This window comes from Lawsonibacter celer, from assembly GCF_014281125.1.
GTDB lineage: Bacteria > Bacillota > Clostridia > Oscillospirales > Oscillospiraceae > Lawsonibacter_B > Lawsonibacter_B celer.
In genome coordinates this window covers 909,954-964,844 of sequence record NZ_JACOEA010000001.1, presented here as the reverse complement: position 1 = coordinate 964,844, position 54,891 = coordinate 909,954, and the positions used below count along the sequence as shown (strand labels likewise).

55 protein-coding genes (2 of these 55 running past the window's edge) are annotated in these 54,891 nt (G+C 61.7%); 21 read left to right on the top strand and 34 right to left on the bottom strand.

Annotated elements, in window-relative coordinates:
* Together gluQRS and H9Q75_RS04680 are read left to right on the top strand one after the other, a co-directional pair.
* Window positions 1–802: the 3' portion of a tRNA glutamyl-Q(34) synthetase GluQRS gene (gluQRS, locus tag H9Q75_RS04685; protein ID WP_186564957.1), read on the top strand. 149 nt of this gene lie to the left of the window's left edge; the window shows 802 of its 951 coding nt (coding positions 150–951); its start codon lies off the left edge, out of view; it ends in the stop codon at window positions 800–802.
* 16 nt (window positions 803–818) lie between these two features.
* On the top strand, window positions 819–3,770 hold the full coding sequence (locus H9Q75_RS04680) for a UvrD-helicase domain-containing protein (RefSeq protein ID WP_186564956.1): 2,952 nt from the start codon (window positions 819–821) through the stop codon (window positions 3,768–3,770).
* A gap of 39 nt (window positions 3,771–3,809) precedes the next feature.
* Here H9Q75_RS04680 and H9Q75_RS04675 read toward each other — a convergent pair whose 3' ends face one another.
* The 14 genes from H9Q75_RS04675 to H9Q75_RS04610 form a co-directional block, all read right to left on the bottom strand.
* On the bottom strand, window positions 3,810–4,271 hold the full coding sequence (locus H9Q75_RS04675; RefSeq protein ID WP_186564955.1) for a MarR family winged helix-turn-helix transcriptional regulator: 462 nt from the start codon (window positions 4,269–4,271) through the stop codon (window positions 3,810–3,812).
* Between the two features lie 59 nt (window positions 4,272–4,330).
* Window positions 4,331–4,759 (bottom strand): 3-hydroxyacyl-ACP dehydratase FabZ, encoded by a 429-nt coding sequence (gene fabZ / locus H9Q75_RS04670; protein ID WP_186564954.1) that lies wholly within the window; start codon window positions 4,757–4,759, stop codon window positions 4,331–4,333.
* A 2-nt stretch (window positions 4,760–4,761) separates the two neighbouring features.
* On the bottom strand, window positions 4,762–6,003 hold the full coding sequence (gene fabF / locus H9Q75_RS04665) for a beta-ketoacyl-ACP synthase II (protein WP_186564953.1): 1,242 nt from the start codon (window positions 6,001–6,003) through the stop codon (window positions 4,762–4,764).
* Between the two features lie 77 nt (window positions 6,004–6,080).
* Window positions 6,081–6,824, bottom strand: a complete 744-nt coding sequence (gene fabG, locus H9Q75_RS04660; RefSeq protein ID WP_186564952.1) for a 3-oxoacyl-[acyl-carrier-protein] reductase — start codon at window positions 6,822–6,824, stop codon at window positions 6,081–6,083.
* Window positions 6,821–7,756, bottom strand: a complete 936-nt coding sequence (gene fabD, locus H9Q75_RS04655) for an ACP S-malonyltransferase (protein WP_186564951.1) — start codon at window positions 7,754–7,756, stop codon at window positions 6,821–6,823. Before fabD ends, fabG begins: the two co-directional genes overlap by 4 nt.
* Window positions 7,753–8,691 (bottom strand): nitronate monooxygenase, encoded by a 939-nt coding sequence (locus H9Q75_RS04650; protein ID WP_186564950.1) that lies wholly within the window; start codon window positions 8,689–8,691, stop codon window positions 7,753–7,755. Before H9Q75_RS04650 ends, fabD begins: the two co-directional genes overlap by 4 nt.
* A 13-nt stretch (window positions 8,692–8,704) precedes the next feature.
* A complete protein-coding gene (locus H9Q75_RS04645) occupies window positions 8,705–9,637 on the bottom strand; it encodes a beta-ketoacyl-ACP synthase III (RefSeq protein WP_186564949.1) in 933 nt (310 codons plus the stop codon).
* Window positions 9,634–10,443 (bottom strand): acetyl-CoA carboxylase carboxyltransferase subunit alpha, encoded by an 810-nt coding sequence (locus H9Q75_RS04640; RefSeq protein ID WP_186564948.1) that lies wholly within the window; start codon window positions 10,441–10,443, stop codon window positions 9,634–9,636. Before H9Q75_RS04640 ends, H9Q75_RS04645 begins: the two co-directional genes overlap by 4 nt.
* On the bottom strand, window positions 10,415–11,302 hold the full coding sequence (accD, locus tag H9Q75_RS04635; protein WP_186564947.1) for an acetyl-CoA carboxylase, carboxyltransferase subunit beta: 888 nt from the start codon (window positions 11,300–11,302) through the stop codon (window positions 10,415–10,417). The genes H9Q75_RS04640 and accD overlap by 29 nt, the downstream gene beginning before the upstream one ends.
* 53 nt (window positions 11,303–11,355) lie before the next feature.
* Window positions 11,356–12,723 carry an acetyl-CoA carboxylase biotin carboxylase subunit gene (gene accC, locus H9Q75_RS04630; protein WP_186564946.1) on the bottom strand — a complete coding sequence of 456 codons (1,368 nt, stop codon included), beginning with the start codon at window positions 12,721–12,723 and terminating at the stop codon, window positions 11,356–11,358.
* Between the two features lie 3 nt (window positions 12,724–12,726).
* A complete protein-coding gene (locus H9Q75_RS04625; RefSeq protein ID WP_207720740.1) occupies window positions 12,727–13,155 on the bottom strand; it encodes an acetyl-CoA carboxylase biotin carboxyl carrier protein in 429 nt (142 codons plus the stop codon).
* Between the two features lie 9 nt (window positions 13,156–13,164).
* Window positions 13,165–13,392 (bottom strand): acyl carrier protein, encoded by a 228-nt coding sequence (gene acpP, locus H9Q75_RS04620; protein ID WP_186564944.1) that lies wholly within the window; start codon window positions 13,390–13,392, stop codon window positions 13,165–13,167.
* A gap of 219 nt (window positions 13,393–13,611) precedes the next feature.
* Window positions 13,612–14,541, bottom strand: coding sequence for a TIGR03943 family putative permease subunit (locus H9Q75_RS04615; RefSeq protein ID WP_186564943.1), 930 nt, complete (start codon window positions 14,539–14,541; stop codon window positions 13,612–13,614).
* A 27-nt stretch (window positions 14,542–14,568) separates the two neighbouring features.
* Window positions 14,569–15,669, bottom strand: a complete 1,101-nt coding sequence (locus tag H9Q75_RS04610) for a CobW family GTP-binding protein (protein ID WP_186564942.1) — start codon at window positions 15,667–15,669, stop codon at window positions 14,569–14,571.
* Window positions 15,670–15,858: 189 nt separating this feature from the next.
* On the opposite strand from H9Q75_RS04610, the gene H9Q75_RS04605 reads away from it, so the two are divergent.
* The 3 genes from H9Q75_RS04605 to H9Q75_RS04595 are packed head-to-tail and all read left to right on the top strand — an operon-like array spanning window position 15,859 to window position 18,787.
* The gene (locus tag H9Q75_RS04605; RefSeq protein WP_186564941.1) at window positions 15,859–17,157 is read left to right on the top strand and encodes an acetyl-CoA hydrolase/transferase family protein; all 1,299 of its coding nucleotides are present in this window, start codon (window positions 15,859–15,861) and stop codon (window positions 17,155–17,157) included.
* A 34-nt stretch (window positions 17,158–17,191) separates the two neighbouring features.
* Window positions 17,192–17,788, top strand: coding sequence for an NAD(P)H-dependent oxidoreductase (locus H9Q75_RS04600; protein WP_186564940.1), 597 nt, complete (start codon window positions 17,192–17,194; stop codon window positions 17,786–17,788).
* Complete coding sequence (locus H9Q75_RS04595) at window positions 17,789–18,787, top strand: asparaginase (RefSeq protein ID WP_186564939.1); 999 nt, start codon at window positions 17,789–17,791, stop codon at window positions 18,785–18,787.
* 167 nt (window positions 18,788–18,954) lie between these two features.
* Here H9Q75_RS04595 and H9Q75_RS04590 read toward each other — a convergent pair whose 3' ends face one another.
* A complete protein-coding gene (locus tag H9Q75_RS04590) occupies window positions 18,955–20,097 on the bottom strand; it encodes an acyl-CoA dehydrogenase family protein (RefSeq protein ID WP_186564938.1) in 1,143 nt (380 codons plus the stop codon).
* Between the two features lie 135 nt (window positions 20,098–20,232).
* Here H9Q75_RS04590 and H9Q75_RS04585 point away from each other — a divergent pair, with 135 nt between their 5' ends.
* Complete coding sequence (locus tag H9Q75_RS04585) at window positions 20,233–20,655, top strand: MarR family winged helix-turn-helix transcriptional regulator (protein WP_186564937.1); 423 nt, start codon at window positions 20,233–20,235, stop codon at window positions 20,653–20,655.
* A gap of 158 nt (window positions 20,656–20,813) precedes the next feature.
* Here H9Q75_RS04585 and recR read toward each other — a convergent pair whose 3' ends face one another.
* The 3 genes from recR to ilvA all read right to left on the bottom strand — a co-directional run bounded on the left by recR (window position 20,814) and on the right by ilvA (window position 23,561).
* Complete coding sequence (gene recR, locus H9Q75_RS04580) at window positions 20,814–21,416, bottom strand: recombination mediator RecR (protein ID WP_186564936.1); 603 nt, start codon at window positions 21,414–21,416, stop codon at window positions 20,814–20,816.
* A 13-nt stretch (window positions 21,417–21,429) separates the two neighbouring features.
* The gene (gene rpe / locus H9Q75_RS04575; RefSeq protein ID WP_186564935.1) at window positions 21,430–22,080 is read right to left on the bottom strand and encodes a ribulose-phosphate 3-epimerase; all 651 of its coding nucleotides are present in this window, start codon (window positions 22,078–22,080) and stop codon (window positions 21,430–21,432) included.
* A gap of 254 nt (window positions 22,081–22,334) precedes the next feature.
* Window positions 22,335–23,561 carry a threonine ammonia-lyase gene (gene ilvA, locus H9Q75_RS04570; protein ID WP_186564934.1) on the bottom strand — a complete coding sequence of 409 codons (1,227 nt, stop codon included), beginning with the start codon at window positions 23,559–23,561 and terminating at the stop codon, window positions 22,335–22,337.
* A 188-nt stretch (window positions 23,562–23,749) separates the two neighbouring features.
* Here ilvA and H9Q75_RS04565 point away from each other — a divergent pair, with 188 nt between their 5' ends.
* From H9Q75_RS04565 to H9Q75_RS04510, 12 genes are all read left to right on the top strand, one after another.
* Window positions 23,750–24,415, top strand: coding sequence for a 5-bromo-4-chloroindolyl phosphate hydrolysis family protein (locus H9Q75_RS04565; RefSeq protein WP_186564933.1), 666 nt, complete (start codon window positions 23,750–23,752; stop codon window positions 24,413–24,415).
* 17 nt (window positions 24,416–24,432) lie between these two features.
* Window positions 24,433–25,626 (top strand): toxic anion resistance protein, encoded by a 1,194-nt coding sequence (locus H9Q75_RS04560; RefSeq protein WP_186564932.1) that lies wholly within the window; start codon window positions 24,433–24,435, stop codon window positions 25,624–25,626.
* A gap of 3 nt (window positions 25,627–25,629) precedes the next feature.
* Window positions 25,630–26,181: a hypothetical protein gene (locus H9Q75_RS04555; RefSeq protein WP_186564931.1), complete on the top strand. Its 552-nt coding sequence runs from the start codon at window positions 25,630–25,632 to the stop codon at window positions 26,179–26,181.
* A 9-nt stretch (window positions 26,182–26,190) separates the two neighbouring features.
* Window positions 26,191–27,210 (top strand): TPM domain-containing protein, encoded by a 1,020-nt coding sequence (locus H9Q75_RS04550; protein ID WP_186564930.1) that lies wholly within the window; start codon window positions 26,191–26,193, stop codon window positions 27,208–27,210.
* 32 nt (window positions 27,211–27,242) lie between these two features.
* The gene (locus tag H9Q75_RS04545) at window positions 27,243–28,076 is read left to right on the top strand and encodes a DUF975 family protein (protein WP_186564929.1); all 834 of its coding nucleotides are present in this window, start codon (window positions 27,243–27,245) and stop codon (window positions 28,074–28,076) included.
* Window positions 28,077–28,428: 352 nt separating this feature from the next.
* On the top strand, window positions 28,429–29,067 hold the full coding sequence (locus H9Q75_RS04540) for a TetR/AcrR family transcriptional regulator (protein WP_186564928.1): 639 nt from the start codon (window positions 28,429–28,431) through the stop codon (window positions 29,065–29,067).
* A gap of 120 nt (window positions 29,068–29,187) precedes the next feature.
* The gene (locus H9Q75_RS04535; protein ID WP_186564927.1) at window positions 29,188–30,201 is read left to right on the top strand and encodes a 3-oxoacyl-ACP synthase; all 1,014 of its coding nucleotides are present in this window, start codon (window positions 29,188–29,190) and stop codon (window positions 30,199–30,201) included.
* Window positions 30,202–30,221: 20 nt separating this feature from the next.
* Window positions 30,222–31,523, top strand: a complete 1,302-nt coding sequence (locus tag H9Q75_RS04530) for an acetyl-CoA hydrolase/transferase family protein (RefSeq protein ID WP_186564926.1) — start codon at window positions 30,222–30,224, stop codon at window positions 31,521–31,523.
* A 32-nt stretch (window positions 31,524–31,555) separates the two neighbouring features.
* The gene (locus H9Q75_RS04525) at window positions 31,556–32,332 is read left to right on the top strand and encodes an enoyl-CoA hydratase-related protein (protein WP_186564925.1); all 777 of its coding nucleotides are present in this window, start codon (window positions 31,556–31,558) and stop codon (window positions 32,330–32,332) included.
* A 176-nt stretch (window positions 32,333–32,508) separates the two neighbouring features.
* Window positions 32,509–33,822 carry an ABC transporter substrate-binding protein gene (locus H9Q75_RS04520; RefSeq protein WP_186564924.1) on the top strand — a complete coding sequence of 438 codons (1,314 nt, stop codon included), beginning with the start codon at window positions 32,509–32,511 and terminating at the stop codon, window positions 33,820–33,822.
* 15 nt (window positions 33,823–33,837) lie between these two features.
* Window positions 33,838–34,653, top strand: a complete 816-nt coding sequence (locus H9Q75_RS04515; RefSeq protein WP_186564923.1) for an alpha/beta fold hydrolase — start codon at window positions 33,838–33,840, stop codon at window positions 34,651–34,653.
* Window positions 34,654–34,695: 42 nt separating this feature from the next.
* On the top strand, window positions 34,696–35,838 hold the full coding sequence (locus H9Q75_RS04510) for an acyl-CoA dehydrogenase family protein (protein ID WP_186564922.1): 1,143 nt from the start codon (window positions 34,696–34,698) through the stop codon (window positions 35,836–35,838).
* A gap of 135 nt (window positions 35,839–35,973) precedes the next feature.
* Here H9Q75_RS04510 and H9Q75_RS04505 read toward each other — a convergent pair whose 3' ends face one another.
* The 3 genes from H9Q75_RS04505 to ilvD form a co-directional block, all read right to left on the bottom strand.
* Window positions 35,974–37,749: an oleate hydratase gene (locus H9Q75_RS04505; RefSeq protein WP_186564921.1), complete on the bottom strand. Its 1,776-nt coding sequence runs from the start codon at window positions 37,747–37,749 to the stop codon at window positions 35,974–35,976.
* 142 nt (window positions 37,750–37,891) lie between these two features.
* Window positions 37,892–38,455 carry a TetR/AcrR family transcriptional regulator gene (locus H9Q75_RS04500; protein ID WP_186564920.1) on the bottom strand — a complete coding sequence of 188 codons (564 nt, stop codon included), beginning with the start codon at window positions 38,453–38,455 and terminating at the stop codon, window positions 37,892–37,894.
* Window positions 38,456–38,483: 28 nt separating this feature from the next.
* Window positions 38,484–40,145, bottom strand: coding sequence for a dihydroxy-acid dehydratase (gene ilvD / locus H9Q75_RS04495; RefSeq protein WP_186564919.1), 1,662 nt, complete (start codon window positions 40,143–40,145; stop codon window positions 38,484–38,486).
* Window positions 40,146–40,391: 246 nt separating this feature from the next.
* Between ilvD and H9Q75_RS04490 the strand changes: the two genes are divergently transcribed.
* Together H9Q75_RS04490 and H9Q75_RS04485 are read left to right on the top strand one after the other, a co-directional pair.
* Entirely contained in the window at window positions 40,392–41,717 is a 1,326-nt protein-coding gene (locus H9Q75_RS04490; protein ID WP_186564918.1) for a hypothetical protein, read from the top strand.
* Window positions 41,718–41,820: 103 nt separating this feature from the next.
* On the top strand, window positions 41,821–42,585 hold the full coding sequence (locus H9Q75_RS04485) for a helix-turn-helix domain-containing protein (RefSeq protein ID WP_186564917.1): 765 nt from the start codon (window positions 41,821–41,823) through the stop codon (window positions 42,583–42,585).
* 71 nt (window positions 42,586–42,656) lie between these two features.
* Here H9Q75_RS04485 and H9Q75_RS04480 read toward each other — a convergent pair whose 3' ends face one another.
* From H9Q75_RS04480 to cdd, 7 genes are all read right to left on the bottom strand, one after another.
* Window positions 42,657–43,880 (bottom strand): MFS transporter, encoded by a 1,224-nt coding sequence (locus tag H9Q75_RS04480; RefSeq protein ID WP_186564916.1) that lies wholly within the window; start codon window positions 43,878–43,880, stop codon window positions 42,657–42,659.
* The gene (locus H9Q75_RS04475; protein ID WP_186564915.1) at window positions 43,870–44,346 is read right to left on the bottom strand and encodes a MarR family winged helix-turn-helix transcriptional regulator; all 477 of its coding nucleotides are present in this window, start codon (window positions 44,344–44,346) and stop codon (window positions 43,870–43,872) included. Before H9Q75_RS04475 ends, H9Q75_RS04480 begins: the two co-directional genes overlap by 11 nt.
* A 144-nt stretch (window positions 44,347–44,490) precedes the next feature.
* Complete coding sequence (locus tag H9Q75_RS04470) at window positions 44,491–47,040, bottom strand: heavy metal translocating P-type ATPase (RefSeq protein WP_186564914.1); 2,550 nt, start codon at window positions 47,038–47,040, stop codon at window positions 44,491–44,493.
* 44 nt (window positions 47,041–47,084) lie between these two features.
* Entirely contained in the window at window positions 47,085–47,348 is a 264-nt protein-coding gene (locus tag H9Q75_RS04465; RefSeq protein ID WP_186564913.1) for a metal-sensing transcriptional repressor, read from the bottom strand.
* Window positions 47,349–47,494: 146 nt separating this feature from the next.
* Window positions 47,495–47,707 (bottom strand): DUF378 domain-containing protein, encoded by a 213-nt coding sequence (locus H9Q75_RS04460; protein WP_186564912.1) that lies wholly within the window; start codon window positions 47,705–47,707, stop codon window positions 47,495–47,497.
* 90 nt (window positions 47,708–47,797) lie between these two features.
* Window positions 47,798–48,958, bottom strand: a complete 1,161-nt coding sequence (locus H9Q75_RS04455; RefSeq protein ID WP_186564911.1) for a DUF362 domain-containing protein — start codon at window positions 48,956–48,958, stop codon at window positions 47,798–47,800.
* A gap of 88 nt (window positions 48,959–49,046) precedes the next feature.
* Entirely contained in the window at window positions 49,047–49,445 is a 399-nt protein-coding gene (cdd, locus tag H9Q75_RS04450; RefSeq protein WP_186564910.1) for a cytidine deaminase, read from the bottom strand.
* 317 nt (window positions 49,446–49,762) lie between these two features.
* Between cdd and H9Q75_RS04445 the strand changes: the two genes are divergently transcribed.
* Complete coding sequence (locus H9Q75_RS04445) at window positions 49,763–50,266, top strand: GreA/GreB family elongation factor (RefSeq protein ID WP_186564909.1); 504 nt, start codon at window positions 49,763–49,765, stop codon at window positions 50,264–50,266.
* Between the two features lie 52 nt (window positions 50,267–50,318).
* On the opposite strand, the gene H9Q75_RS04440 is transcribed toward H9Q75_RS04445, so the two are convergent.
* The 6 genes from H9Q75_RS04440 to H9Q75_RS04415 form a co-directional block, all read right to left on the bottom strand.
* Window positions 50,319–51,248, bottom strand: coding sequence for a thiamine pyrophosphate-dependent enzyme (locus H9Q75_RS04440; protein WP_186564908.1), 930 nt, complete (start codon window positions 51,246–51,248; stop codon window positions 50,319–50,321).
* 1 nt (window position 51,249) lies between these two features.
* Window positions 51,250–52,449 (bottom strand): pyruvate ferredoxin oxidoreductase, encoded by a 1,200-nt coding sequence (gene porA / locus H9Q75_RS04435; protein WP_186564907.1) that lies wholly within the window; start codon window positions 52,447–52,449, stop codon window positions 51,250–51,252.
* Window positions 52,446–52,754 (bottom strand): 4Fe-4S binding protein, encoded by a 309-nt coding sequence (locus H9Q75_RS04430; protein WP_186564906.1) that lies wholly within the window; start codon window positions 52,752–52,754, stop codon window positions 52,446–52,448. Before H9Q75_RS04430 ends, porA begins: the two co-directional genes overlap by 4 nt.
* The gene (locus H9Q75_RS04425; protein ID WP_186564905.1) at window positions 52,751–53,332 is read right to left on the bottom strand and encodes a 2-oxoacid:acceptor oxidoreductase family protein; all 582 of its coding nucleotides are present in this window, start codon (window positions 53,330–53,332) and stop codon (window positions 52,751–52,753) included. The genes H9Q75_RS04430 and H9Q75_RS04425 overlap by 4 nt, the downstream gene beginning before the upstream one ends.
* Before the next feature lie 355 nt (window positions 53,333–53,687).
* Window positions 53,688–54,587 carry a precorrin-6B methylase gene (locus H9Q75_RS04420; RefSeq protein ID WP_186564904.1) on the bottom strand — a complete coding sequence of 300 codons (900 nt, stop codon included), beginning with the start codon at window positions 54,585–54,587 and terminating at the stop codon, window positions 53,688–53,690.
* 173 nt (window positions 54,588–54,760) lie between these two features.
* Window positions 54,761–54,891: the 3' end of an aldehyde dehydrogenase family protein gene (locus H9Q75_RS04415; RefSeq protein ID WP_186564903.1), read on the bottom strand. The gene runs 1,354 nt beyond the window's last position; 131 of the gene's 1,485 nt are visible here — the last part of the coding sequence; the start codon falls outside the window, past its right edge — the gene reads right to left on this strand; its stop codon occupies window positions 54,761–54,763.

Here is a 54,891-nt window from a genome sequence, read left to right as displayed (position 1 = left end):
CCGGGGGGAGTACGCCGACGCTCTGATGGACGACCTGCGCTGGCTGGGCCTGGACTGGGATGAGGGGGACGGCGTGGGCGGCCCTCAAGGCCCCTATCGGCAGAGCAAGCGCACCGAAATCTATGCAGCCGCCTTTGACGCGCTGGAGCACCGGGGGCTGGTCTACCCCTGCTACTGCACACGGGCGGAGCGGCTGGCTGCCTCCGCCCCCCACCGGGGGGACGGGGAGGCGGTCTACGCCGGGAAATGCCGGGATCTGACCCCGGCCCAACGGGAGGAGCGCGCCCGCACCCGCCGCCCGGCCTGGCGGCTGATGGTCCCGGACCGGGAAATCGCCTTTACGGACGGCCTGCAGGGGGCATATGTGGAAAACCTGCTCCGGGACTGTGGGGATTTTATCATCCGCCGCTCCGACGGGGTATACGCCTATCAGCTGGCGGTGACGGTGGACGACGGGGCTATGGGGATCACCCAGGTGGTGCGCGGGCGGGATCTGCTCTTCTCCACGCCCAGGCAGCTGTATCTTTACCAGCTGCTGGGCCTGACGCCGCCGGAGTTTTACCACGTGCCACTGCTGCTTGCCCCGGACGGGAGGCGGTTGTCCAAACGGGAGCACGACCTGGACATGGGGGCCCTGCGGGCGCGCTTTTCTCCGGAGGCGCTGCTGGGGTGGCTGGCCGCCCTGGCGGGCCTGGTGGACCATCCGGAGCCGGTGGGTGCGGGGGAACTGGCCAAAGCGTTTTCTTGGGAAAAGGTGCGAAAAGAGGATGTTTTCGTGCCGGAGACCCTGTTAAAAGCCTGAGGAAGGGGAGGGGCACATGTATATCGCCGATCTGCACATTCACTCCAAATATTCCCGCGCCACCAGCAAGGACCTGGAGCCGGAGCAGTTGGCCGCCTGGGCGGCGCGCAAGGGCATCGGTTTGGTGGGCACCGGGGATTTCACGCACCCCGCCTGGCGGGCCGAGCTGCAGGACAAGCTGGTCGAGGAGGAGGAGGGAGTGTATACCCTGAAGGGGGCCGGGGCGGACGCGCCCCGCTTTGTGGTCTCCGGAGAGATCAGCACGATCTACAAAAAGAACGACAAGGTGCGCAAGGTTCACAGCCTGATCCTGCTGCCCAATCTGGAGGGGGCGGAGAACCTATCCCGGCGGCTGGAGGCCATCGGCAACATCCGCTCTGACGGCCGACCCATCCTGGGGCTGGACTGCCGGGATCTGCTGGAGATCACCCTGGAGGCGTGTCCCGACGCGGTCTTTGTCCCCGCCCACATCTGGACGCCCCACTTCTCCCTCTTCGGGGCCTTTTCCGGCTTTGACACCCTGGAGGAGTGCTTTGAGGATCTGTCCGGGGAGATCCACGCCCTGGAGACTGGTCTCTCCGCCGACCCGCCCATGCTCTGGCGATGCTCCGCCCTGGACAAATACACGCTCATTTCCAACTCCGACGCCCACTCCCCCTCCAAGCTGGGGCGGGAGGCCAATCTGTTGGATACCGGGCGCTCCTACCCGGAGCTGGCCCGGGCTATCCGGACCGGAGCGGGCTTCGCGGGTACCATCGAGTTTTTCCCCGAGGAGGGCAAGTACCACTTTGACGGCCACCGGAACTGCGGGGTGTGCCTCTCACCGGTGGAGGCGGAGGCTGTGGACGGCAAATGCCCCGTGTGCGGCCGCCGCCTGACCCCTGGCGTGCTCCACCGGGTGGAGCAGCTTGCCGACCGGCCCGAGGGGTTCCGCCCCCAGGGGGCCAAGCCCTTTGAGAGCCTGGCCCCTCTGCCGGAGGTGATCGCGGCCTCAGCCGGGGGCGCGGCAGCGGGCAGGCAGGTGGAGGCGCGATGTGAGCTGATGCTCCGGGAGCTGGGGCCGGAGTTCTATATCCTCCGCCAGGCCCCACTGGAGGATGTCCGCCATGTGGCCGGGCCCTGTGTGGCCGAGGGCATCCGCCGCCTGCGAGCGGGGGAGGTGGCCCGGACGCCGGGCTACGACGGGGCCTATGGGGCGGTGGAGCTGCTCTCTCCCGCCGAGCGGGAGGCCTATGTGGGCCAGGTGAGCCTGTTCGGCGTGGAGAAGCCCGCCCGGAAAAAGACCACACCGGCGGGGAAAGTCCGGGCGGTGGCTCCCAGCGGGGCCGGGGACAAGGCGCAGGCCGCCTCCGGACCCAATGAGGCCCAGCGGGCGGCGACAGAGGCGGTGGAACCGGATCTGGCGGTCATTGCCGGGCCGGGGACGGGCAAGACCTACACGCTGGTGTCCCGCATTGCCCATCTGCTGGAGCAGGGGGCGAAGCCGGGGCAGATCACGGCGGTCACCTTTACCAACCGGGCGGCCGGGGAGCTGCGGGAACGGCTGGGGGCCCGCCTGGGCAGGCGTACGGCCCGGGGGATACACATCGGCACCTTCCATACCATCTGCCTGGAGCTGCTGGGCGCGGGGGACGGGGGGCGGCTGGCTGATCCCTGGGAGCAGCGGGACCTGGCCGCCGCCGCTCTGAAGGAGCTGGGGCGGAAGGGTAGCCCCGGCCGGCTTCTGCGGGAGATTTCCGCCTGGAAGAACGGCGGCGGAGAAGAGGACGCGGCCTTTGCCTGCTATGAGCGCCTGCGGCGGGAGGCGGGATGGCTGGACTTCGACGACCTGCTGCTGGAGACCCTGGAGCGCTGGGAGAGCGGGGAGGCCGGGACGAAGAAGCGCGCCCGCTTCACCCATCTGCTGGTAGACGAATTTCAGGACTGCAGCCCCATTCAGTACCGGCTGGTACAGGCCTGGCGGCAGGGAGGGGAGAGCCTCTTTGTGATCGGTGACCCGGATCAGGCCATTTACGGTTTCCGGGGCGCAGACTCCTCCTGTTTTGCCCGCCTGAGGGCCGACCTGTCCGGCCTGCGGGAGATCGCGCTCACGGAAAACTATCGCTCCTCCCCGGAGATTCTTGCCTGCGCCCTTCCGGTTATTGGGGAGAACGGAGGCGCGCCTCGGAGGCTGGAGGCCCGGAGACCCTCCGGGGCGGCGGTGCGCCTGGTGCGCGGCGGAGACGAGCGGGCCGAGGCCATCTTTATTGCCAAGGAGATCGGCCGCCTGGTGGGCGGCGTGGGGATGCTGGAGGCCCAGGAGACGGGCGCCGGTCGGGGGGCGCGCAGCTTTGGGGAGATCGCGGTGCTCTGCCGTACCCGCCGCCAGCTGGAGCGGTTGGAGTTTTGCCTGGGGCACGACGGGATTCCCTGCGTCGTGGCGGGCCGGGGGGACTTCCTGGCCGACGGGACCGTGCGGGAGGCGGTAAACTACTTCCGGTCCCATCCGGAGCGGACCGGCGCGCCCAAAGACCTGCTGGAGGAGTGGTGTGCCCACCGCGTCCCCAGCCCGGCCCTGGAGCGGCTGATCAATATGGCGGTCTTTTTCTCCGACATGCCGGACTTTCTGGAAAACCTCACCCTGGGCCGGGAGGCCGATCTGCTCCGCCGGGCCGGGGCGGGGTACGACGCGGGCGCGGTCACCCTCTCCACCCTCCATGCCGCTAAGGGCCTGGAGTGGCCGGTGGTATTCCTGGCCGGGGCTGCGAAAGGGCTGGTGCCTCTGGAGCGGATGGGCGTGGAGACCGACCCGGCGGAGGAACGGCGGCTTTTGTATGTGGGCATGACCCGGGCCCGGGACGAACTGATTCTGACTTATTCCGGCGCCCCTTCCCCCTTCCTGTCGGCTATCCCGGAGGGATGGCTGGCGCAGAGCGAGACGGGCAGTGTCCCGGCCTCCGCCCGGGCGGAGCAGTTGAGCCTGTTTTAGCCCAAAAACGCGGCGTCCACGTTGGTGGACGCCGCGTTTTCATCCTGTTGGCAGCTTGTCCTGGGGCAGGGAGATCTCCGGCATCAGCTCGGTGGAGATCACGCGCAGCATTTCCGTCAGCTTAGCCACCTCTTCGGGGGAAAAGCGCTCCTTAATGCGGTCCATGACCGTGCCCAGGTAGCGGTAGCTGATGTTGTAGTAGTCAATATACTTTTGGGTGACCTCCAGGTGATACTCCCGCTTGTCCACGGGAGACTGCACTTTGCGGATATAGCCCTTCTGGATCAGGCTGTTCACCTTATAGGCGGCGTTGGGGGGCGAGATCTGCACAAAGCTGGAGAACTCGTTGATGGTGGGGCTGCCCAGAGCCATAATGATCTCCATACAAAAGGTCTCCACCGTGGTCAGGCTGGCCTCACGCTTCTGGAAGCGGCTGAACACCGCACGATAGAAATGCAGCTTGAATTTGGTGTAGACCCGCTCAAAGATTTCCTCCAGCATACGCGCCGCCTCCTCTTCCAATGCAACTATGATACCAGATTTTCCAGAGGAGGGCAAGGCTATTCCCCAATGGCGAAGGTGAGCTCGGCCTGACAGGCCACCTTGCCGGCCACCCTGGCCACCGCCTTCCCAAAGCCCACCGGCCCCCGCTGGGCGGTCAGCTCACAGGAGAGCTCCAGCACATCGCCGGGTACCACTTGACGCTTAAAGCGGCAGTTCTTGATCCCACCGAAAAAGGCCAGCTTGCCCCGGTTCTCCGGCAGAGACAGGGCGGCCACCGCCCCGGTCTGGGCTAGGGCCTCTAGAATGAGCACCCCGGGCATGATCGGATGGGCGGGAAAATGGCCGGTAAAAAAGGGCTCATCCATGGTGACGCACTTGATCCCTTTCGCCCACACCCCGGGTTCATAGTCAGTAATTTTGTCCACCAGCAGAAAGGGGGCGCGGTGGGGGAGAATCTCCATAATCTGATGGATATTTAGTTCCATGCTCAGTCCTCCCAGCGTTTGAAGAGCAGGCTGACGTTGTGCCCGCCGAAACCTAGGGAGTTGGACATGGCGTAGTTGAGCGCCGCGCTGCGGCCCTCATTGGGCACGATGTCCAGATCACAGAACGGGTCGGGGATCTGGTAGTGGATGGTGGGCGGCGCAAAGGAATCCCGCAGGGCCAGGGCGGTGAACATGGCCTCCACCGCGCCGCTGGCCCCCAGCAGATGGCCGGTCATGGACTTGGTAGAGCTGACCAGCAACCGGCAGGCGTGAGAGCCGAAGGCGGTCTTGATCGCCGCCGTCTCGCCGGAGTCGTTGAGGGGGGTGGAGGTGCCGTGGGCGTTGATGTAGCCCACCGCCTCCGGCGCCACGCCCGCGTCCTCCAGGGCCTGAGCCATGCAGGAGGCGGCTCCGGAGCCGTCAGGGGTGGGGGCGGTGATGTGGTAGGCGTCGCAGGTGGTGCCATAGCCCACCACCTCGGCTATGATGCGGGCTCCGCGCTTTTGGGCGTGCTCCAGCTCCTCCAATATCAGGATGGCCGCGCCCTCGCCCATGACAAAGCCGGAGCGCTCCTGATCAAAGGGGATGGAGGCCCGCGTCGGCTCGTCACAGGTGGTCAGGGCGTGCATGGAGGTGAACCCGCCGATGCCGGAGGGGGTAATGGCGGCCTCCGCGCCGCCGCAGAGCATCACCTCGGCGTAGCCGTCCCGGATGTGGCGGAAGGCGTCCCCCACCGCGTTGGAGCCGCCGGCGCAGGCAGCCACCACACAGGAGCACATGCCCTTCAGCCCGTGCCGGATGGCAATGTGCCCGGCGGCCAGATTCGTGATGGACATGGGAATGTAGAAGGGGGAGATCCGGTCATATCCCTTCTCGGCCCCCTTTGCGATCTCGCGCTCCAGGGTGCCCAGGCCGCCGATGCCGCTGGACACCAGCACGCCGCAGCGGCCCGCATCCTCCGAGGCTATGTCCAGGCCGCTGTTGGCCACGGCCTCATTGGCGGCGGCTAGGGCAAACTGGGTAAAGCGGTCCATCTTGCGGGCTTCCTTCTTTTCCATAAAGTCCTCGGGGGCAAAACCGTGGGCCTCCGCGGCCAGATGGACCTTCTGGGCGCTGTGGTCGTACAGGGTGATAGTGTCAATGCCGCATTTCCCGGCCTTGGCCGCAGCCCAGCTGTCCGCCGCGTTCAGCCCCAGGGGAGTGATGGCCCCCAGGCCGGTGATGACGACCCGTCTTTTTTCCATATTTGTCGCTTCCTTTCCTGGAATCGCTTTGTGAGATTGGAAGGGTTCCGCCCTTCGGGGCAGGGGCAGAGCGGCACTCAAACCGCCATGCCTCCGTCCACGCAGAGCACCTGTCCGGTTACATAGCCGGCCGCGTCGCTGGCAAAGAACGCCACCGCCTTCGCCACATCCTCCGTCGCGCCCATGCGGCCCATGGGGATGGTGGCGAGAATGGCCTGCTGGGCGCTCTCCGGCAGGGCGGCGGTCATGTTCGTGTCGATAAAGCCGGGGGCCACCACATTGACGGTGACGTTCCGGCCCGCCAGCTCCTTGGCCAGAGACTTGCTCAGGCCGATAAGCCCGGCCTTGCTGGCGGCGTAGTTGGTCTGGCCGGCGTTGCCCCGCAGGCCGACGATGCTGCTCACCGCCACGATGCGGCCGTATTTCTGCTTCATCATGGGCCGGTAGGCCGCCTTCATGCACAAGAATGCGCCCTTCAGGTTGGTGTCCACCACCGCGTCGAAGTCGTCCTCCTTCAGCAGGGGCATCAGGTTGTCCCGGGTGATGCCCGCGTTGCACACCAGAATGTCCAGCCGCCCCAGGCGGGCGATGACCGCCTTCACCATGGCGGTCACGGAATTCCCGTCGGCCACGTCGGCCTGGATGGCGAAGGCCTCCACGCCCAGGGCGCGGCACTCCTCCACGGTCTGCTCCGCGGCCGCCTGGCTGCCGGAATAGTTGACCGCCACCCTGGCGCCCTGACGGGCCAGCTCCAGGCAGATGGCCCGGCCGATGCCCCGGCCGCCGCCGGTGACCAGGGCGGTTTTTCCGTTCAAGCTCATACCGCTTCTCCTTTCAGCGCCGCAATGACGGCCTCCAGATCCTCCGCCGTCTCCACCGGATACACGGGGATGCCGGGCACCGTCTTTTTTACAAAGCCGGACAGGGCCTTGCCCGGCCCAATCTCCACAAAGGCCTCTACGCCCAGCTCCGCCATGCGGCGGATGGAGTCCTCCAGATAGACGCTGCTCTGCACCTGGCGCTCCAACAGGGCGGGGATGCTCTGCCCCGCCTGAAGCACGTTGCCGGTGCAGTTAAAGACCACCGGGAAGGCCATAGGCCGGAACTCCACCGACTGGAAGCGTGCCCGCAGGGCGTCCCCCGCCGGGGCCATCAGGCTGGTGTGGAAGGGCCCGGACACCTTCAGGGGCATGCAGCGCTTGGCCCCCGCCGCTTTAGCCAGCTCGCAGGCCTTATCCACGGCGGCGGCGTCCCCGCCGATGACCAGCTGCCCGGGGCAGTTGTAGTTGGCGATCTCCACCACACCCAGATGGGAGGCCCCGTCGCAGGCCGCCTGCAGGGGTTCCCGGTCCAGCTTGAGCACCGCCGCCATGGAACAGGGGCGGTCCTTCACCGCCTCCGCCATGGCGCGGCCCCGGAAGGCCACCAGTTCGATGGCGGTTTTGGCATCCAGCACCCCGGCGGCGTGGAGGGCGGAATACTCGCCCAGGCTCAGGCCCGCAGCGTAGTCCGGACGGATGCCCTGCTCGTAGAGCAGGGCGGTCACCCCGGCGGCGAAGGCCACCATGCACGGCTGGGTGTACTGGGTCTGACCCAGCTGCTCCTCCGGGCCGTCAAAGCACAGACCCTTCAGGTCAAAGTCCACCGGGGCGCTGTCGAAAATATCACGGAAAAGGGGGTGCTGATCGTACAAATCGCGGCCCATGCCCACATGCTGGCTGCCCTGGCCCGCGTAGAGAAAGCCTAGTTTCATGCCTGTTCCTCCTGGTTCAGGGCCGCCAGCCGGGCCTGGTACCCGGCGTACAGGTCCTCAAAAATAGCCCGCAGGGGGCGGATTTCGGTGAGCTGGCCCGCCACCTGGCCGGCCATGAGGCTGCCGGTCTTGACATCGCCGTCAAAGACGGCCCGGCGCAGGCTGCCCAAGGTGAATTCCTCCAGCTCCAGCTTATCCGCCCCGGCCTTTTCTCTGGCCACATATTCCCGGGCCATGGGGTTCTTCAGGATGCGCACCGGCGTGCCGCCGATGCGGCCGGTGACAATGGTGGAACTGTCCCTGGCCTTAAGCACAGCCTGCTTGTAATTTTCGTGGATGGGGCACTCCTGACTGACCAGCAGGCAGGTGCCCAGCTGCGCGCCGCAGGCCCCCAGGGCGAAAGCGGCCAGCATCTGTTCCCCGCTGGCGATGCCGCCTGCGGCCACCACGGGGATATCTACCGCGTCCCTCACCTGGGGGACCAGTGCCATGGTGGTCAGCTCGCCAACGTGGCCGCCCGACTCGGTGCCCTCGGCGATCACGCCGTCCGCTCCGGCCTTGGCCACCAGCTTGGCCAGGGCCACTGCCGCTACCACGGGGAACACCTTTGCCCCGGATTCCTTCCACATAGGAAGGAAGGGGGCGGGGTTGCCCGCGCCGGTGGTGATAAAGCCCACATGCTCCTCCGCGGCCACCTGGGCCAACCCCTTTACCTGGGGGTGCATGAGCATGATGTTCACACCGAAGGGTTTGTCTGTGAGGGCGCGGCACTTACGGATGTTCTCCCGGAGGGTATCCACGTCCATGCCGCCCGCGCCGATAAGGCCCATGGCCCCGGCGTTGGATACGGCTGCGGCAAATTCACCGGTGGCGATGTTGGCCATGCCGCCCTGAAGAAAGGGGAACTCGGTCCCCAGGATCTGATTGAGTTTCATGATTCGTCTCTCCTTACCACTCCAAAAGCGCGCCGCCCCAGGTCAGGCCCGCGCCGAAGCCTATACAGAGGATCCTGTCTCCCCGCTGGAGCAGCCCCTGCTGGCTCATCTCGTCCAGGGCGATGGGGATGCTGGCGGCGGAGGTGTTGCCGTAGCGCTCCATATTCTGATAGAACCGCTCCGGAGGAACCCCCAGCCGCCTGGCGGCGGAGGAAATGATACGGGCATTGGCCTGGTGGGGGACAAACCAGCGGATGTCCTCCAGGGTCAACCCGGCCTGGTCCAGAAGGGTGCGGGCGCACCGGGGGAGGGCCTCCACGGCGAAGCGAAAGACTGCCGGACCGTCCATGTGGATGGCCCGGGGCAGCCCGGGACCGGCCACGGAGAGGGCCGCCGGGTCGCCCCGGCTTCCCAGCACACAGGCGTAAGGGGTCTCGTCCAGGGTCACCACCGCCGCGCCCGCCCCGTCCCCGAATAGGACGCAGGTGCTCCGGTCCGCAAAGTCCAGCACATGGCTGAGAGCCTCGGAGCCCACCACCAGGGCGTAGGGCCGCCGGTCCTGGAGCAGCAGCCCCCGGGCGATCTGAAGCCCGTAGACAAAGCCGGTGCACCCCACGCTGATATCAAAGCAGGGCAAGTCCTCCGGCAGGCCCAGCCTGCGCTGCACCATGCAGCCCATGGAGGGCGTGGCATAGTCCGGCGTCACCGTGGCCACAATGCAGGCGCACAGCTGCCCCGGAGCGATCCCGGAGCGCTTCAGCGCCAGCCCGGCCGCGGCGGCGGCCAGGTCGGCGTTGCCCTCCGCTTCACAGAAATACCGCTGGCGGATGCCAGTGCGGGTGGAAATCCACTCGTCGCTGGTGTCCACCAGGCGGCTCATGTCGTCATTGGTCATGCATTTGGAGGGCAAGGCCCTGCCGGTGGAAATGATACGAAGCCCTTTCAAAGCCCGATCCTCCTGAATTTTTCATATCGGTTTTGGGCAAAGCGGCCCTCCCGCTCCACCCGGGCCAGCTGCCGGGCGATCTCCCGGTCCACTGCGGAAAAGACGGCCTCCGGGTCCAGGTGGGCGCCGCCTTCCGGCTCCGGGACGACGGCGTCCGCCACCCCCAGCCGGAGCAGATCCGGGGCGGTGAGCTTCATGACCTCGGCGGCCTCAGCGCTGCGGGAGGAGTCCTTCCACAGAATGGAGGCGAAGCCCTCCGGGGAGAGCACGGAGTACACCGCGTTCTCCAGAAGGATCACCCGGTTGGCCACCGCCAGGGCGAGGGCCCCGCCCGAGCCGCCCTCGCCGGTGACCACCGCCACCACGGGCACGTTCAGGCCGGAGAGCAGGGCCAGACAGGAGGCGATGGCCTCCCCCTGGCCCCTGGCCTCGGCCTCTAGGCCGGGATAGGCACCAGGGGTGTCAATAAAGGTAATGACCGGACGGTCAAACTTTTCTGCCTGCCGGAAGAGACGTTGGGCCTTCCGGTAGCCTTCGGGCCCGGGCATTCCAAAGTTGCATTTGAGGTTTTCCGTCAGATTTTTGCCCTTGCGGTGGCCCACCACGGTTACCGGACGGCCGTGGTAGAGGGCCACGCCGCCCAGAATGCTCTCGTCCTCCTTGCACTGCCGGTCGCCCCGGCATTCAAAGAAGTCGGTGAACAGGGCGCAGATGTAGTCCGCCGTGCCGGGGCGTCCGGCGTGGCGGGCCAGGGCCACCCGCTGGGCGGCGGTATATTCAGCCACGGCGGACGCCCCCTTTTTCATGTAGGCGCAGCAGCCGGGAGATTGTCTCCCGCAGCCTGGCGCGGGGGACAATCTGGTCCACAAAGCCGTGCTCCAGAAGAAATTCCGCGCGCTGGAAGCCGTCGGGCAGCTTCTGGCCGATGGTCTGCTCAATGACCCGGGGCCCGGCAAAGCCGATGAGGGCCCCCGGCTCGGCCAGGGTGTAGTCCCCCAGGGATGCGAAGGAGGCCGTGACGCCGCCGGTGGTGGGATGGGTGAACACCGAGATATACAGCCCTCCCGCCTGGGAGAGCCGGGCCAGGGCGGCGCTGGTCTTGGCCATCTGCATCAGGGACAGAATGCCCTCCTGCATCCGGGCGCCGCCGCTGGCGGAGAAGAGGATGAGGGGGTATCCGGTCCGGACGGCGTATTCCGCCGCCCGAGTAATCTTTTCCCCCACGGCCACCCCCATGCTGCCCATCATGAATTGACTGTCCAGCACGGCGCAGATCACAGTCCGGCTGTCGATTTTGCCCCGGGCGGTGACCACCGCCTCGTTGAGGCCGGTGGAGCGCCGGGCGGCTTTGCGCTTGTCGTCATAGCCGGGAAAGTCCAGGACGTTTGGGGCCACCAGCTTTTCGTCCAGCTCACGGAAGCTGTGGGAGTCCAGCAGCATGGACAGACGCAGATAAGCACCGATGGGGTGGTGATAGCCGCAGGAGGGGCACACATAGAGGGCGCGGACCAGGGTGCTCTTGGGCGTGACCGCGCCGCACTGGGGGCACTTGCCGAACACCGCCTTGGCGGGCCTGCGTTTGGGCACATCCCGCTCCTTTCCGCCCCGCCGACGCTGGAGCTCAATCAGCCGCGCCCGGCGCTGGGAAAAGTTTTCTTGTTCCATGGAACGCTCCTTTTTGTTTGTAGAGGCCTGCGCCCCCGCGCGTAAGGCCGTTCTCAGGCCTTACAGTCCCAGGCCAGCAGCTCGTCCAGATGCTGCTCCAGAAAGCCGGTGTCGTACCGGCCCTTTACAAAATCCGGGTGGTAGAGAATCAGGTGGGCCAGATCCGCTGTGGTGGGGTAGCCCTGGATAATCAGCTCCTCCAGCGCCCGGCGCATCCGGCGGATGCACTCCAGCCGGGTGGGGGCGTGGACGATGAGCTTGGCGGCCAGGGAGTCGTAGTAGGGGGGCAGCTCATAGCCGGGGAAGAGGGCGGTGTCCACCCGCACCCCGGGTCCGCCGGGGAGGTGGAGAAATTCCGTCCGTCCCGGCGCGGGGCGGAAGCCGGCGCGGGGGTCCTCCGCGTTGATGCGGCACTCCATGGCGCAGCCACTCTGACATACCTGCTCCTGGGTGAGACCCAGGGGCAGGCCGGCGGCAATGCGGATCTGTTCCCGCAGCAGGTCCACCCCGGTGACCATCTCGGTGACCGGGTGCTCCACCTGGATGCGAGTGTTCATCTCAATGAAATAGAAGCTCCCATCCTGATCCAGCACAAACTCCACCGTCCCGGCGCTCTGGTATCCGGCGGCCCGGGCGGCGGCCACGGCGGCTTCGCCCATGCGCGCCCGCAGGCCGGCGTCCAGCGCCCGGGAGGGGGACTCCTCAATCAGTTTCTGATTCTTCCGCTGGACGGAGCAGTCCCGCTCTCCCAGGTGGATCACATGGCCCTGGCGGTCGGCTAGGATCTGGAATTCAATGTGCCGCGGGTTCACAATGAGCTTTTCCACGTAGAGCTCCCCGTTGCCGAAGCAGGCCGCCGCCTCGGCCTGGGCGGCGGCAAAGAGGGTGGGCAGCTCCTCCGGGGCATATGCCCGGCGCATGCCGCGCCCGCCCCCTCCGGCGGAGGCCTTGATCAGAACAGGGTAACCGATTTCCGCGGCAATTGCCGCGGCGGTCTGGGCATCCGGGACCGGGCCGTCCGACCCCGGCACCACCGGCACGCCGTGCCGCCGCATCAGCGCACGGGCGGCAGCCTTGTTGCCCATCTGCCGGATGACCGCCCCGGAGGGGCCGATGAAGCGCAGATCGCATTTTTCACAAAGCTCGGCAAACTCTGGATTCTCAGATAAAAAGCCGTAGCCAGGGTGGACGGCGTCGCAACCGGTCTCCAGCGCAGCGGTGAGCAGGGCGGACAGGTTCAGGTAGCTCTCCGCCGCTCTGGCGGGACCGATGCACACCGACTGGGTGGCCAGCTGCACATGGAGGGCGTGGGCGTCGGCGGTGGAATAGACCGCCACTGTCTCGATCTCCAGCTCCCGGCAGGCGCGGATGATGCGCACCGCGATCTCCCCTCGGTTGGCGATGAAAATACGGTGAAACATGGCCTACCGCTCCCGGACGCGGAAGATGGGGGCGTCAAAGCCCGCCAGATCTCCGTCCTGTACCAGCACTTCCTCGATGACGCAGTCGAAGGGCGCGGGTACCTCGCTCATCATTTTCATGGCCTCCAGCACACATACGGTCTGCCCCTTTTTTACCGCCGCACCCACGGGGGCGAAGGGGGCCTCTCCCGGGGCGGGGGACGCGTAGAAAGTGCCTACCAGCGGGGCGGTGATGTAACGCCCCGCCTCTTGGGCTGGCGCCGGGGCAGGGGCGGGCTGGGCCGCCGGAGCGTCCGGGACAGGCGGGCATACAGGGGCGGGGACAGCCTGCCTTCCTTTCTCCAGCCTGACCCGCGCGCCCTCCAGCTCCACCTCCAGCGCAGTGAGGGGAGAGGCCGAAAAGCGATCCAGGAGGGCAAGAATCTGCTGCATATCCACGGCTTACTCCTGATGCTGCTCCAGATAGCGGACAATGTCGCCCACGGTCTTGATGTTCTTGAGCTCCTCGTCAGGAATACAGGCGCCGATGGCCTCCTCCAGCGCCATATTCAGCTCCACCGCGTCCAGAGAATCCGCCTCCAGATCGTCGGCCAGGCTGGCCTCCATGGTGACCTGCTCCAGGTCGCAGCTCAGGGTTTCGGCAATAATATCGCGTACTTTTTCAAACATGGTTATGTTCTCCTTTCGGTGGTAATGTGCAGACTATGGATTCAATTATTTTAATTAAAAATATTTAACTAAAATAATTTAAACGTATTGTAGCAGGTTTTGGAAGATTGTCAAGGGGGAAAAACAGCTTTGTGAAAAATCACAAATCCGCTTCGGCCAATGAAAAAGCGCCGGACCATAAGGTCCGGCGCTGATGTGGGCAGAGGAAAAATACGGCGCTCAGAAGGAGACGACCTCCTGGACGGCTTTGGCGCAGGGAGCGATGGACTGGATGTGCATCACCGGTCCCTCCCCGTGGTAGGCGGCTTGGTGTTCCACCGCCATCTGGGCGGTGACCTCGATCCAGTCGTGGTCCTTGTACCGGTCCAGCCCATCCCCCTTGGCGATGAGCCCCAGGAAGGTCACGTCATTCTCGCAGCACACCATGGCGAAGCGCCCGGGGCAGTCGATGCCCGGGTAGTTCCGGGAGTGGCACATGACCAGCTTCATGTGGACGGTCTTGCCCGCGTACCGCTCCGGATGGTCCATGACGTCCACATACCACACGCCGTAGTCGTCGTCCGGGATGTCCACCACGGGCTGTTCCAGGTCGAAGGGGCACTCGTCTCCGGTGAGGTAGTCCTCGTCCGAACCGTCCTCGCTCTCCAGATAGATGTTGGCCCGGCGGTTGACCATGCGCAGATTCCGCTTGCGCAGGGAGTCCTTCAGCTCGGGTGTGCAGCGGTTAAAGACGAGCATGTCACAGTTGAGGATTTTCTCCATCATCAGCTGCCCCATGTTCTTGGTGTACAGCTCAAACGTGGGGGCCTCCACCACGGTCATGATCTGGTAGAGGATCCAGTTGGCGGGGAGAATGTCGCTGAAGAGGGGCTGGAGAGGCCACATGCCGTTGTACTCAATGAGCACCTGCTTGGGGCGGTATTTCTTCTCACACTCCTTCAGAAAGGAGCATTTCAAATCCGCCTGTTCCTCCACCGTGACCACAGTGACGTTGTCCATGGCCCGGGGATTATACTCCTCCTCGCCCTCCTCACAGCAGATCAGAAGGGTGCGGTCCTCCCGGGCAAAGCCGTCCTCCAGAATACCGTTGATAAAGGCGGTTTTGCCGGAATCCAGAAAGCCGGCGATGAGATAAACGGGAATATCCATAGTGATCGTTCCTTTCCGGAGAGCCCGTTACAGGCCGAAGAGCTGGGAGAGCTTCTCCTCCTTCAGCTCGGCGCCGATGACGCACAGGCGGCCGGTGTAGTCCGGCCGGCCGGCCCGGACTTCGTGCTCCTCAGGCACATAATCGAACTCCAGCCACGCGCCTGTGTCGCTGGCCACGATACCCTTGGCCCGCAGGATTTTGCCGTATTCGCCGCTGTCCAGCTCGGCGAGAATGTGCGCAAGCTCCGGCTGAGAAAAGGTCTTGGGGGTCTCCTTCCCCCAGCTGGAAAAGACCTCGTCGGCATGATGGTGATGGTGGTCGTGGCAGCCGCAGGTGCAGTCGGGGCCGTGGTCGTGGTGATGGTCATGGTCATGATCATGATGATGTTCATGCTCTTCGTGATCATGGTGATGGTGGTGCTCATGCTCGTGCTCGTGTTCGTCATGGTCATGGTGGTGATGGTGGTCGTGCTCGGCCTCCTCGGCTTCATGCTCAGCGCGCATTTTGGCCAGCAGCTCGTCCGCCAGGGAGACCTGCTCCATGGCGGAGAGGATGGCCTGGCCGTCCAGCTGATCCCAGGGGGTGGTGAGAATGGCCGCGTCGGGATTCTTTTCCCGCAGCATGGCCACGGCGGCCTCCAGCTTCTCCTGGCTCACCTTCTGGGTGCGGGAGAGCAGGATGGCCCCGGCGCTTTCGATCTGATTGTTGTAAAACTCGCCGAAGTTTTTCATATAGATCTTTACCTTGCTGGCGTCGGCCACGGTGACCGCACTGTTGAGGGCCATGTCCGGAAGGCCGGCCACCGTGTTTTCCACGGCCACCACCACGTCGCTGAGCTTGCCCACGCCGGAGGGCTCGATCAGGATGCGGTCCGGGTGGAACTGCTCCTGCACCTCCTTCAGGGCCTTGCCGAAGTCGCCCACCAGAGAGCAGCAGATGCATCCGGAGGACATCTCGGAGATCTGCACGCCGGACTCCTTCAAAAAGCCGCTATCAATGCTGATCTCGCCGAATTCATTCTCGATGAGCACCAGCTTTTCCCCCTGAAAGGCCTCGGCCAGGAGCTTTTTAATCAGCGTAGTCTTGCCTGCACCCAGGAAGCCGGAGATAATGTCGATTTTTGTCATAGCCATCAAGTCCTTTGCTGTTTCAGATTTTGAATAGAATTAATGATACCATTAAAAAAAGAAAATGCAACTGTATTGTGTGAATTTTTGCCGGAAAGCGCTGCAATTCTGTTTTGGGGAATGGCGCAGCCGGGACATTTGTGGTAAACTGCAATCAGCGGTTATTTGGAAGCAGGAGGAGGACAAACTATGACCAAGCAGGAGGCCTATCAGGCCAGGCTGGGGACAGTGGAGGGGGCGCTGGAGCTGGTGCGCTCGGGAGACTGTATTACCACAAGCTGTTATGGAAACGAGCCGATCCATTTCCTCAGGCAGCTCCACACCGTGGGACCGCGGGTGGAGGGCGTTTGCCTGTGGATGATGAATAATATGGAGGATTATCCGGTCATATTAGACCCTGCGCTGGAGGGGCATATTGACTTCCTCAGCGCGTTTTACGGCCCCGCGTGCCGCCGAATGCACCCCGTCAGACGGGTCTCTCTGGTCCCGGGCAATCTCCACTCCATCGCGGCCAGTACGATCCGTGCCCGCAGGCCCACTGTCCATGTTTGTGCGGTCAGCCCCATGGATCCGGACGGGCGGGTCTCCCTTGCCTTTGATCTGGAGGCGTCGCTGGAGTGGATGGAGGCCGCAGACCGGGTGATCTTTGAAATCAACCCCAATATTCCGCGCATGGGCGGGGAGACCATGGTGCCCATCGAGGCGGCGGACTACCTCTATGAGGTGGAGGACAGCCCCCTCCCCTATGCGCCGGCCACCCCGGCCTCGCCCGTGGAAGAGAAGATTGCGGAGTATGTCTCTTCACTGATTCGGGACGGTGACTGTATCCAGCTGGGCATCGGCGGCATGCCGGGGGCGGTGGGGGAGAAGCTCCTGGACAAACGGGATCTGGGCGTCCATACGGAGATGATTACCGCCTCCATGGGGCGGCTGATGCGCTCCGGAGCGGTGAATAACAGCCGTAAAAACCTCAACCCCGGCAAGTCCGTGGGCGCCTTCGCCTGGGGGGACCAGGCGCTCTACGATCTGATGGCCGGGGGTGGGATGATTGAGATGCGCCGGTGCAGCTACACCAACGACCCCTTTGTCATCGCACAGAACGACAATATGGTCTCCGTGAATACGGCGCTGGAGCTGGACCTGACAGGTCAGATCTGCTCGGAGAGCGTGGGGCCCCGGCAGTTTTCCGGCACCGGCGGTGCCTGCGATTTCGCCTATGGCGCCTATCACTCCAAGGGGGGACGGGGCATTGTGGCCATCACGTCCACGGCAAAGGGCGGCGCTGTCTCCAAGCTCAAGGCCCAGCTGACCCCCGGCGCAGTGGTGTCCATTCCCCGCAATCTGGCGGACTATGTGGTTACGGAATACGGCATCGCCCCCCTGCGGGACCGTACCATCCGCCAGAGGGTGGAAAACCTCATCGCTGTGGCCCACCCGGATTTCCGCGCCGAGCTGCGCCGGCAGGCGGACCAGTGGATGCTCTGGTAGGCCCGGCAGACAAAGAAAACAGGAGGAGAAAGCTATGGAACAGCTGCTTTTCATTGACGCCTGTGTGCGGGGGGAGCGCTCTCGCACCCGGAAGCTGGCGGAGCATTTTCTTAAGACATACCAGGACAAACATCCGGACACTGCCGTGGTGCGGCGGGATCTGTGTCTCCAGAGGCTGGAGCCCCAGTACCCGGAGGTGCTCGCCCAGCGGGACGCCCTGTGGGCGGCCGGCCGGCTGGACCAGCCCATGTTTGAACCGGCGCGGCAGTTTGCCGGGGCGGACCGCATCGTCATCGCCGCGCCCTTCTGGGACCTGTCCTTCCCGTCCATTTTAAAGATCTATCTGGAGCGCATTTCGGTGACCAACATCACCTTTGGCTATGACTCCACGGGGGCCATGAAGGGGCTGTGTCGGGCAAAGCGCATGCTGCTGGTGACCACCCGGGGTGGTTACTATGCGGGCACGCCGCTGGAGATGGGCCGGCGCCAGCTGGAGGCCCTGTGTGTGATGTACGGCATCCCGGAGCTGGTCTGCCTGGATGCGGAGGGGCTGGACGATGCGCGCAACGACGCCGGCGCGCTTCTGGCGGCGGCTATGGAGCGGGGCGCGGCCCTGGCGGAGACCTTTTAAATGAAAAAGGTCTTGCTGCTGACCACGGGAGGCACCATTGCCTGCCTGCCCACAAGAGAGGGGCTGGCGCCCGGACTGAATGGCGCCACATTGGCCGGGATGCTCCCGCACGGGGTGTGGGAGCACTATCAGGTGTCCATCCGGGATATTTTGCACCTCGACTCCTCCAACATCCAGCCGGAGGAGTGGCAGGTGATCGCGGGGCATGTGTTCCGCAGCCGGGAGGACTATGACGGGATCGTCATCACCCATGGGACGGATACCATGGCCTATACGGCCTCCATGCTGTCCTTCATGCTGCAGGGGATCCGGATTCCCGTGGTGCTCACCGGCTCCCAGCTGCCCATGGGCCACCCGCTGACCGACGGCCTGGAGAATCTGCGCACAGCCCTGGCCATGGCTGCCTCGGCAGTGCCGGGGGTTTTTCTGGCCTTTGACCGGAAGGTGATGCTGGGCTGTCGCGGGGTGAAAATCAGGACCACAGACTTTGACGCGTTTGAGAGCGTCAACTGGCCCCTGGCCGCTGTGGTGGACGGCAAGGGGCTGGAGATACATAGGCAGTCCATTCCGGCGGTACGGGGGGACTGTGAGCTGCGGGACCGCCTTTGCCCAAAGGTATTTCTCATCAAGCTCACCCCGGGCCTGGATCCGGAGCTGTTTGACATGCTGCTTCAGATGCACTACCGGGGCATTGTGATCGAGGCCTTCGGCGCCGGCGGCCTGCACTTTATCCGCCGCGACCTTACGGCCAAGCTGCGGGCGGCCGCCCGGGCCGGGATCGCCGTGGTGGTGTGCAGTCAGTGTCTTTATGAGCCCAGCGACTTTTCCCTCTATGAGGTGGGTCAGCGGGCGCTGGCAGAGGGGGTCATCCCGGGCCGGGACATGACCACCGAGGCCGCGGTGACCAAGCTCATGTGGGCCCTGGGGCAGACAGAGGATTTGGGCGAGGTCCGCCGCATGTTTGAAACCAGTTTGGCGGGAGAGATTTGCGCGTCGTGAGAACGCCCCCTGCCTCTATGGGCGCCGTTCCCAGGCTGCACCCATAGAGGCAGGGGGCGGGAAAACGGAGACCTGACGTCGGAACGGAGGAAACAAACCCCGTCCATATTCAGTTGGCCCGCATGCACCCCGGTTTTGCCGGGGCGCATGCGGGCCAATTTTCGGCATCAGCGGAACAGTCCACCGCTGATGACTAGACGCTGAATCTCGTTGGTACCCTCGTAAATTTGGGTGATCTTGGCGTCACGCATCATGCGCTCCACATGGTAACCCTTCATATAGCCGTTGCCGCCCAGCAGCTGGACGCATTCGGTGGCTACCCGCATGGCGGTGTCGGAGCAGGTCATCTTGGCCATGGCCGCGGCGGCGGTAAAGGGCTTGCCCTCCCCCTCCAGCACGGCGGCCTTGTAGAGCAGCAGCTCCGCCTTTTCAATCTCCGTGTACAGCTCCGCCATCCGGAAGGCCAGATACTGCTGCTTACAGATGGGCTTGCCGAACTGCACCCGTTCCATCATATACTTCCGGGCGATCTCAAAGGCGCCCTTGGCAATGCCCAGCGCCTGGGCGCCCACGCCGATGCGACCGCCGTCCAGGGTTTTCATAGCCAGCTTGAAGCCCTCGCCGGGCTTGGCGATCATGTGGTCGGCGGAGACCCGCACATCATGCAGGTGCAGGTCGGACACCTGGGCGGAGCGGATTCCCATCTTGTCCTCCCGCTTGCCCACGGTGAAGCCGGGCGTGCCCTTTTCCACCACGAAGGCGGCCATGCTCTTGGTACCAATGGAGGGGTCGGTCAGGCAGTAAATCACCGTGTAGTCGGCCACAGGACCGTTGGTGTTAAAGCACTTGGAGCCGTTGAGAATATAGTCGTCCCCGTCCCGGACGGCGATGGTCTGCTGGCCCGCCGCGTCGCTGCCGGCATTGGGCTCAGTCAGACCGAAGGAGCCGATGGCCTTGCCGCTGGCAATAGGGGAGAGGAACCGCTTTTTCTGCTCCTCCGTGGCGGAGGAGTTCATAATGCTGCCGCCATAGAGAGAGGTGTTCACCGAGAAGGAGATGCCGAAAGCCGCGTCCACCTTGGAGATCTCCTCCACGGCCAGCACATAGTCCAGCGGAGAGCCTCCCATACCCCCAAACTCCTTCGGATAGGGCAGGCCGTACAGGCCCATGGCCCCCAGCTTCCGGAATGCGTCCAGGGGGAAAATTTCCTGGGCGTCCCGCTCCAGAACGCCAGGGAGAAGCTCCCTCTCTGCAAAGTCCCGGGCCAGTTTTTGAATGGCTCTCTGCTGTTCACTGAGTTCGAAATTCATGTCTGTTTCCTCCTGTTACTTAAAAATTTTGAATACGTATAATTTTTTATTAAAACATTTCTGCATAAGAAAAGTTGTTGACGTTGACAATATTAGCACAGCCATAGTATAATGTCAAGCACAGGAGTGATAAAAATGGAATTATACCGCTGCATCAATTTTCTGCTCAGCGCTTCCCAACATACGGTTTTTCAATACTTGAATGCCCGGCTGGCTCCCCACGGCATTACCCCCGCCCAGTACGGCGTACTCAGTTGCCTGTGGAGAGAGGGGAGACTGACGCCCAAGCAGATTGGGGAGATCCTGCACCTGGAGGCATCCTCGGTGTCCAGCATTCTGGACCGGATGCAGAAAAACGGCCTGATCGACCGGGCCATCGACTCAGAGAACCGCCGGACCATCCGGGTCTCTCCTACCAAGCGGGGGCTGGAGCTACAGGCGCCGGTGGAGGCAATTATCGAAGAAATGAACCAACGGGTGCTCGCCCCCTTTTCCGTGGAGGAACAGGAGGCCCTCCGCCGCGCGCTGATTGTCATTGCGGACCTGGAATTGAAGTAACCCGGAAAAAACGAACAGCGCCTGCCGCCCATTAGGCGGCAGGCGCTGTTTTGTTTTGATTGCCGGATTGACCGGCGTCCCGCAGTACAAGAAGCGCCCCGGACAAAAGGGTCTGGGCGGCACGTTCTGATGCCCGGATTTCCGCGGTTGAGGCGAATTTACATCTCCCTGCGGCCCTCCAGGGCGCGCAGGAGGGTGGCGTCGTCGGCGTACTCCAGATGGCTGCCCACCGGGATGCCGTAGGCCAGGCGCGTAACCTTCACCTGAAAGGGCTTGAGCAGCCGGGAGAGATACATGGCGGTGGCCTCTCCCTCAGTGTCCGGGTTGGTGGCCATAATGACCTCGGCCACGCCGCCGCAGGCCACCCTTGCAGTCAGCTCCCGGATGTGCAGATCATCCGGCCCCACGTGATTCATGGGGGAGATGACGCCGTGGAGCACGTGATAGGTGCCTGTGTACTCCCGGGAGCGCTCCATAGCGATCACGTCCTTGGGGTCGGCCACCACGCAGATGACGCTCTGGTCCCGCTTGGGGCTGGCGCAGATGGGGCACAGCCCATCACCCTCGGCAAAGTTCTGGCACACGGGGCAGCAGTGGATAGAGCGCTTGGCGGAGACAATGGCGTCGGCAAAGGCGGCGGCCTCCTCCTCCGGCAGGGCGAGGACGAAAAAGGCCAGCCGCTGGGCGGATTTGCGCCCGACTCCGGGCAGACGGGCAAACTGCTCCACCAGGCGCTCCAGAGCGGGGGGAAAATATTCCATAGGCCGCTCCCCCTTACCCGCGCAGGGCGGCGATGGCGGCGGCGGGGTCCGCCGCACCGTACACGGCGGAGCCGGCCACCAGGGTGTCCGCGCCGGCGGCAATCACCCGGGGGGCGGTCTTGGCGTTGACCCCGCCGTCCACCTCCAGGCGGCAGGCAGGGTTATGGCGCGCAATGAGCGCCCGCATCTGGGCCACGGTCTCCAGCTGCTCCTCCATGAAGGCCTGTCCACCGAAGCCGGGCTCCACGGTCATCACCAGCACCAGGTCCAGCTGCTCCAGATAGGGCAGCACCGCGCGGGCGGCGGTGATGGGGCGTAGGGCCACCGCCTTGTGCACCCCGCACCGGTCCATCTCCCGCAGGGCCTCGGCGATGCGGGTGGGGTGGTCGGCCTCCAGATGGACGGAGATCAGGTCGGCCCCGGCCCGGGCGAAGGCCTCGATATAGCGCACGGGCTTGTCGATCATCAGGTGTACGTCCAGAAACAGGTCGGTGCACGCCCGCACGGATTGGACCACCGGGGGGCCGAGGGTGATATTGGGCACAAAGTTTCCATCCATCACATCCACGTGAAGCCAGTCGGCCCCGCCACGGGCCACCCGGGCAATATCCCGCTCCAGATTGGCAAAATCGGCGGAGAGGATCGAAGGCGCAATTTTAATCATAGTTTAACGCAACCTTTCACTGACGTTACAAAACTGTGGTAAGGTATAAAAGAGGAACAGGACATTCCCGGAGGGCACACGGTCCCGGAGGTGGGCGCATAGGATACACCAAGCGGATGACGCCCGGGCGCCCCGCCGGTTCTCCCCCGGCTCCCACATACGTCCGGCCCGGCGGCCCTGCCCCCGGAATTGCGCGCCGCATTTCAGATAGCCGCCCGCCGGGACAGCCTCCCGGCGGGCGGCGGCAGATCAGGTTATACCTGGTTGTACAGCTGGTTTGTGTGGCATTCCCGCGCCTGATAACCGGCCTGGCACATGGCGTCCAGAATGGCCCGCTTGTGGGCGTGGCCGAAGGCCTCCAAGGTGACCCGCAGTTCCACGCCGCTCTGGCGGTTGATGTTGACGAACTGGTTGTGCTCCAGCTTGATGATGTTGCCGTTCTCCCTGGCCACAATTTCCGCCACCCGCAGCAGCTCGCCGGGGCGGTCGGGCAGCTGTACCGAGAAGGAGAACACCCGCCCGCGGTTGATTAGCCCGTGCTGGACCAGACTGGCCACGGTGATGACGTCCATGTTGCCGCCGGAGAGGACGCTGACCACATTTTTACCCCTGCAGTCTAGGTGGGAGAGCGCGGCGATGGTAAGCAGGCCGGCATTCTCCACAACCATTTTGTGCTTTTCCATCACATCCAGGAAGGCGTCCACCAGCTCGCTGTCGTCGATGGTGATGATCTGGTCTATATTTTTCTGGATATAGGGAAAAATCTTGTCGCCGGGGGTCTTGACCGCCACGCCGTCGGCAATGGTGTCCACCCGCTCCAGTGTGACCACATGGCCCGCCTCCAGGCTGGCCTTCATGGAGGCCGCGCCCGTGGGCTCCACCCCGATGACCTGCACGTTGGGGTTGAGCAGCTTGGCAAGTGTGGACACGCCCGCCGCCAGTCCGCCGCCACCGATGGGGACCAGGATCACATCCACGTCGGGCAGGTCCTGAAAGATCTCGTAGGAGATGGTGCCCTGGCCGGTGGCCACGGCGGGGTCGTTGAAGGGATGGACATAGGTCAGTCCCTGCTCCTGGGAGAGCTTGGCGGCCAGGGCGGCCGCGTCGTCGAAGGTCTCCCCATGGAGGATCACGTTGGCCCCGTAGTCCTTGGTGTTGTTTACCTTCACCAGGGGCGTGGTGGTGGGCATGACAATGGTGGCGCTCACCCCCGCGTGCTGGGCGGCGTAGGCCACGCCCTGGGCGTGGTTGCCCGCCGAAGCGGTGATCAGCCCCCGGGAGCGGTCCTCGCCGCTGAGGGTGCTGATCTTGTAATAAGCGCCACGGATTTTATAGGCGCCGGTGACCTGCATGTTCTCCGGCTTGATGTACACGTGATTGCCGGCGGCTTTGGAGAAGGACTTGCTGTAGATCAGGTTGGTGTTCAGGATCACACCGGAGAGCACACTCCGGGCCTGTTTAAATTCTTTTAGGGTGAGCATAGTTGAGAGACTTCCTTTATCCAACATCCAAAAATGAGTTTATGCTCTAATCATACTGAGTTTTCCCGGGAAAGTCAACGTGTTCTTGACACCTGGAGGCGGGAAAGGTACAATATTAAGATAAGATGCGCTCTGTGTTTCCATACCGCGCAGAGGGCGCGGACGGGCGGCCGGCAGGAGGGATGTCCATGGCAAAAATCGTAAAAAAGTCGGCGGCGCCGCTGTATATCGTGGCGCTCCTCTGGGTGATTTGGGCGCTGTTCGGCCCCATGTACGCCTGGTGGCACTTCGCCCTCCTGGCAGCGGGCTCTGTGGCGCTCTATCTGCTGGGCCGCAGGCTTTTCCCGGACAAGATCCTGATCGTACCCGACCCGGAACCGGAGGTGAAGCGCGAACCGGAGACCACGGGCAATCCGGAGATCGACGCGCTCATGGCCGAGCGGGACCGGGCCCTGTCGGAGATGCGCCGGCTGAACGACAGCATCGAAGACGAAACGATTTCCGCCCAGATCGACCGTCTGGAGGAGACCACGCGGAAGATCATCGCCCATGTGGCGGAGCACCCCGGCAAGCTGCCCCAGATCCGTCGCTTTCTCAGCTACTACCTGCCCACCACACTCAAGCTGCTCAACGCATACGACCGTATGGATGACGCGGGGGTGTCGGGGACCAATATCGACGGGACTATGGGCAAGATTGAGCATATGATGGATACCATTGTCCGGGCGTTTGACAAGCAGCTGGACGCGCTGTTTGCAGACGAGGCGCTGGACATCTCTGCCGATATTACCGTAATGGAACAGCTCCTGGCCCAGGAAGGGGTCGGGGACGGCCAGCTGAAAATGGAATTGTGAGAATGGAGGATAAAAGAATGAGCGACAATCAGGATAAGATGCCCGAACTGACCCTGACTCCGGATTTGAACACCGCGGCTGCGGCCGCCCAGGCCCCGTCGGCCCCCACCCTGACCCTGGACCCAACCGTGGCCGTGGACGAGGCGGAGGCGCAGAAGGCGCGGGACGCCAAGGCTGTGCAGCTGGATGAGAGCCAGCTCTCCGAGGCCGAGCGCAAGATGGTCAACGACTTTGCGCAGAAAATTGACATTACAGATTCCAACGTAGTGCTTCAGTACGGCGCGGCGGCGCAGAAGAACATCGCCGGCTTCTCCGAGAGCACCCTCAATTCCGTGCGCACCAAGGACCTGGGCGAGGTGGGCCAGGCCCTATCCTCCCTGGTGGTGGAGCTCAAGGGCTTCGGCCAGGAGGAGGAGAAGGGCATCTTCGGCTTTTTCAAGAAAAAGCGCAATGAGCTGGAGGCCATGAAGGCCTCCTACTCCAAGGCGGAGGCCAACGTGGACAAAATTGTCGCCGTGCTGGAGGGGCACCAGGTGACCCTGATGAAGGACATCGCCATGCTGGACCAGATGTACGAGCTCAACACCAAATACTACAAGGAGCTGACCATGTACATCCTGGCGGGCAAAAAGCGCCTTCAGCAGGTGCGGGAGAACGAGCTGGAGGATCTGCGCAAAAAGGCGGCCCAGACCGGTGCCCAGGAGGATGCCCAGGCCTATAACGACCTGGCCAACATGTGCACCCGGTTTGAGAAAAAGATCCACGATCTGGAGCTGACCAGGATGATCTCCATTCAGATGGGCCCCCAGACCCGGCTTCTGCAGAACAACGACACACTGATGTTGGAGAAGATTCAGTCCTCGTTGGTGAACACCATCCCCCTGTGGAAGAGCCAGATGGTGCTGGCTCTGGGGCTGGAGCACTCCCGCCAAGCCACCCAGGCCCAGAGCGCGGTGACTAGCATGACCAATGACCTGCTGAAAAAGAACGCCGACATGCTCAAGATGGGCACGGTGGAGACCGCCAAGGAGGCCGAGCGGAGCGTGGTGGACATCCAGACCCTGCAGCACACCAACCAACAGCTCATTTCCACCCTGGATGAGGTGATGAAGATTCAGCAGGAGGGCGCGCAGAAGCGCCGGGAGGCCGAGGTGGAGCTGGGCCGTATCGAGGGTGAGCTCAAGCAGAAGCTTTTGGAACTGCGGGGCTGAGCCATGAAGGCCTTTTTCAAATCCCACACCGGCGCTATGGTGGTGATGACGGCGGTCATCCTCCTCTCCGTCCTGCTGGGGACCCACCGCTCTCTGACCACTGAGCGCGCCAAGGTGGAGGCGATATTCTATCAGGGGGACGGCAGCGGCTACTCCATCGCAGCCGACCTGAACGAATGCCTGGATATTACGGCCAACCTGCTCACCGTGGCCGGGCGCTACCTGGAGGAGAATGCCCTGGCCAAACTGGAGGGCAGCCGGAACATGCTTGCGGACTGGCATGGCATCACCAGTGCCCACTCCGCCTACGACCGGCTGATGGAGGAAGCGGAGGCGGTGCTGGACGAGTTGGAGCGCCAGACGCTGACGGAAAAGGACGCGGAGTATGTCCAGGGCTTCCGCACCGACCTGGCTGCCCGGGCGGACACCATCGCCCGGGACCCCTATAACCAGGCGGCGGAGGCGTTTAACGAAAGGGTCCTGGGCGCGTTTCCGGCCAGTCTGCTGGGCCGCCTGACCTTTGTCCGCGAGGCTGAAGTATTCGCCGCATCTTAGGAGGAACCAATGAAACGACATAAGCTGCTTTCCATCCTGTGCTGTGCCATGCTGTGCCTGGGTCTGCTCTCCGGCGCAGCCCTGGCGGTGGCGGAGCCCACGGAGGAGTTCTACGTGTGCGACGAGGCCGGCGTGATTGACGCGGATACGGAGGAGTATATCATTGAGCAGAACAAGACCCTGCTCAGCGCCACCGGTGGAGAGATCGTGGTGGTGGCGGTGGACTTTATGGACGGCATGTCCAGCGACGACTACGCCATGGCGGTGGCGGAGAACTGGGGCGGCATCGGCGACGGGGAGCTTAACAACGGCTTCCTGCTGGTATTCGCCGTGGGGGAGAACAAGGTGTACGCCATGGCGGGCTCCGGCCTGCAGAGCGCCCTGTCCGCCTCCAGAATCGAGCGCTATCTGGAGGACTCCTTTTACGACGATTACGACGCTGGGGAGTATGACCGGGCGGTGCGCAATTTCTTTGATGACATCTATAACTGGTACATAGACTACTATGGCGTTACCTCGGGCGGTGTACAGGACGTCCAGCCCGAGGGGCCAAAACCGGTCTATACGCCCGAGGCGGAAAATGACCGGATTTTCTTTTTCGTGGGCCCCATGGTGGGATTTGTGGTGTTCTTTGTGATCCTGGTGCTCATTGTGGTGCTGGCGATGGACAGCAGCCGATACAGCCGTTATCGCAGACGCTACTGTATGCCCGGCATGCCGCCTCCGCCCTATGTCTACCGGCCCTTTATCTTTGGGTGGGGCGGGCGGCGGTACTACCGCACCCACGGCTGCTATCCGCCGCCTCCGCCCCCAAGACCCCGTCCGCCCAGAGACCGGGGCCCCCGTCCGCCCATGGGCGGCGGCCCCTTTGGCGGCGGCAGTTTCCGCGGCGGCGGCGCGGGCCGGACCGGAGGGCCCTTTGGGGGAGGCCGCGGGGGCTTTGGCGGCGGTTCCCGCGGGGGCTTTGGCGGCGGCAGCTTCCGCGGTGGCGGAGGCGGCTTCCGGGGCGGCGGCGCGGGTCGGCGCTGAGCGGATGAGTGAGAGAAAGAGAGGAATTCTAGATGGGATTTAACCGGCCTGAGGCCAAAATGAGAGCCCGCGCCAGCATCCGGGGGACCTACCCTCATCCGGCACTGGTGACGCTGATCTATTTTCTGCTGACCACTGTGCTCACCAATGTGATTATGGCGTTTGTGAGCGATCCGTTTCAGACCGCGTATCTGTATCTGATGGACGGCGTGTATGCGCCGGAGCGGATTTTTCAGACCATTTTTACCCCTGGGCGGGTAGGGCTGTATTTGGTGCTGCAGATTCTGATTAGCCTGTACACCTGTGTGATGCAGTTCGGCTATACCTCTTACGCGCTGAGGCTCTCCCGCTGGGAGCAGCCCGGCTACCGCAATCTGATGGACGGCTTCGCAGTGGTGGGGCGGGTCATCGGCATCAACCTCCTGATTGCCATATTTGTGTGGCTGTGGACCATGCTGGCTATGATCCCCTATATGATCGTTATGGTGATTGCTGCGGTCAGCCAGAGCGCCGGGCTGATGGTCCTGGCGGTTCTCCTGGCGATTGTGGGCACGATTTTCGGCGTATCGGTGAGCTATCGGTATCGTCTGGCCCTCTATTTCATGCTGGACCATCCGGATTGGGGCGTGATGGAGTGCATCCGGCAGAGCAAGCAGACCATGAAGGGCTGGAAGTGGCCCCTGTTTGTTATGGACCTGTCCTTCCTGGGATGGATGATCCTGGAGCTGCTCACCTTTGGCATCCTGAGCCTGTGGGTCAGCCCCTATCAGTCGGCCAGCCAGGCCAATTTCTACAGCTGGGTGGTATATGGAGCATTTCCGGAGCCCCCTGCGCCGCCGGTCAACAACCCAGGCCCTGCCTTCTAAGCTGCAAAAAACGTGCGGACAAGAGCTGTCCGCACGTTTTTTCTGGAGAGAAGGGAATTGCGTTAAATGGGCCTCATTGCTATCTTGTTCGTGTTGGTGCTGTGCCCTAAATCCCGGCCGCCAAGCGGTGCAGTACGCATTCAGGTATGACTTCAGAGAGATTTTTGTTATTCTTCACAAAAAATATTGACAAAACCTTGCGTGTTATATATAATAAATTTGCAATAACCAAAAATCCGAATCGGTTATTAAGAAACGACTTTGGCCAGTCTTCGGAAGACTCTGGCAATTTTACATGGCATGTGCTATAATCCTATCGTTGACACTAGCGGATACGAAAGGGTGCATTGCCATGCCAAGGCATTTTACAGAAGAAGAAAAGGAACTGATCCGGGGGCGGCTTTTGGATGTAGGGCTGGAGATGTTCGAGCGGTATGGCTTGGACAAGACTAATATAGAGGGCCTGACCCGGGAGGCTGGCATCTCCAAAGCCTCTTTTTATGCCTTTTTTAACTCCAAGGGTGACCTTTTTATGCAGGTATACCAGCGCGAACGGCAAAAGGCCCATCAGTTTTATCGGAACAAATATGATAACATGGGGCCCGAGGTAGAGATTGGAGCGATCGTGGCGGGTTATGCCAGAGACATGCGGGACATTCTCTCCAAGCGCCCTATTCTGGATATCATGTACAAGTTCCGCGGCCTGGATCTCATCAGCGAGATCGGTGCCCGGGAGAGCCTGTTGAGCTATAACCATGAGATGAACATGGAGATGGCGGAAATGATCCAGGGGTGGATGGACAAAAGAGGCACTTTTTCTATCTCGGGCCGGATCATAGCCGAAATGCTACGTGCCCTTAATTTCCTGCGGTGGCATGACTACGCCATTGGATATGACGTCTATGACGAGGTGATTGAGCGTTTGACTCTCTCTATTGTGGATACCCTTAACCGTTCTAAAATCAGCGACCAGCCGGCCATTACCTCCTGAGGGAATGAGCTGCTCCAGCGGCTTGCCTCTCAGGCGGGTGGCGCTGGAGCAGTTTTTATACCCTGACAAATACCAAATAACCAAAATAATTTTTTATTTATTTATGTGGGAGGGAACGTTATGAAGGAGACAGGCTGTGGGATCGTGGGCTTTGGAATGTATTTTCCAAAGTCCTACCGTGATTACCGCGAAATTGCCCAGCGGACTGGGGCGCCAGAGGAGGTGGTGCGCGACAAAATGGGGTTGGACGGGCTCCACTACGCCGGACCGAAAGACCACACCAGTGTACTAGCCATTGAGGCGGCCAAGGATTGTCTGAAGAATACCGGCGTCGACCCCAAGGAGATCGACCTGATCATCTACTTTGGGGAAAACTATGGCGATTACATACTCTATTCTATCGGCCCGGCCGTACAAAACGCTATTGGCGCGGTGAATGCCTGGGTGTACCAGGAGGAGTGCAAATGCGCCTCCGCCATTCCGGCGCTTCAGCAGGCCAAGATGTATATCCAGTGTGAGGAGGACATCCATACGGTCATGCTGGTAGGGGGCTACCGGAATACGGATAAGGTGGACTATGCCGACCGGAGCATGTCCTTCTTCTACGACCTATCCACCGCCGGCGCGGCCTGTATTATTAAGGAGGGATGGCCCGATCGTCAGATTCTGGGATGCCACTGCATTACCGACGGCCGATTCCACGACGCCATCATCGTCCCCGGCGGAGGCACCCGCATCCCCATCACCCATGAAAATCTAGACCAGCCCTACTACCACTCCTGGCGGCTTACCGATCCAGATGGGTTCCGAAACGACCTGGGCGCGGTGACCTATAAAAATCTGATCGGTTCCATGGAGAAGGCGCTGGCTAAGTCTGGGAATACCCTGGCGGACTTGGACTTCTACATCCCGCTACACATGAACGTCAAGGCCCAAAAGACGGTATGCGAGATGGTGGGGCTGCCCCTGGAAAAGAGCTATTATCTCCGAAAGCACGGCCACATGGGCCAGTTGGATATGCTCATCGGCGCAGCCCTGGCCGAGGCGGAGGGACTCATTCACAAAGGGGATCTAGTGGGCCTCAACTCTATGGGAATCAGCTATACGTGGGGTGGCGCGGCGATCCGCTGGTAGAGGGGGACGGTGGCAACAGCATGGAAAGTGCTTATTTAAAGGACTATCAGGAGCGCCTGCGCTCTGTGGAGCAGATTATCGATATGATCCACGACGGCGCTTTTATCAGTGCAGGTCAGTTTGCGGGCAATCCCCAGGGGTTGCTGTCCGGCATCCATCGGATTCAGTCCCGCGCCCGAAATGTGACGCTCCAGTCTTCCTTTCTTATGGGAGATTATCCCTTCCTCGCCGAGCCTGGGATGGAGGAAAGCCTCCTGTTGGAGGCGTGGTTTTACGGGGCGAAGGAGCGCGCAGCTCACCCCACCGGGCTGGTCAGTCTTATGCCCGGGGGACTGGGCCTTCTGGCCGCGAAGAAACTGTCTTATCAGCGCCCTACGATGTTCTGGGGGATGTCCTCCCCCATGGACAGCCACGGGAACTTCAACTTGGGTATGAGCGTGGCCTACGAGATGGATATGCTGGAGGCGGCCGATATCGTGGTGATTGAGGTCAACGACCAGGCACCCCGGGTCTTTGGCGGAAATACCGTCCACCTCCGGGACGTGGACTTTGTGGTGGAGCACTCCGCCCCCATGCCCACCACCTCTCCCGCGCCCATTGGCGAGGCGGAAGATGCCATCGGCAGGCACGTCGCCTCCCTCATTGAAGACGGCGCCTGTATCCAGCTGGGCATCGGCAATATTCCGGACGCAGTGGGGAACCACCTGTCGGACAAAAATGACCTGGGTGTTCACACTGAACTGATCACCGACTCCATGGCCCGTCTCTGGGAGCAGGGGGTCATCACCAATCAACACAAAAAGCTGTGGCCTGGAAAAATGATCGGCACCCTGGTCCTGGGCAGTCAGGCACTCTACGATTTTATTGACGACAATCCGCAGGTCGAACTCCACCGGGGCAGTATCGTCAATAATCCCTATCTCATCGCTATGAATGATAATCAGGTCAGCGTCAACACAGCTCTTCAGGTGGATCTCACTGGGGCAGTGGCCTCCGAGTCCATTGGCCCCCGGCAGTTTTCCGCCACCGGAGGTCAGTTTGAAACCGCTTACGGCGCGCAACTGTCCAGGGGCGGGAAATCCATTATCGCCCTCCATGCCACCGCCAAGAATGGAGCGATTTCCACCATCATCCCCACCATGGAGTCAGGGACGGTGACCACACTCAGCCGCAACGACGTGGACTACGTAGTCACCGAGTTCGGTATCGCGCCTCTGCGGGGGCGCCCCATCCGGGAGCGTGTGGAGAATCTGATTTCCATCGCCCATCCCAAATTCCGTGACCAACTCCGCTGCCAGGCGAAAGAGTTGCGAATCTGGTAAAGCTCAAATAAAAAAGAAAGGAAGCGTTTCTCATGTCTACCGTTCTACTGGAAAAGAAAGACCGCATCGCCACTGTTACTATCAACCGACCGGAGGCCCTCAACGCCCTCAACGCGGAGGTTATGGGCGCGCTGGAGGAGGCCTTCAAGGCCCTGGACAAAGACAGCCAAGTCGATGTGGTGATCCTCACCGGCACCGGGCGCTCCTTTGTGGCGGGGGCCGACATCACCGCCATGCTGCCTATGACCGCCGTGGAGGGCAAGGCCTGGGGCGTCTGGGCCAACGAGGTGTTTTTGAACATTGAGAATCTCTCCAAACCCGTTATCGCCGCCGTCAACGGTTTTGCTCTGGGCGGTGGCTGTGAGCTGGCCATGGCCTGCGACGTGCGGATTGCCAGTGAAAAGGCGAAATTTGCCCAGCCCGAGGTGGGACTGGGCATCACCCCCGGCTTCGGCGGCACCCAGCGTCTGCCCCGCATCGTTGGGACTGGGCGGGCCATGGAGCTGATTCTCAGCGGCAGGCAGATTGACGCGGTTGAGGCTGAACGCATCGGTCTGGTCAACAGGGTACTGCCCCACGATCAGCTGATGGCCGCGGCGGAGGAGCTGGCCAGGTCTTTCCTGGCAAATGCGCAGATTGCCGTGCGGCAGGCCAAGCGCTGTATCCGCAAAGGCACGCAAACCGACATTGATACCGGCGTGGCCTATGAGGCCGAGGCTTTCGGTCTCTGCTTCTCCACGGAGGACCAAACCGAGGGTATGTCTGCCTTTGTGGAAAAACGGAAGGAAAAACACTTCCAGGGGCGGTAAGCTCAAAAACGCAGGCATGACCTTAGGGTCCCGTCGGCTTATAAGTGACTCAAGTGTTCCCCTACCCGTAGTCTCCCCGCAAGGTCAATTTATCTGTTCTGAAGAGGGCAAGCAGCAATCGTGTACCGTCCAATCGCTCTTTAAGTAAAGAGACAAAATATTTAGGAGGTATTCAAATGAAAAAGCGACTGGTCTCTCTGGCACTGGCAGCACTGATGATCCTCTCCCTTGCAGCTTGTAGCGGTACTGCAGCAAAGCCGACACCCACCTCCCAGGGTGCAAATGAGACACCCGCCATCCAGCCCTCCTCCACGCCGACCCCTGTTGACGATGGCACCCAAGGGGTCACCGACACTGAAATTCTGATCGGCAACACCTGCTCCGTCTCCGGAGCTCTGGCTTCTACCGGTATTCCCATGGTAGCGGGCCTGGAAGCCTACTTGGAGATGGTGAATGAGTCTGGTGGTATCGGCGGAAGAAAAATTACCTATGTCCACAGGGATGACGACTTCGACCCTATCAAGGGCAAGGCCTACCTGCAGGAGCTGGTGGAGGACGTGAAGGTCTTTGCCATCGTCATGGATTTCGGTACCCCCGTGGTGGCCGCCACCGTGGACGATCTGAAGAGCTACGGCATTCCTACTGTCTACTTTGCCACCGGCATCGGTCAGCTCTACGCCGAAGGTGCGACCACCAATGCGGACGGAGTAAATCTCTTCCCTGTGCAGCCCATCTATATCACGGAGGGGCAGCTGATGACCGCCCGCTGTGTGGCCAACTTTAACGCTCGAAAAATCGGCGTGATCTATACCAACGACGATGCGGGCAAGGACATGATGAACGGCGCGCAGATGAAAGCCCAGGAGTTGGGCGTGGAGCTGGTGTCCCAGCAGGTTGTTGCTGGAACTGCAGATGCATCCAGCGCCGTCACCGCCATCAAGAGCGAGGGTGTGGATGCCGTTATCGTGGCAGCGATCCAGGCCACCATGCCCACCATAGTCAAGGAGATGGTCGCCCAGGGAATGGACGTTCCCGCTATCACCTCCTATGTCAACTGCTCCATGGCAATGACTGACCTGATTTATGAATCAATCAGCGGAAAGTTCGATGTCTACGCCAACGGCTGGCTGGACTACACCACGGAGGTCAACCAGGAGGCCTATAACCTGTACCTGGAGTGGATCCCCGAGGAGTACGCCCTGAACGCTTACGCTCAGTGCGGCTGGATCGCCGGAGCCACCTTCTGTGAAGGCCTGCGCCGCCTGGAGGATTCTGGCGAGGAGGTCACCTGGACCAACTACATCGCCGCTATGGAAGAGGCGCCCGTGGCCATCCCCTTCGGTGCTGTTATCGACTATGCTGGCGGCATGCGTACCGGTACTCAGTCCATGAACCTGTTCCGCTGCGACAAGAACGATCCCTCCGGTATCGGCTGGGCTCAGATGTATCCTCTGGAGAGCATTGACGAGATCCTCGCCGGTGTGAAATAAGGTTGGTGAAGAACTTTGCCCTATCTAAACTTTAATGGAAAGCAAATCTACTATGAGGAGCACGGGGCTGGAAAGCCCCTGCTCATCCTCAATGGCATCATGATGTCCGTCAGAAGCTGGGAAGCATATGTGGAGGCCTGGTCGGCCCAGAATCGCCTGATATTTATGGATTTTCTCGATCAGGGCCGGTCGGACCGGGCAGATGGACCCTATGAGCAGGACCTCCAGGTGGAACTTGTCCTGGCGCTGCTGGACCATTTGAATGTGAAACAGGCTAACATCATGGGCTATTCTTACGGCGGAAAAATCGCCCTCCAATTTGCTCTCAAGTATCCCCATCGTCTGGACAGGTTGCTCCTGTTCAACACTACTGCGTGGACCAGCCCGTGGCTGCGGGATATTGGGGAGTCGTGGAACAAGGCGGCATATGACGGCGACGCCTTTTACCTTGCCACCATCCCGATCATCTATTCTCCGGATTTTTATACCCGGGAAAATGCATGGATGGAACGGCGCAGGGTGGCCCTCACCCCCCTCTTCCACGACAGAGCCTTCTTGGAGGGGATGGTCCGCCTGACAAATAGCGGTGTGGGCTACGACATCCGGGAAGAGTTGCCGCGTATCGAGGCCCCCACCCTGGTGGTGTCTAGTGAGTACGATTACCTCATCCCCGTGGAGGAGCAGCGGTTCCTGGTTTCCCAGATTCCGAACAGTCGCCATATGGTGATCCCCAACAGCGGACATGCCTCTATGTATGAAAGACCGGAGTTGATGACCTCGTTGTTGTTGGGATTTACCAACGCAAGTATCCTGGACTTCAAGTTTATCTAGTTTTAATGGACGGTATGAAACCGGACGAGAAAGGAAATAACTATGAATTTTGAGTTGACACAAGAGCAGAAGCAGATTCAGGCTCTGGCCCGCGAGTTTGCTGAAAAGGAGCTCCTCCCCCAGGTTCGTGAGCGTGACGCCGCCAGCGAGTTCCCCATGGAGCAGTTCCGCAAGCTGGGCGAGACCGGCATCTACGGCCTGCCTTACCCTACTGAGTTGGGAGGCATGGGCGGCAGCTATCTCAGTTACATACTGGCTGTGGAGGAGATTTCCAAGGTTGACGCCGCTTTCGGCATCTCCTTCTCTGTGGATACCTCCTTGTATGGCGGTAGCATCATGAACTCCTCCGCCCCTGACGAGATCAAGAAGAAGTACTTGGCTCCCATCACTTACGGCAAGAAGATCGGTTCCTTCGGTCTAACAGAGCACACCGCCGGTTCCGATGCCGCCGGCCAGCGCACTGTTGCTGTTCAGGATGGCGACAGCTACATCATCAACGGCTCAAAGTGCTTCAACACCAACGGCCCTCTGGCTGACTACACCGTGGTGTACGCCCTGACCGATCCCGCTCTGGGCACCAAGGGTATGGCCGCTTTTGTGGTTGAGAAGGGTACTCCCGGCTTCACCGTAGGCGTTATCGAGAACAAGATGGGTATCCGTACCGCTCCTGTTTCTGATATGCATCTGGAGAATGTGCGCGTTCCTGCTGAGAACATGATAGCCAAGCCCGGCGAGGGCTTCAAGCTGGCCATGAAGACTCTGGACGGAGGTCGTATCGGCGTTGCTGCTCAGGGCCTGGGTCTGGCTAAGGGCGCTTTCGAGATCGCCCGCAAGTACATGATGGAGCGTGAGCAGTTTGGTAAGCCCATCAGCAAGCAGCAGTACCTGGCCTTCAAGATGGCCGAGCTGAAGACCGACATTGAGACTGCTGAGCTGATGCTCTACAAGGCCGCTATCTGCAAGGAAGAGGGCAAGCCCTATACCGTGCCTGCTGCCATGGCCAAGATGACTTGCACCAACATCGCCATGAAGGTGACCACCGAGGCTGTCCAGATGCTGGGCGGCAACGGCTACATGAAGGACTATCATGTGGAGCGCATGATGCGCGATGCCAAGATCACCCAGATCTACGAGGGTACCAACGAGATTCAGAAGCTAGTTATCAGTGGCGCCCTTTTCCGCTAAACTAAAAGTATTAAAAAGAGGAAGACCTCCGGCTAAGCTGGAGGTCTTCTTTTTACCCTAGAACCTATAGAGCATCGTTATTGCAGTTGTTACGACAGAAGATAGGGAGCTTCCTGCCCTAAGTTTTTTGATTGGTCATATGACCTGATATTCCTTGAGCAGCTTTTCCAGCTCGGTGCCCTCGATTTTCTTCAGAGCCTCCTTCAAAACCAGCTTCTCCTTGAAGCCCAGATCCATATCTGTGAGCTTTCTGCCGTCGCGCAGTTGCACCGTGGCGTTGAGAAGATCGCGGATATCATAGACGCTGCCCCATACCTCAGGCACACCCCGGTCCACATTCAGAAGGGTATAGACTGCCTCCATGCCAGTGCGGATGGAATACTCGGTGGTGAAGATGGTGTCCCGCTTGGTCTCGGCGAACTGACCCAGGAAGGCGAAGTTCACAGCGCCCTCCGGAACCACGTCGGGCCGGTCGCCGTAGGCGCGGGGCATAAAGAAGGCGTCGATATAGGGCATCATCACCGGCACGGTGTTGGCGCTGTGGGCGGCCATGTCCTCGATTTCATCCAGCGGCACGCCGATGTGGTAGAGCCACTCCATGCAGATTTCCCTGCCGGTGCACTCCCGCATGGGCTTTTTGACAAAATCGCCGGGCTTGTCGGTGAACAGGGAATAGACCCACACCAGGCAGTGGTCCTTAGGCTGCTGGCGGAACTGGGGCTGGCGGTTGATGGTCCAGCTCATCAGCCAGGAGGAGTCCTTCACGGTGACGATGCCGCCGGTGACCACCTTGCCGGTGAAGGGGTCCCGTTTGCAGATGTTTTTAATGTAAGGAATAATCCTTTGGTCCAGGGTCTCTACGGTGGCGCTCATCCAGTTGGTCTGCTCCGGGTCGGAGCAGAACTTGTCGGGATGACCGAAGGAGGGGTCTTGGGCGGCAATTTTGCGCCACATGTCCCAGCCTCCGCCGGGCTTGAGCGCGGTGTGAAAGGCGGCGGGCGTATCCTGGCTGCCCATGGAGGAATTTTCCACACAGCCGCCGTTGGTGATAAACACCAGGTCGTTTTCCGTCAGACCGATGGTCTCCGCCTTTCCATCCCTCAGGACCTGGATGCCGGTAGCCAGCTTTCTGCCGCCAGCACAGTCAAAGGTCACGTTGGTGACCTGCACGCCGTAATGGAACTGCACGCCGAAACCCTCCAGGTACTTGACCATGGGCAGAATCATGGACTCGTACTGATTGTACTTGGTAAAGCGAAGGGCCTTGAAGTCGGGCAGCCCGCCGATGTGGTGGATAAAGCGCTGGAGATACAGCTTCATTTCCAGGGCGGAGTGCCAGTTTTCAAAGGCAAACATGGTGCGCCAGTACAGCCAGAAGTTGGAGGTGAGTACCTCGTCGTCAAACACATCCGTGATGCGCTTGTCCTGAAGCTGCTCGTTGGGGGTAAAAAAGAGCTTCATGATCTCCATGGCGCCCCGGTCGGAGATGGCAAATTTCCCATCTGTGTGGGCGTCCTGTCCCCGGTCTACCGTGGCCCGGCACAGGGAGTAGTTGGGGTCGGCCTTGTTCAGCCAGTAGTACTCGTCCAGGACGGAGACACCCTCGGTCTCGATGGAGGGGATCGAGCGGAACAGATCCCACATACACTCAAAGTGGTTGTCCATCTCCCGGCCGCCCCGCATCACATAGCCCACATTTTCATATTTGTAGCCGTCGCAGGCACCGCCTGGGATGGAGTCTTTCTCCAGAATATGCACGTGCTCGCCCTTCATCTGACCGTCCCGGACTAGGAAGCAGGCGGCCGCCAAGGCAGCCAAGCCGCTGCCGATGATATAGGCCGACTTCCCGTCCACGCCCTCCGGCTTCCGGGGGCGGGCAAAGGCTTCATAATTACCGCTGGAATAATACATGGTTCATTGCCTCCGTTTTCTTTTTGATGGCCCTATTGTGCCACCAGAAGGACGGTAAGGCAATAAACAGAACCGGCGCCGTGCTCAAACTTTGAGCACGGCGCCGGAATTGTTCAGACTTTGAACAGACAGGGCGGTTTGTTTAACCGCGGTCGGCGCGGTAGCGGTCCAGCGCGGCGGCAATGTTCCCGTGGAGCAGAATGCTCAGCCGGTCAATGATGGACTGGGGGTCCTCCTTCATGCCGTTTTTGATCCAGTCCAGCATCAGCCCCACAAAGGCAAATTTATAAAAGTCCGCAATAAACTTTTTGTCCTCATCCCGCACAGACATACCGGCCGCCTTTTCCTCCACCACACCGATGAGCAGGTCATAGGTCAGCTGGTAAAGGTAGCGCTCAATCTGCTCCCTGCTAACGGAATGATAGACGTTCATGACAAAGGGCCTGTTGTCCAGGACCGCCTCAAAGATCTGAAGAAAGCCCTGCTCCCAGGTGTTATAGGTCTTTTTCCCCTCCAGGGCCCTGGCGGCATCCTCCACACAGGACCACTCGATCAGGTCGTAAATATCCTTGAAGTGGTAGTAAAAGGTCATCCGGCTGATGCCGCAGTCCTCCGCAATATCACTGATGGTGATCTTATCCAGCGGCTTTTGCAGTAGCAGGTGTTTGAGGGAAGCCTCCAGCGCGCGCTTGGTGGTTTGAGACAAAGCAAGACCCTCCTATGCCGATTGGAATTTATTCCAGCACCGCGCCCCGGGCGGCGGAGGAGACCAGCTTGGCGTACCGGGCCAGGTAGCCTGTCCTGATCTTGGGCTCTGGACAGGTCCACTTGGCGCGGCGGGCGGCCAGGACGGCGTCGTCCACCTGCATCTCAATCCGGCAGGCGGGGATGTCGATGGAGACAATGTCCCCCTCTTCAATCAGGGCGATGGGTCCGCCCAGGGCCGCCTCGGGGGAGACATGGCCGATGGCGGCGCCACGGGTGGCGCCGGAGAAGCGGCCGTCGGTGATGAGGGCCACGCTCTCTCCCAGGCCCATGCCGCAGATGGCGGAGGTGGGGTTGAGCATTTCACGCATGCCGGGGCCGCCTTTGGGCCCCTCGTAGCGAATGATGACCACGTCGCCGGGGACGATTTTGCCGGCGTAGATGGCCTGAATGGCGTCGTCCTCGCTGTCAAAGACCCGGGCGGGGCCGGTGTGGGCCATCATCTCCGGGGCCACGGCGGAGCGCTTGACCACGCAGCCCTCGGGGGCTAGGTTGCCCTTGAGCACGGCGATGCCGCCGTCGGCGGAGTAGGGGTTGTCAATGGGACGGATCAGCTCCGGATCGCGGTTGACCGCGCCCTCCAGGTTCTCCGCCAGAGTTTTGCCCGTGACAGTGAGCACCGAGGTGTCCAGCAGGTTTTTGCGGGTTAGCTCCTTCATCACCGCGTAGACACCGCCCGCCCGATCCAGGTCCTCCATATAGGTCTCCCCCGCGGGGGCCAGGTGGCACAGGTTGGGGGTGCGGGAGGAGATCTCGTTGGACATGTCCAGGGACAGCTCGATGCCGCACTCGTGGGCGATGGCGGGCAGGTGGAGCATGGTGTTGGTGGAGCAGCCCAGGGCCATATCCACGGTGTCGGCGTTGTGGAAGGCGGCCTCGGTCATAATGTCCCGGGGGCGGATGCCGCGCCTGACCAGCTCCATGATCTGCATGCCCGCGTGCTTGGCCAGGCGCAGCCGGGCGGAGTAGACCGCCGGGATGGTGCCGTTGCCGGCCAGGGCCATGCCGATGGCCTCGGTCAGGCAGTTCATGGAGTTGGCGGTGTACATGCCGGAGCAGGAGCCGCAGGTGGGGCAGGCGTTGAGCTCATACTCCTCCACGCCCTCCTCGTCCAGCTTGCCCGCGTAGTAGGAGCCGACGGCCTCAAACATGTGGCTCAGGCAGGTGCGCCGGCCGTTGTTCAGCCGGCCGGCCAGCATGGGGCCGCCGGAGCAGAAGATGGTGGGGATGTTTACCCGGGCGGCCGCCATGAGCAGGCCGGGGACGTTCTTGTCACAGTTAGGGATCATCACCAGCCCGTCGAACTGGTGGGCCATGGCCATGGCCTCGGTGGAGTCGGCGATCAGGTCCCGGGTGACCAGACTGTACTTCATACCCACGTGGCCCATGGCGATGCCGTCGCACACGGCGATGGCGGGGAATTCCACTGGGGTGCCGCCAGCGGCCCGCACGCCGGCCTTGACGGCCTCGGCAATCTTGTCCAGGTTCATGTGGCCGGGGACGATCTCATTGTAAGAGCACACCACACCGATGAGGGGGCGCTCCAACTCCTCCTTGGTATAGCCCAGGGCGTAGAACAGGGAGCGGTTGGGTGCGGCGGGGATGCCTTTGGTAACGTTATCGCTGCGCATCGGAAAGGACCTCCTTATGACTTGAGGATATTGACGCTATTCTACTATAATCGGAGGCAAACCGCAAGAGCGGAGTTGCCGCCCGGCGGGGGACATGGTAAAATAGCCGCAAAGCGGACGTTTTGCCAGCTGTCTGGCGCGATCCGCTCCCGCCCTGCGGGCGGAAGCGCGGACGACGCCATGATACCGCAGACAAAAAGCATTTGTGGTATCATGGGGCAGAGAAAAGACGGGGAGAGATGCTATATGGAAGAGCTTCGTTGCGCGCAGGAATTTTCCCAGCTGAAATCCATGCTGCGGCAGGGGAAACTCGGCAGCTATCTGATCATCCCGCTCAAGTATGAGGAGGGGGAGGTGGACGAGGACTGGCTGGCCCGGACCTGCCGGCGCCGGAGGATTGCGACCACAGACCTGACCGAGACCGTCAAGGCCATGCTCAACGAGGGAGAGGGGGAGCCGGTGGGGGCCTGCTACGAGCTGGCGCGGACGGTGCTGCTGGAGCAGCTCTTCGGTACGCAGCTGCCCGGGGCCCATGGCTTTACGGTCCGGGATGAGGACGGGACGGAGGGCGAGTTTGACTGGTGCAATTCCTATCTGTACCTGTTCCATACGCGGGTGGCCTTTTTGTGCCTGGGGCTCACCTTTTCCCAAATAGAGACGCTTGACCGCATCTGCCGCCTGGGCTATGCGGAGAACGGCGTGGCCTACCGCTGCCTGGACGCAGACGGAGGAGTACGCTCCTTTTCCCTGGACAAGCGGGTTCTGGACCTGTGTGGGCGGGCCGGGCTGCGTAGTTTTTTCCCGGACAGCCGGCTGCTGTTGGAGGCCTATGTGTATACCGTCGCGGTGGTGTCCCAGCGCTTCCGCACCCTGGAGGCGCTGAAGCAGGTTACCTTCAACCTGCACCAGAGAAGCCCGCTGGACACCCCGGCGGAGGACGGTTCGGAGGAGGACGTGCGCTATGTGTACGCCCTGAAGGACCAGACCCGGGGCTCCTACCGCTGGGGGTGCTGTGTCTCCTCCCAGACCATTTCCTACGCCGTGGCCGATGAGGGCATGGACCTGGCGGAGGAGATGGAGACCCAGGCTCAGGACGGCCTGCCGCTGGTTCTGACGGCGCTGTACGAAAAATACACCTGCCTGCGCTTTACCCAGCTGATCGCGGCGGTGGATAAAAAGCGGATGAAAGAGCTGCGGGCCCTCAAGCGGCTGCTGCTGGAATTCCGGGCCTACGGGACGGTCGACCCGGCCAATCTCTCCCGCTGGCACAACGTCAAGCGCATCTATCAGGCGGTGATTGAGACCAATGGGGTGCCGGCGGCTATCGAGGATATCAGCCATAAGCTGAATATTCTGGTGGAACACCAGCAGGAGATTGAGACGGCCCGCAATGATACGGTGGCATGGGTGCTGACTCTGTTCGGTATGGTGTCCATTCTGGCCTCCATCCTTTCCATTGTGCAGATCCTCTCCGGCGGGGACCCGATGGTGTGGTTCACCACCATTATGTCCTCCCTGGTGATCCTTCTGCCGGTGGTTGTGGTGGTGCTCCTGCGCCGGAAGGGCGGCTGAATACCGCTGGCGCAAAGCCGTGGAGGAGAAGGACTCTACTGCTGGTCGATTGACAGGCCGGGCGCAGCCCCGTAAAATGGGCGCAGAGTAAGGAGGCTGCGGGATGTACGAGATTGACAAGGAAAAATTCGGCGCCTTTCTAACCGGCCTGCGCCGGGAGAAGGGGATGACCCAGAAGGACTTGGCGGCGCGGCTGTATGTGTCGGACAAAGCCGTGAGCAAGTGGGAGCGGGGGCTAAGCCTGCCCGACGTGTCCCTGCTCACCCCCCTGGGGGAGACCCTGGGCGTCACGGTGACCGAATTGCTGCGAGGGGAACGGACGGCGGGCAGCCCACTGGACCCGGACGAGGTGGAGGAATTGGTGACCGCCGCCGTGCGTCTGTCCGGGGAAGAGCGGGAGCGCCGTGCGGCGGAGAAAAAGAAATGGCGGCCGGTTTGGTTCGCATCCCTGGCGGTCTCGGCGGCAGAGCTGTGGCTGCTTTATCGGCTGGGGCTGACCGGGGAGGAACTGGGAAACCATGTGGCGCTGGTGGAAGGACTCTGCCTGCTGTTTGGGGGGTGGCTCTGCCTCTTTGCCCGGGATGTGCTGCCCGGCTATTACGATCAAGGAAAGATCAGCTTTTACGCAGACGGACCGTTCCGGATGAACCTGGCGGGCGTGCATTTCAACAACCGCAACTGGCCCCATATCCTGCGGGCCATGCGGCTGTGGACTACGGTGACCCCGGTGGTCTATCCCGCCCTCTACTGGGTGTTGCGGCACGCCGTTCCAGCGGCGTGGGGGGATTGGTGGACCGGCCCTCTGATGCTAGCGGCCTGCCTGGGCCTGGTGCTCCCTGCGGTCATCCAGGGGAAGCGGTATGAATAGGGGAAATGCCGGGAGCGCTGACGCTCCCGGCATTTTTCGGGCCATGTTGACCTAACATTTTTGCTGTCTGCCTACTTTGCGGAGCGGAGATACAGGGGGATGGCCGCCAGCTGGGCGGCAACGGAGACGGCCACCATGGCCGGGACACTGATGTCGTAGAGCACCCCTAAAAGCCAACTCCCCAGGAACCAGAATATCCCGAAGGAACACTCAAAAATGCCGTAGCCGGTGGCCCGGCTGTCCTTGGGGACCATATTGGTGACGGCGGCCTTCAAAATGGATTCCTGAGCGCCCATGCCGATCCCCCAGAGGGCAATGCCCAGCAGGAGGGCCGGCACCGAGCGGAAGGAAAACACGAAGATGGCAAAGGGAGCGGAAATGACGGTGGACCAGACCAGGGCCTTCACACCCTTTTTGTCGTACAGGAGCCCGAAGAGCAGTGCGGCCGCGGCGTCCACCAGCATGGCCCCGGCGTAGAGCAGCGGCAGGGTGCCTGTATTGACCAGAGAGGAGGTCTCGGCGAGCCCGGAGGCAAGCCTGGTGTAGGTCCGGGAGACGTGCATGATGATAATGGAGTAATCGATAAAGCCGAAGGCGAAGAGGCTGATCCCGGCAATATAGAGGATAAATTCGCGTTTCATCCGGAAGGGGATATAAGTCTTGGGGGAGGGCTCAAACTGCTCCGGGTTGGGGAATTTGCGCCGGGTCACAAGGAGCAGGATCAGGGTAATAGCGCCCGGTACGGCCAGCACCGCGAAGCAGGCGGCGTAGCTCTGGAAGGTGCTTCCCTGGGTCTGAAACAGCAGGACCAGATAGAGCAGCACCGGCCCCAGGAAGGCACCGATCTGATCCAGCACCTCCTGAATGCCAAAGCTCTTGCCCACCCCCTCCTGGGAGGCGGCGAAGGACATGATCGTGTCCTTGGCGGGCTTCTTGATCGCCTTGCCCATCCGCTGAATCACCAGCAGCAGGCAGGCCCACACCCAGCCGTGCTCCCCCACCAGGGCCAGGGCCGGGACGGCCAGCACATCCAGCACATAGCCCGCGATGGTCATGGGCCAGTACCGCTTGGTCTTGTCGGTGAGCCGGCCAAAGACATAGCGCATGGAATAGCCAATCATCTCGCCCAGGCCGGAGACAAAGCCGATGGCTCCGGCCGAGGCGCCCAGCAGGGAAAAATAGGCTCCCCGGATGCTGGACGCCCCTTCGTGGGTCATATCGGAGAACAGGCTGACAATCCCAAAGAGCAGGATAAACAGCATGGCCTGAGAGAGCCTGCGGTTCTTATGCTTCATAGGGTGTTTCCTCCTTTACCAGCCGGGCCACTTCCGGAAAGTCCGCCTTGCTCTCCGCCTTGCAGCGAAGATAGAGGATCTCCAGCAGTCCGGCAAAGGTCTGCCGCTGCTCCTCCGAGAGGGGCTGCAGCAGCCATTCATAGAACAGGGTCTCCACATGTGCTTTGGAATGCTTCAGCCCCTCGGCCTTCTCCGTGGCGAACAGGAGCTGGCTTCTGCCATCTGCCGGATGTTCCCGGCGGATCAAATAGCCCTTGCTCTCCAGACTGGCGGTCTGCCGCGCCACAGCGCCCTTGTCTAGACCGAGGACTCTGCATACACCGGACTGGGTGATGCCGGGGTTCTTGCGTATGACGTGGAGCACATCAAATTCTCCGGTCCCAATGCCGTCGGCACGAAGGGTGCGGACGGTGAATTTGCCCACCTCACGGGCAATTTTTGTGATCTGCCTTCTTGTAATATCCATTGCGCTCTCCTGACATAAAAAGATGTGCAATCAACTAAAATAGATGATACCACATCTTTCTGGTTTGTCAATCAAAAAAGAGCGGAGACCACAAGGTCTCCGCTCCTGGAATCAGGTTGTGCACTCTGTGGGACACAGGGGCGCTTACTGGATGGAGGTCACCTGATAGCCGGCATCCTCCACAGCTTTTTTCAGCGCCTCGTCGCTGGCACTGCCGGTGACAACGGCGGTTTTGGACTCCAGGTCCACCGAGGCGGTCACGCCGTCCAGGGCGTTGAGGGCTTTGGAAACATGGGCCACGCAGTTTTTGCACATCATGCCTTCAATGGTCAGCTTTTTTTCCATAACAGATTGTTCTCCTTTTTCGATTATTATCTCACCCGCAGCGGGGGAGTGGGATACGGGGGCGGCGTTCTGGGGCTCCGCCGGGCGGAAGAGTTTGAGCCGCAGGGCGTTGGAAACCACGCACACAGAGGACAGGCTCATGGCCGCGGCGGCAAACATGGGGGAGAGCTGGGGCCCTCCGAAGAGAACCAGCGCTCCGGCGGCCACGGGGATGCAGATGATGTTGTAGAAGAAGGCCCAGAACAGGTTCTGCTTGATATTGCGGATGGTGGCCTTGCTCAGCCGCACGGCGGTCACCGCGTCCAGCAGATCGCTTTTCATCAGTACGATGTCGGCGCTCTCAATGGCCACATCGGTGCCCGCGCCGATGGCGATGCCAACGTCCGCACGGGCCAGGGCGGGGGCGTCGTTGATGCCGTCGCCCACCATGGCCACCCGCTTGCCCTCGGCCTGGAGGGCGGCCACCTGGCGCTCCTTGTCCTGGGGCAGGACCTCGGCAATCACCCGGTCCACGCCCAGCTCCCGGCCCACCGCTTCGGCCGTGCGCTGGTTGTCTCCGGTCAGCATAACAACATCAATGCCAAGGGACCGGAAGCCGGCCACAGCGGCGGCGCTGGTGGGCTTGGGGGTGTCGGCCACGGCCACTACGCCCAGCATACCCGTTCCCTCGGCAAAGTAGAGAGGGGTCTTGCCTGCCTTGGCCAGCTCGCCTGCAATCAGGTCAAAGCCTGCCAGGACCACCCCTGCCTCCTCCATCATGGCCTTGTTGCCCGCCAGAATGGGAGTGCTGTGAATGATGCCGCGGATCCCGCGGCCGGGCGCGGCCAGAAACTGTTCCACCGGGGCGAGGGGGATGCCGCGGCGTTCGGCCTCTCCCACAATGGCGTCGGCCAGGGGATGCTCCGAAGGCTTCTCCAGGGAGGCGGCCACGCAGAGCAGCTCCTCCGTGGTGGTCCCCTCGTTGGGATAGCAGTCGGTGACCACCGGCTTGCCCTGGGTGAGGGTGCCGGTCTTGTCCAGCACCACGGTCTGGATGGTGTGCAGGGTCTCCAGGGCCTCGGCGGATTTAATGAGGATGCCGTTTTCCGCGCCCTTGCCCGTACCTACCATGATGGCCACCGGGGTGGCTAGGCCCAGGGCGCAGGGGCAGGAGATGACCAGAACGGCTACACCGGAGGTCAGGGCGCGCTCAATATTGCCGCCCGTGGCAATGAGCCACACTGCAGCGGTGATCAGGGCAATGACGATGACCGCGGGGACAAATATGCCGGCGACCCGGTCGGCCAACTTGGCGATGGGGGCCTTGGAGGAAGAGGCTTCCTCCACCAGGCGGATCATCTGGGCCAGAGTGGTGTTCTCCCCCACGCGCAGGGCCTGGAAGGTGAAGGAGCCGGACTTGTTGATGGAGGCGGCCGCCACCTTGTCGCCGGGGCTCTTCTCCACCGGCAGGCTCTCGCCGGTCAGGGCAGACTCGTCCACCGAGGAGTTCCCCTCGATCACCACGCCGTCCACCGGGATGCGGCCGCCGGGGCGGACCAGAATCCGGTCGCCTACGGCCACCTCTTCCACGGAGAGCTCCACCTCCTGCCCGTCCCGGAGCACGGTGGCGGTCTTGGGCGCCAGATCCATCAGCCGGGTAATGGCCTGGCCGGTCTTGCCCTTGGAGCGGGTCTCCAGATATTTGCCCAGGGTGATCAGCGTGAGGATCATGCCGGCGGACTCAAAATACAGGTCCATGGCATAGTGATTGACCCGCTCCATGTCCCCGTGCCCCAGGCCGTAGCCGATCTGGAACAGGGCCGCCGCGCCGTATACCACCGCCGCGGCGGCGCCGATGGCAATGAGGGAGTCCATATTGGGGGCGCGCTTGGCCAGGGTCTTGAAACCCACCTTGAAGTACTTGTCGTTGACATACAAAATGGGCAGCACCAGCAGGAACTGGAGGAAGGCCAAGATGAATACGTTCTGGGGATCATGGAAGAAGGCGGGCAGAGGCCAGCCCATCATATGCCCCATGGCCAGATAAAACAGGGGAATGAGGAAGCAGAAGGAAACAATGAGCCGGCGCTTCATGCTCCGCAGCTCCTCCTCCATGGGGGAGAGGCCGGTGGGAGCGGCCGCCTGTTTGCCGCCGCTCTGGGGGAGTGCAGCCCCGTAGCCGCCGGAGACCACGGCCGCAATGATTGCGTCCGGGCCAGTGGCGCTTTCGTCATAGTCCACCAGCATGGAGTTGCTCAGCAGGCTGACGTTGACGTCTTTAACGCCGCTGACCTTGCGTACGGCCTTCTCCACATGGGCGGAGCAGGCCGAACAGGTCATGCCGGTTACGTTGAATTTTTGCTTTTTCATGGATACACCAGACTTTCTAATGCGCAGCAATGCGGAGTCTGCAGTTACTTGAGGATTCGGTCCAAAGTAGAGATAAATTCATTGATTTTTTCCTCCCGCTCATGGTCGTTGGCGGCGCACTGGACACAGTGCTTCAAATGGGCGGAGAGAATTTCCTTGTTCAGTTTGTTTAAAAGGGCCTCTGTGGCCATGATCTGCTGGGAAATATCAATGCAGTAGCGGTCGTCTTCCACCATTTTGAGAATACCGTCCAGCTGCCCGCGGGCGGTCTTAAGCAGACGGGTCACCTTTTGCGTGTCGGCCATCATGGCAAGCCACCTCCTTGATACCCCCCTGGGGGGGAGTGTATATAGCGTAGCGCATGAGTAGGAATTTGTCAAGGAGAGCGGCGCAATTTTTTGGAGCAGGGCAAAGGGGCCGGTCCGTTGGACCGGCCCCCGCGTAATTGAGCTGTTTAGGTCCGCTCGTCCACAGAGTCGCCTGTGCGGAAGAGCAGGGAAATACACCAGATGGCCGCCAGACCCACCAGGGTATAAATGACGCGGCTGAAGGCACTGGTCTGCCCACCGAAGGCAAAGGCGACAAGGTCGAAGCCGAAGATGCCGATGCTGCCCCAGTTGAGGCCACCGATGATGGCTAAAACAAGAGCGATTTTATCAATAACCATAGAATATGTTCCTCCTCAAAATTGAGATACTGCCCGTAGTATCACCAGCTTTTGAGGGATTCATACAAAAGAGAAAAAATTTTTAAAGGTTTATCCCAACAGACGGGAGAGAAGGCCCTTTTTCAGCCGCACGGCCTGCCTGGGGCACAGCTCATGGCAGCAGTAGCAGCGGATACAGCGCTTTGGGTCAATCCGGGCGACCCCGGCCGGGCCGGACATGGAGATGGCCTGGGCGGGGCAGGACTGTCTGCAGATACCGCATTTGACACAGACCGCCGCGTCCACCTTAGGGGCCTGGGCCAGAGCTGATTTGCACAAGTGCGCTGCCGGTCCGGTCAGGGGGCCCAGGAAGGTGCCGATCAGATTGGAGCTCACATGGGCGGGAAAACGGTAGTCCGGAATACGCAGGTCGTCCAGCGCGGCACCGACGATCTCCACGTCCCCGATCCGGCTGGGGGAGAGACCCCGCTCCTCCGCGGCCAGCAGAAGGGGGTTGTTGGCCCGGGGCAGGCCCATGATCTCGGCGGCCGCCACGTCCAAGGCTAGGGGGTCCTCTGCGGCCAGTAACAGGCCCACCTGCCGGGGTGTGCCGGATGTGCCCGGCCCCTCGCCCTCCATGGCCAGCACCGCGTCCATGAGATTCAGCCGGGGGCGGGCACATCCGGCCAGATCCAGCAGCATGTGGGCGAACTGCCCCTTGTCCGGCAGGTTGGCGTGGAAGCCCACCTTGGACAGGCCGGGAATCAGGCCGAAGAGATTTTTCACCGCGCCGGTCATGTGCATGAACAGGTGGGTTTTCATCTTGCACAGATTGAGTATCCCGTCGCACTCCACCGCAGGGGCGATAAGCTCCATGTGCTTCATCAGCCGCCCCTCCGGATAGGACACCTGCCGGCCGGATACGTCGTAGTTGAGTTCCATGCCGGCCTCACGGGCGGCATGGGCCATGCCGCATTTCTCGTACACGCCCCGCAGAATGCCCTCCTTGTAGGCACCGCCGGGGCTGTCCCCCAGCACTACCTGCGCCCCGGCCTCCACGGCCAGCCTGCCCACGGCGGCGGCCACGGCTGGGTGGACCGTGATGGCCTGTTCCGGCCGGGCGGCGGCCAGCAGGTTGACCTTGAGAAAAATGCGCTCCCCGGGGCGGACGAAGCGCTCCATACCGCCCATCCGGCAAATCAGCTCCCGCACCGCCCCCTCGGCGTGCCCATAGTCCGGGCAGGAGATAACATAGACTTTGCTGCTTGCCATGGAGTATGCCTCCTAGTATAAAAAATCCAACGCTCAGAAGTGGGGACTGCGGAAAAGAAAGGGGGCGTTTTTGGGAACGTTCCCTTTTCTAAGGCTCCAGGGTTTTGGGGCCAAAGCCGTGGGGAAGAAGCTCCGACAGGGGGAGGGAAATGAAATCCCTGTCTCCACGGGCCACCAGCACGGTCAGGCCGGGGGCGAACTCCCACAGCATCTGGCGGCAGGCACCGCAGGGCCAGCAGTAGTCGGCCGAGCGCCCGGCCACTGCCAGCTTCACAAAGCCGTCCCGACGCCCCTCGCTCACCGCCTTCACCAGAGCAGTGCGCTCGGCGCAGATGGTGGAGCCGTAAGCAGCGTTCTCCACATTGCAGCCGGTGAATACAGCGCCGTCGGCGCACAGAAGGGCGGCCCCCACCGAAAAGCCGGAATAGGGCGCGTAGGAGCGTTCCAGCATGGCAAAGGCCAGATCCACCAATTCACGGTCCGTCATAGACAAAGGCCTCCTTTTTCCCTTTAGTATACGGCAGGCGGTCCGCCTACGCAAGGGCGGCGCAGCAGAAAAATAGAACAAGCCGGATGTCTGCTCCTGACATCCGGCCGCTCCAAGGAAAGAGGATACAATGAAATGAAAAGAAACTGTCTCTTGCAAATATTATAATACCCTGAAGTTGTTAAAGAAAAAAACCTCAATTGTTACAAAAAGATTAAATGTAAAGCTTCTTTTGTAAGGGGGCTGTAAAAAGCGCAGACTTTGACCGGGCGGTCCGGTGTGTGGTATAATCCTTCCTGGAAAAGGAGAGGATTGCCATGCATGACGAGCTGACGAAAAAGGACATTCAGATGATGAAGGAAGAGCTGGACTACCGGCGCATCCAGCTGCGCCCCCAGTTGCTGGATGCGGTGAAAGAGGCCCGGGCCTTCGGCGATCTGAGCGAGAATTTTGAGTACAAGGCGGCCAAGCAGGAGAAGAACCGCAATGAGAGCCGCATCCGCTTTCTGGAAAATATGATCAAGACCGCCCGGGTGATCGGGGAGGACTCCGCAGCCGACGCGGTGGGGCTGTATGACAAGGTGACCGTCTACCTGGAGGAGGACAAGGAGACAGAGGTTTACCAGGTGGTCACCACCATGCGGCAGGATGCCCTCCACGGCCTGATCAGCAAGGAGTCTCCGGTGGGGAAGGCCCTGCTGGGCAAAAAGGCGGGGGAGCGAGTTTATATCCAGGTCAATGAGCAGTATGGCTACTACCTGCGCATTGAGGCCATCGAAAAGGCCGGCGACGACGGCAGTATCCCCATCCGGGGGTTTTAAAGCACAGAAGAACGGACCGGCCTCGCCGGTCCGTTTTTTATGTTCAGAGGTGTCAATTGCACTTGCTGAGCAGCTTTTCCCATTGCTCGTCCACATACTGCTGGGCGGCCTCCAGGGTCCACTCGCTGCCGGGCTGGAAGCAGTGCTTGAAGCGCCCCTGCAGCTTCATAAACTCGGTGACGGGCAGCTTCTTTTTCGGCTCATAGCTGAGTTGCCACTTGCCCTCGATGACCTCGTACAGGGGCCACACGCAGGTCTCCACCGCCATTTTGCAGATCTGGGGGAGCAGCTCCGGGGCGTACTGCCAGCCCCGGGGGCAGGGGGCCATCACGTTGACAAAGGCGGGGCCGGGGGTGTAGATGGCCCGGCGGGCCTTCTCATGGAAGTCCTTGAAATTGCCGATAAAGGTGGTCTGGGCCACATAGGGGATGTTGTGGGCTGCCATGATTTCGGTCAGGTCCTTTTTGTTCTGTTTTTTGCCCAGAGAGGCCGTGCCCGTGGGGCTGGTGGTGGCATTGGCGAAGCGGGGGGTGGAGGAGGAGCGCTGGATGCCCGTGTTCATGTATGCCTCATTGTCGTAGCAGAAGTAGGTCATGTCATGGCCCCGCTCCATGGCCCCGGAGAGGGACTGGAAGCCGATGTCGTAGGTGCCGCCGTCGCCGCCGATGGTGAGGAATTTGTAGGTGCCGTCGATTTTACCCTTGCGCTTGAGGGCGCTGTAGGCCGCCTCCACGCCGCCGCAGGTGGCGGAGGCGTTCTCAAAGGCGGAGTGGATATAGCTGTCCTCCCAGGCGGTGTAGGGGTACAGGAAGGAGGAGACCTCCAGACAGCCGGTGGCGTTGCAGATGACCGCCTTGTCACCCTCGTCCAACGCCCGGGTCATGGCCCGGCAGACGATGCCCGCGCCGCACCCGGCGCAGAGACGGTGCCCGCCCACAAATCGCTCGGGCTTGCTCAGTTCAACCTTGTGATTGTAAGCCATTTCAGAGCACCTCCTGTTGATTGCTGCGCTGGCCCATGTGGATGTACCTGGGGCCGGTCTCGCCGGTCGCTACCATGTTCAGCAGGTGGCGGTACACCTTCTCGATGTCCTCCACCGCGCAGTCCCGGCCCGCCAGGCCGTAGACAACGTCAATCAGCATGGGCCGCCGCTCCAGGTCGTAGCAGGCGGAGCGCACCTCGGCAAACAGCGGCCCGCCGCAGGCGGAGTTACCCTCGCTCTTGTCCATGACAGCCACGGCCTTCACATGGGACAGGGCGGCGGCGATCTCCTCCATGGGGAAGGGGCGGAACACCCGCAGCTTAATCAGCCCGGCCTTGACTCCCTGGGCGCGGAGCTGCTCCACGCACGCCTTGGCGGTGCCAGCGGTGGAGCCGATGAGCACCAGGGCCACCTGGGCGTCCTCCATGCGGTATGCCTCAAAGAAGCCGTATTTCCGGCCAAAGGTCTTTTCAAAGTCTGCGGCCACGTCCAGAATGGCCCGCTTGGCGTTCTTCATGGCCTCGGCCTGCTGCACCTTGTGCTCCATGCAGTAGGGGCAGGTGTCGTAGGGGCCAACCGCCAGGGGGTGGTCCCGGCCGATGAGGGCGTGCTCCGGGTTGTACTCCCCCACAAAGGCCTTCACCGCAGTGTCCTCCTCCAGCAGGATGTTCTCCACTGCGTGGGAGGTGATGAAGCCGTCCTGGCAGATCATGATGGGCAGGCGCACGTCGGGAGTCTCGGAGATGCGCATGGCCTGGAGGTAGTTGTCATAGGCCTCCTGGTTGTTCTCCGCGTAGATCTGGATCCAGCCGGAGTCCCGGGCGCCCATGGAGTCGGAGTGGTCGTTGTTGATGTTAATGGGACCGGTGAGGGTGCGGTTGACGCAGGCCAGGGTGATGGGCAGCCGGGCAGAGGCCGCCACGTACAGCATTTCATACATAAAGGCCAGGCCACAGGAGGAGGTGGCGGTCACCGCCCGGGCGCCGGCTGCCGCCGCGCCCACGCAGGTGGACATGGAGGAATGCTCACTCTCCACGGTGACGTATTCCGTATTCACCCGGCCGTCGGCCACGTACTGGGCGAAGTATTGGGGAATCTCAGTGGAAGGGGTGATGGGGAAGGCGGCAAAGACATCGGGGTTGATCTGCCGCATGGCGTAGGCAATGGCCTCGTTGCCGGAAAGACGCTCTCGAATGCTCATTCGTGCACCTCCTGCTCCATGTGAATGGCCTGGAAGGGGCAGACCTTGTAGCAGATACCGCAGCCCTTGCAGTGGTCCAGGTCGAAGTCCAGGCGCTTGCCCTCCTTCACCGGAATGGAGGAATCCGGGCAGAAGGGGGCGCACAGCAGGCACTGGCGGCATTTGTCCGGCTCCCACACCGGTACGTCGGAGCGCCACTCGCCGGTGCGGGTCAGGCGGGCGGTGCCCCCCTCGTAGATCTCCCCGCCGGGGGTCATCTCCTGCCAGGGGGAGTGCTCGCTGATGTCTTTGGCGTGGATGCTCATGCGCCCCGCACCTCCTTCATGGATTGAATGAGACAGTTCATATTGCCCTGGATCACCTGGGGCTTGGTGGCGAATTTGTGGCGGAAGGATGCCTCCATATCCGCGATGAAGCGCCCGGGCTCCAGCACCCGGCTGACCTGTACAATGGCGGAGAGCATGGGAGTGTTGGGGAAGTAGCCCCCCAGGTGCTCCTCAGAGATCTTCCGGGCGTCGATGGCGTACACTCCGCCGGCATAGCCCCGCAGAAGGGGGCGCAGCGCCTGGGCGGAGCGGGGGGAGTTCACCACGATGGCCCCCTTGGGGCTGAGCCCGGCGGTCACGTCCACCGAGGAGAGCAGGGACTCGTCCACCACCACCACGTAGTCCGGCTCATAGATGTTGGAGTGGATGGTGCAGGGCGCGTCGCTGATGCGGTTGTAAGCGGTAATAGGCGCGCCCATGCGCTCCGGCCCGTACTCGGGGAAGCCCTGCACATACTTGCCCGAGGCAAAGGCCGCGTCGGCCAGCAGCAGGCAGGCGGTCTTGGCCCCCTGGCCGCCCCGGCCGTGCCAACGGATTTCTACCATTTGTCTGTCCATGATCGGTTCCCTCCCAAGACTGTAAAAAACAGGCGTCCGCCCCCTGTAAAGGGACGAACGCCTGTAAAAGCCTTCGCTGTACCACCCAATTACGGCGTACCAACATACGCGCTTCCTGTAACGGGGAAACCCGTCGGCATCTACTCTCCCCTAGGGATTTCAAGCCGCAACTCCGGAGTGATCTTCACACCCGATTTCCTGACGCCGGATTTCCACCAGACACCGGCTCTCTGTGCTCTTCCATCGGGTCCTACTGTCTCCATCATCATCTTTCCTGGATGAGGTTAAGTAGATTATAGATGCCTGGCGCACAGATGTCAACCACTAAAACACACAAATTTTGAATGTATTTCCATCAGGCTTTGCCGCTGATGAGCCAAGGGGCGGGCTCAGCTACCAGCTGATGCTTGCTGTTGAGCTTGGACACCGCAATCTGAATGACCTCGGTCTCGCCGATGCCGTAGCGCTCAAACAGCGCGGGCAGAGAGGCGGCGCAGGGGAAATCCAGGGTATAGATGACAAATTCCATGTGGGGGTTGCGCCGCAGCAGGCACTCGATCTCCTGCTCCATGCTGGCGGAGGCCACCAGCATGGTCAGGCTGGGCACCGGCAGGTTCCTCAGGCTTTCATCGTCCACATGGTCGATGATGGCGATGTTGTTCAGTCCGAACTGATGGGCGTTCTCCTCCATGGTGTTCCGGTCGTTCTGGTTGTACTCCACGGCGATGACCGTGCCCTCGGGCGCCAGGATCGCGGACTCCACGGCGATGGATTCCCCGCTGATGATGCACACAGTATCCCCCTGGGCCAGGTGCATCTTGTTGAGGATAACCGAGCGGATCTCGCTGCCCACATAGTGGATGGAGCCCCGGGAAAAGCTGGAGTTTCGCATGCCGATCTTATAGGTGGAACGGGCGGTGGGGTTGAGGATCAGCATGCCCGCCGAGGCGTTGATGCCCCGGTTGATCATCTCCCGCAGGGGCTTGTGCAGGATCGGGCCGGAGGGCTCCGAGCCTTCGTTGTACCACACCTCGCACTCGCCCAAACCGGCGTCCCACATGCGGTAGAAGATGTCCGGGTGCCCGGCCTCGGTAAAGACCAGCACAGCGGAATGGGACTCCACCGTGGGGATGAGGTTTTTGTTCTTGCGGGTGATGTCCAGAATTTTGACCTTTTCCAGATCCACCTGGGTGTGCTCGGAAAAATACTGGAGCCAGGCCAGAATGTGGGAATTGCTGAAGAGCTGCTGTTCCATACCGTGTGCCTCCCCTGATGTTCCTCCGCGCCGTCTGCACGGCCCCTGCCGCGGGATAGCGGGTCTGATTATTTTTATTATAGCATGGATTGCCGCACGCTTCAATGGCGGAGGGGTTCTGTGTCCAAAGAAATGGCGTGCCGCCCGAAACGGGCGCCACGCCGGAAAAGGCGTCAGGGCTCCGGATAGAAGCCGGAGGGGGCTTCGGAGAGATTGATCATAATGTTCTTCATCTGGGTATAGTGCTCCAGAATGACTTTGTGAGTTTCGCGTCCAATGCCGCTGGCCTTGTAGCCGCCGAAGG

Excerpts from the sequence above, each read along its gene's own strand:
- fabG (WP_186564952.1), bottom strand. The coding sequence starts at position 6,824 with ATGAGCTTGAACGGAAAAACCGCCCTGGTCACCGGCGGCGGCCGGGGC.
- H9Q75_RS04595 (WP_186564939.1), top strand. The coding sequence starts at position 17,789 with ATGAAAAAGGTCTTGCTGCTGACCACGGGAGGCACCATTGCCTGCCTG.
- H9Q75_RS04425 (WP_186564905.1), bottom strand. The coding sequence starts at position 53,332 with ATGGACAGACAAATGGTAGAAATCCGTTGGCACGGCCGGGGCGGCCAG.
- H9Q75_RS04680 (WP_186564956.1), top strand. The coding sequence starts at position 819 with ATGTATATCGCCGATCTGCACATTCACTCCAAATATTCCCGCGCCACC.
- H9Q75_RS04530 (WP_186564926.1), top strand. The coding sequence starts at position 30,222 with ATGGAAAGTGCTTATTTAAAGGACTATCAGGAGCGCCTGCGCTCTGTG.
- H9Q75_RS04550 (WP_186564930.1), top strand. The coding sequence starts at position 26,191 with ATGAAACGACATAAGCTGCTTTCCATCCTGTGCTGTGCCATGCTGTGC.
- H9Q75_RS04445 (WP_186564909.1), top strand. The coding sequence starts at position 49,763 with ATGCATGACGAGCTGACGAAAAAGGACATTCAGATGATGAAGGAAGAG.
- H9Q75_RS04585 (WP_186564937.1), top strand. The coding sequence starts at position 20,233 with ATGGAATTATACCGCTGCATCAATTTTCTGCTCAGCGCTTCCCAACAT.
- H9Q75_RS04650 (WP_186564950.1), bottom strand. The coding sequence starts at position 8,691 with ATGAAACTCAATCAGATCCTGGGGACCGAGTTCCCCTTTCTTCAGGGC.
- cdd (WP_186564910.1), bottom strand. The coding sequence starts at position 49,445 with ATGACGGACCGTGAATTGGTGGATCTGGCCTTTGCCATGCTGGAACGC.
- ilvA (WP_186564934.1), bottom strand. The coding sequence starts at position 23,561 with ATGCTCACCCTAAAAGAATTTAAACAGGCCCGGAGTGTGCTCTCCGGT.
- H9Q75_RS04420 (WP_186564904.1), bottom strand. The coding sequence starts at position 54,587 with ATGGAACAGCAGCTCTTCAGCAATTCCCACATTCTGGCCTGGCTCCAG.
- accD (WP_186564947.1), bottom strand. The coding sequence starts at position 11,302 with ATGGAACAAGAAAACTTTTCCCAGCGCCGGGCGCGGCTGATTGAGCTC.
- fabZ (WP_186564954.1), bottom strand. The coding sequence starts at position 4,759 with ATGGAACTAAATATCCATCAGATTATGGAGATTCTCCCCCACCGCGCC.
- fabD (WP_186564951.1), bottom strand. The coding sequence starts at position 7,756 with ATGAAACTAGGCTTTCTCTACGCGGGCCAGGGCAGCCAGCATGTGGGC.
- H9Q75_RS04540 (WP_186564928.1), top strand. The coding sequence starts at position 28,429 with ATGCCAAGGCATTTTACAGAAGAAGAAAAGGAACTGATCCGGGGGCGG.
- ilvD (WP_186564919.1), bottom strand. The coding sequence starts at position 40,145 with ATGCGCAGCGATAACGTTACCAAAGGCATCCCCGCCGCACCCAACCGC.
- H9Q75_RS04565 (WP_186564933.1), top strand. The coding sequence starts at position 23,750 with ATGGCAAAAATCGTAAAAAAGTCGGCGGCGCCGCTGTATATCGTGGCG.
- H9Q75_RS04555 (WP_186564931.1), top strand. The coding sequence starts at position 25,630 with ATGAAGGCCTTTTTCAAATCCCACACCGGCGCTATGGTGGTGATGACG.
- H9Q75_RS04460 (WP_186564912.1), bottom strand. The coding sequence starts at position 47,707 with ATGGTTATTGATAAAATCGCTCTTGTTTTAGCCATCATCGGTGGCCTC.
- H9Q75_RS04455 (WP_186564911.1), bottom strand. The coding sequence starts at position 48,958 with ATGGCAAGCAGCAAAGTCTATGTTATCTCCTGCCCGGACTATGGGCAC.
- acpP (WP_186564944.1), bottom strand. The coding sequence starts at position 13,392 with ATGTTTGAAAAAGTACGCGATATTATTGCCGAAACCCTGAGCTGCGAC.
- H9Q75_RS04675 (WP_186564955.1), bottom strand. The coding sequence starts at position 4,271 with ATGCTGGAGGAAATCTTTGAGCGGGTCTACACCAAATTCAAGCTGCAT.
- H9Q75_RS04525 (WP_186564925.1), top strand. The coding sequence starts at position 31,556 with ATGTCTACCGTTCTACTGGAAAAGAAAGACCGCATCGCCACTGTTACT.
- H9Q75_RS04485 (WP_186564917.1), top strand. The coding sequence starts at position 41,821 with ATGTACGAGATTGACAAGGAAAAATTCGGCGCCTTTCTAACCGGCCTG.
- H9Q75_RS04440 (WP_186564908.1), bottom strand. The coding sequence starts at position 51,248 with ATGGCTTACAATCACAAGGTTGAACTGAGCAAGCCCGAGCGATTTGTG.
- H9Q75_RS04615 (WP_186564943.1), bottom strand. The coding sequence starts at position 14,541 with ATGGATATTCCCGTTTATCTCATCGCCGGCTTTCTGGATTCCGGCAAA.
- H9Q75_RS04505 (WP_186564921.1), bottom strand. The coding sequence starts at position 37,749 with ATGTATTATTCCAGCGGTAATTATGAAGCCTTTGCCCGCCCCCGGAAG.
- H9Q75_RS04535 (WP_186564927.1), top strand. The coding sequence starts at position 29,188 with ATGAAGGAGACAGGCTGTGGGATCGTGGGCTTTGGAATGTATTTTCCA.
- H9Q75_RS04590 (WP_186564938.1), bottom strand. The coding sequence starts at position 20,097 with ATGAATTTCGAACTCAGTGAACAGCAGAGAGCCATTCAAAAACTGGCC.
- H9Q75_RS04560 (WP_186564932.1), top strand. The coding sequence starts at position 24,433 with ATGAGCGACAATCAGGATAAGATGCCCGAACTGACCCTGACTCCGGAT.
- H9Q75_RS04465 (WP_186564913.1), bottom strand. The coding sequence starts at position 47,348 with ATGATGGCCGACACGCAAAAGGTGACCCGTCTGCTTAAGACCGCCCGC.
- H9Q75_RS04430 (WP_186564906.1), bottom strand. The coding sequence starts at position 52,754 with ATGAGCATCCACGCCAAAGACATCAGCGAGCACTCCCCCTGGCAGGAG.
- accC (WP_186564946.1), bottom strand. The coding sequence starts at position 12,723 with ATGTTTCACCGTATTTTCATCGCCAACCGAGGGGAGATCGCGGTGCGC.
- H9Q75_RS04510 (WP_186564922.1), top strand. The coding sequence starts at position 34,696 with ATGAATTTTGAGTTGACACAAGAGCAGAAGCAGATTCAGGCTCTGGCC.
- fabF (WP_186564953.1), bottom strand. The coding sequence starts at position 6,003 with ATGGAAAAAAGACGGGTCGTCATCACCGGCCTGGGGGCCATCACTCCC.
- H9Q75_RS04480 (WP_186564916.1), bottom strand. The coding sequence starts at position 43,880 with ATGAAGCATAAGAACCGCAGGCTCTCTCAGGCCATGCTGTTTATCCTG.
- rpe (WP_186564935.1), bottom strand. The coding sequence starts at position 22,080 with ATGATTAAAATTGCGCCTTCGATCCTCTCCGCCGATTTTGCCAATCTG.
- H9Q75_RS04520 (WP_186564924.1), top strand. The coding sequence starts at position 32,509 with ATGAAAAAGCGACTGGTCTCTCTGGCACTGGCAGCACTGATGATCCTC.
- H9Q75_RS04470 (WP_186564914.1), bottom strand. The coding sequence starts at position 47,040 with ATGAAAAAGCAAAAATTCAACGTAACCGGCATGACCTGTTCGGCCTGC.
- H9Q75_RS04600 (WP_186564940.1), top strand. The coding sequence starts at position 17,192 with ATGGAACAGCTGCTTTTCATTGACGCCTGTGTGCGGGGGGAGCGCTCT.
- H9Q75_RS04640 (WP_186564948.1), bottom strand. The coding sequence starts at position 10,443 with ATGAAAAAGGGGGCGTCCGCCGTGGCTGAATATACCGCCGCCCAGCGG.
- porA (WP_186564907.1), bottom strand. The coding sequence starts at position 52,449 with ATGAGCATTCGAGAGCGTCTTTCCGGCAACGAGGCCATTGCCTACGCC.
- recR (WP_186564936.1), bottom strand. The coding sequence starts at position 21,416 with ATGGAATATTTTCCCCCCGCTCTGGAGCGCCTGGTGGAGCAGTTTGCC.
- H9Q75_RS04545 (WP_186564929.1), top strand. The coding sequence starts at position 27,243 with ATGGGATTTAACCGGCCTGAGGCCAAAATGAGAGCCCGCGCCAGCATC.
- H9Q75_RS04625 (WP_207720740.1), bottom strand. The coding sequence starts at position 13,155 with ATGCAGCAGATTCTTGCCCTCCTGGATCGCTTTTCGGCCTCTCCCCTC.
- H9Q75_RS04610 (WP_186564942.1), bottom strand. The coding sequence starts at position 15,669 with ATGACAAAAATCGACATTATCTCCGGCTTCCTGGGTGCAGGCAAGACT.
- H9Q75_RS04605 (WP_186564941.1), top strand. The coding sequence starts at position 15,859 with ATGACCAAGCAGGAGGCCTATCAGGCCAGGCTGGGGACAGTGGAGGGG.
- H9Q75_RS04475 (WP_186564915.1), bottom strand. The coding sequence starts at position 44,346 with ATGGATATTACAAGAAGGCAGATCACAAAAATTGCCCGTGAGGTGGGC.
- H9Q75_RS04490 (WP_186564918.1), top strand. The coding sequence starts at position 40,392 with ATGGAAGAGCTTCGTTGCGCGCAGGAATTTTCCCAGCTGAAATCCATG.